Genomic DNA, 55,838 nt, shown 5'->3' with positions numbered 1-55,838 from the left:
GACATCCTCTACCTGATCGACAAGCGTCAGGTCCTCACCGCCGATCCGCGCGACGCGATCCTCGCGCTCAAGCAGATCTCGCTGCCCTTCCCCAAGGGCGTGAGCGAGGCCGAGGCCGGCAAGCGCGCCGAAGCCTTCTCGACCGCGATGAAGGCGGCCAAGGGCTGCGGCGACGTGGACGGCGTGGCCAAGGGTCTCGGCGCACAAGTCGTCACCAACGATCAGGTCAAGGCGCGCGACCTTCCGGCGCAGATCCAGAACTCGATCCTGCAGCTTTCGCCCGGCGAGACGCTGCCGCCGTTCGGCTCGCTGGAGGACGGCGTGCGCATCCTCATGCTCTGCGGCCGCGACGACCCCCAGACCGAGAGCGGCCCGAGCTTCGAGCAGCTTCAGGCCCAGCTCGAGGACGACCGCGTCAACAAGCGCGCGCAGACCTACCTGCGCGACCTGCGCCGTGACGCCGTCATCGAATACAACTGATCGGACTATGACGGCCCCACTCGCCGTGTCTTTGGGCGATCCCGCCGGGATCGCCCCCGAAGTGATTGCCGAAAGCTGGATGCGGCGCAGGGAAATGGCCCTCGCGCCGTTCTTCGTCGTAGGCGGCGCGGCTGTCCTGCGCGCAGCAGCGGCGACGCGCGGGATCGACCTGCCTGTCGCGTCGATCTCGGCGCCTGGTGAAGCGGCAAGCGTATTCGGCTCGGCCCTGCCCGTGCTGGGCGACGAGGACTGTGCCCCGGCATTCGGCGAACCGACCATCGAAGGCGCGGCGCTCGCCCTGCACTCGCTGACCAAGGCCACCGCGCTCGCGCTGTCGGGCGAGGCGGGCGGCGTGGTCACCGGCCCGATCGCCAAGTCGAAGCTGGCCGCAGTCGGCTTCACCCAGCCCGGCCAGACGGAATTCCTCGCCGACGCCTGCGGCCTCCCCCATGAGGCGGCCGTGATGATGCTCGCCGGTCCCTCGGTGCGCACCGTCCCGCTGACCGTCCACGAGGCGCTGTCGGCCGTGCCGGGCCTCGTCACGCGAAACCTCATCGAGAGCAAGGCCCGCATCGTCGCCCGCGCGCTGGCCCGCGATTTCGGCCTGCCGTCGGCGCGGATCGCGGTGACCGGCCTCAACCCCCACGCGGGCGAGGACGGCCGCATGGGCACCGAGGACCGCGACGTCATCGTCCCCGCCATCGCCGCCCTGCAGGCCGAGGGGCTTGCCGTCACCGGCCCGCATCCCGCCGACGCACTCTTCGCCGCGCACGCGCGCGAGGGCTACGACGTGGCCCTGTGCATGTACCACGATCAGGCGCTGATCCCGATCAAGACGCTCGACTTCGATCAGGGCGTGAACGTCACGCTCGGCCTGCCGATCGTGCGCACCTCGCCCGACCATGGCACCGCCTTCGCCATCGCGGGCAAGGGCATCGCGAGCGCCGGCGCGATGATCGCAGCGATCCGTATGGCCGGCGAATGCGCCGCGCGGAGAGCCGCATGACCAGCCTCCATCGTCCTCGCGTACCCGCTCATGGGTGGAAGAGCGTTTCCGAATGACCACCCTCCCCCCCTTGCGCGAAGTCATCGCCCGCCACGGGCTCTCGGCCTCCAAGGCGCTCGGCCAGAACTTTCTGTTCGATGAGCAACTGCTCGACCGCATCGCCGCGATCCCCGGATCGCTGGACGGCAAGGACGTGCTCGAAGTCGGCCCCGGCCCCGGCGGCCTGACCCGCGCGCTGCTGCGTGCGGGCGCGAACGTCACCGCAATCGAGATGGACCGCCGCTGCCTGCCCGCGCTCGCCGAACTGGCCGAAGCATTTCCCGGCAAGCTCAAGGTGATCGAGGGCGACGCGCTCAAGATCGACCCGAAGACGCTGTTCGCGGGCGAGTATCACATCCTATCCAACCTGCCCTACAACGTCGGCACGGCGCTGTTCACCGGCTGGCTATCGGGAGAGGCATGGCCGCCGCAGTGGGCCTCGCTGACGCTGATGTTCCAGGAGGAAGTCGCCCGCCGCATCGTCGCTGAGCCGGACACCTCCGCCTATGGCCGTCTTGCGGTGCTGGCGCAGTGGCGCTCGAAGGCGAAGCTGGCGATGAAGGTGCATCGCAGCGCCTTCACCCCGCCGCCCAAGGTCATGTCGGCGATCGTCCACGTCGTGCCCGGCGAAGCCCCCGAGGGCGTTTCCATGCGCGTGCTGGAGCGCGTGACCGAGGGCGCCTTCGGCCAGCGCCGCAAGATGCTGCGCCAGAGCCTCAAGGGCGTGCCCGGCGCACTGGATGCGCTGGAAGCCCTCGGTATCGACGCCCAGCGCCGGGCCGAAACGCTGTCGGTCGCGGAGTTCGTGAGCGTGGCCAAGGCGCTGACGAAGAGCTGATCAGCGCCGCGCGTTACTGATACCGCAGCGTCTTTTCGAATCCTTCGTTAGCCTTGGTCATCTTGGCCAGCTTGCGCAGCTGGCCGCGAACATTCCGCTGGAACCGGGCATCGTCATAGATGCCCGTCACCCGGTATTCGTCCTCAGCGATCAGTTCCTTGATCCGCGCGGCGAAGGCGGTCTGGTCGTCCACGCAGTCCGCCGCCTTCAGCGTCCGGCAGACCCATTCCTCGGCCGCTGCCTTGTCGTAGTCGTCCTGCGCCTCGTAGCCGCGCCTGTCGGCGTCCGCCTGGTCGAGTTTCGCCGCTTCGAACCGGCGCTCCAGCCATTTGCGCACTTGCGGCGCGTCCCACGCCTTCGACGGATTGCTCATCGTATTCTCCAAACCTGATCCGCTATAGCGAACCGCAACGAAAAGGCCCGCCCCGCATCGCGCGGGACGGGCCTTTTCTCTAGCCGCCGAGGAAGATCAGGGCTGCGGTTGGCCGCGCTCGCGGGCCAGACGCTCCTGACGGTCGATCGCCGATTCGGTCTGGACGAAGCTGTCCGACTTCACGCCCAGCCAGATCAGGATCGGCGCCGACATGAAGATCGAGCTGTACGTACCGATGAAGATGCCCAGCGTGATCGCGGCGGTGAAGCCGAATATCACGTCCGGACCCAGCACCAGCAGCGCCACCAGCATGATCAGGATCGACAACGAGGTCACCACCGTGCGCGACAGCGTCTCGTTCACCGAAAGGTCGAGCAGTTCGGCCATAGGCATGCGGCGGTGCTTCTTGAGGTTCTCGCGAATGCGGTCGTAGACCACGATCTTGTCGTTCAGCGAATAACCCAGCAGCGTCAGCAGCGCGGCCACGATGTTGAGGTCGAACTCCATCTGCGTCAGCGAGAACATGCCTACCGTCAGCAGGATGTCCTGGATCAGCGCGAACAGCGCACCGGCTGCGAACTGCCACTCGAAGCGCACCCATATGTAGATCGAGATGCACAGCATCGCCAGGCTCAGCGCCAGCACGCCGGTCTTGAGCAGTTCGCCCGAGACCTTGCCCGAGACCGAATCGACGCCGTCGATGCGCGCATCGGGGAAGGTCTTCTTGACGTCGGCGGTGATCTTCTGCGCCATCGCGTCGGCCAGCTGCGGCTGCGCTTCGGTGCCCTCGGGCAGCTTCATGCGGAGCGAGACTTCGTTCGGCTTGCCGAAGGTCTGCACCACCGGCTCACCATAACCGAGCTTGTCGACCGCCTTGGTCAGTTCCGCCACCGGCGCAGTCGCGCTGCGCTCGAAAGTCACGCGGATCATCTGGCCGCCGACGAAGTCGACGCCCAGGTTCAGCCCATGCGTGAACAGCAGCACCACCGACGCCACCATCAGAACGATGTTGCTGATGAAGAACGGCCACTGCCACTTGAGGAAGTGGATGTTGGTGTTGTCGGGAATAAGCTTCAGGAGCTTCATTGTGTCTCTCCGCGCTTACAGGTTGAGATCGGACGGGCGCGCCTTGCGCAGCCATCCGGCAACCCACATGCGGGTCAGGGTCACGGCGGTGAACACCGAAGTGACGATGCCGATCATCAGCACGACCGCGAAGCCGCGCACCGGACCCGAGCCGAACGCGAACATCAGCAGCGCCGCGATCGAGTTGGTGATGTTGGCGTCGAAGATCGCGCGGCTTGCTTCCTTGTAGCCCAGTTCCACCGACTGCACCACGCGGCGGCCCTTGGACCGTTCCTCGCGAATGCGCTCGTTGATGAGCACGTTGGCGTCCACCGCCGCGCCCAGCGTCAGCACGAAGCCGGCGATGCCCGGCAGCGTCAGCGTGGTGCCGAAGACCGCCATGACGCCCAGGATCATCAGGATGTTGATCGCCAGCGCGCAGATGCAGGCATAGATGCCGAAGCGGCCGTATGTCAGGATGATGAAGATCACCAGCGCGAGGGTGCCGACGGCCATCGCCACCGCGCCCTTGTGGATCGCATCAGCGCCAAGGTCCGCACCCACGGTGCGCTCCTCGACGACCTTGAGGTCAACGGGCAGTGCGCCCGAACGCAGCGCGATCGCCAGCTGCGTCGCCGACTTCGTCGTGAAGCTACCGGAAATCTGGGCGCTGCCACCCATGATCGGCTCGTTGATCGAAGGCGCCGAGAGCACCTTGCCGTCGAGGATGATGGCAAAGCGCTTGCCGACATTGGCGCTGGTCAGCGCCGCGAACTTCTCGCCGCCCTGCTGGTTGAAGGTGATGTTCACCACCGCACGGTTGGTCTGCTGCTCGAAGCCCTGCTTGGCGTTCGTCAGCTGGTCGCCGGTGATGCCGCCGAGACGCTTGACGGCGATGACCGGGCTCTGACCTTCGGCCATGCCCTCGGCATAAGGCACGATCTCGCTGCCCGGAGGCGCAATGCCCTGAGCCAGATCAGCCTGCGAGGCGCTGTCGTCGACCATCTTGAATTCGAGCTTGGCGGTCTGGCCGAGCAGCGCCTTGAGCGCCGCCGGGTCCTGCAGGCCGGGCACCTGCACATCGATGCGGGTGCCGCCCAGACGGCGAATATCCGGCTCCTTGGTGCCCAGCGCGTCGATGCGCTTGCGCACAACTTCGACGGCGGTGTCCATCGCGTTGCTGACTTCCAGGTCGATGCCCGCCGAAGTCGGCGCCAGCACGAACTGGTTGCCGTTGACGACCTGGATGTCCCAGTCGCGCTGGCCGGTCAGCCCGGCGCCATTGGTCAGCGGCAGCAACGCCTCGCGCGCGGCATCGACCTGCGTGGTATCGCGCACGGTGAAGGTCAGGCGACCGCCCCGGCTCGACACATCGCCGATTGCGATACGCGGCTCGGCGGCGCCCAGCTTGGTGCGGACCGATTCCTCCATGCCTTCCAGACGCTGCTGGATGACCTGGTTGCGATCCGCCTCCAGCAGCAGGCGCGAGCCGCCCGCAAGGTCGAGGCCGAGGTTGACCTTGGGCGCAGGCACGCCTTCGGGCAGATGGACATTGGTGAACGAAAGCAGCGTCGGCACCGAGAGCAGGCAGAGCACGAACGCCAGCCCCCAGTACCAGATCTTCTTCCAGATCGAGAATTCAAGCATCGCCTGTTCGCCTTGGAAAAGAGCGTGTGGTCAGTCGCCTGCCGGCGTTCAGTCGTTCGCGGGCTTCGAGCCGGCGGGCGGGATCACGTCCACAATCGTGGACTTGAGCGCCTTCACCTTCACGCCCTGCCCCAGTTCGACCTCGACGTAGTTCTCGTCGACCTTGACGATCTTGCCGATCAGACCGCCGCCGGTGAGCACTTCGTCACCCTTCTTGAGCGCCGCCAGCTTGTTCTTCTGCTCCTTCTGCTGCTTCATCTGCGGGCGCAGGATGAGGAACCAGAAGATCGCGGCCATCGCCACGAACGGCAGGTAGGTCATCCAGGCCGGCGGCGCACCGGCGGGTGCGGCTGCGGCAAGCTGGGCAAGGATCGAGGTCTGCATGGAAATGATGGGCCTTCTCGTGTCGCGTGTCGGACGGCGAATCGTATGCCGACCGGTGCCGCGCCCGCCTGTGGAAAATTCCATCGGACGCGCGCGAACGGATGCGGGCGGTTAGCAATAAAGCGCAGCGCTGGCAACGCGCGGCACCGCAGGCTTCCCCCACTGTCATCGCAGCAGATAGGATGCCGCCCCCGCGTTCAACCGAGAGGCAGCGGCGGCGAAAAACTATGCGGCAGGCGCTTGCGCATCCTGAAAGACCTGCCTATAGGCCGCGCTCCGGTCGGGACGTAGCGCAGCCTGGTAGCGCATCACACTGGGGGTGTGGGGGTCGGAGGTTCGAATCCTCTCGTCCCGACCAATCAAAAACGCCGTCTCCTGCTTCGCGCGGGAGACGGCGTTTTTCGTTTTGGCGCGGATAATCCGGCGATGACATTGGCTGTCATCGAGACCTTTCATCGCCGCGCTATGCTTGACCGAGCAAACTTCCCCAGCCATTCCAGAAGCCTCCATGGTCTGACATGTCGGGGTGAACATGAAGCTCTCACTTGCAGTCGCTGCCTTCGGGCTGGCCACCTTTGCGACCTTTCCTGCCATGGCGCAGACTGCTTCGTGTTATCGCCTCGGCAACGTCACATCGTGCACGACCAGCCGGACCATGGGCGACAATCCGGCCCAGCAGCGATACTCGGGCTTTCAGGAAGTCGAGCGCCTGCGCGACAAGAATGAGGAGCGCGAAGCGATCCGGCAGGAACAGGGTCTTCGCGAGGAAGTTGGCGCGCTGATCGCCGATGGCAAATGCTCTGATGCGCGCAAAGCGGCGCTCAGAGCCGGAGATTTTGCGCTGGCGAAAGAAGCCGGTTCGATGTGCGAGCCTGCGCAGCGGCGATAGGCAACGGCCCGCGGCCAAGAATTCATTTTCCTACACGAACCGATATGGTCATTTGAAAGCGGATCACTCTGGTAAAGGATCCTGCCATGGCCCTCCTCGATTCGCTGCTCGGCCCCGTCACCCGCATCATCGACAAGGTGGTTCCTGACCCCGAGGCCCGCGACCGCGCCAAGCTGGAACTGCTCAAGCTCGAAAACACGCAGGAACTCGAGATGCTGCAGGCCAGCCTCTCGGCCATCGTCGCCGAGGCGAACAGCGCCGACCCCTGGACCAGCCGCGCAAGGCCCAGCTTTCTCTACGTGATGTACCTCGTGATCCTCTGGGCCTTGCCGATGGGCGTGGTCGCGGCGTTCAATCCGGGGCTCGCAGAAGCCATCGGAGCGGGGATGAACGGATATCTCGCAGGGATCCCGGAGCCGCTCTACGCGCTTTTCGGCACCGGTTACCTCGGCTACTCGGCAATGCGTCAGTGGGGCAAGACCAAGGGGTCCGATCGGTAAGCGAAACGCTAACGCTTTCGCGCTATCTTGCGTGCATGATCGTGCGCTCCATCCTCCATCGTCCGCTCGGCAAGGCCCTGCTCGGCCTTGCCGCGCTTCCCGCGCTAGCGGGCTGCAGCCAGCCACCTGCGCCCGCACCGACCGAGAGCGGCGTCGATGTCGACGCCGCCGCCGCAGAGGCCAAGGCCCGCGCCAAGGCCGAGCGCGAGGCGAAGCTCGCCGCCTTCTACGGCGGCGATGCGCCAGCAAGCGACGAGACCCCGTCCAAGGACGACAGACCGGACAGTTCTCCTGCGCGCGCCGTCTCGGCACCGGCGCCCTTGCCGGCCGGCGCTCCCAATGCCCCGGCCGCCCCCGATCCCGGAATTGGCATCGTCCGGTAGGCTTGCGCCCTGTGCCCGTCCCGCTAAACCTCGCGCCACACACATCGCGCTACATTGGCGGAAGGTATTCAAGCCCATGACGGATAAGCTGGTCTACGTGCTCAACGGCCCCAACCTCAACCGGCTGGGCAAGCGCGAGCCGGCGATCTACGGATCGCAGACCCTCGACGACATCGGCGCGATGCTGGAAAAGCGTGGCAAGGCGTTGGGGCTGAGTGTCGTGCTATTCCAGTCAAACCACGAAGGCGACCTCGTCGACTGGCTGCACGAGGCCGAGGACGCGGGCGCCCACGCAGTGCTGCTGAACGCCGGGGCCTACACTCATACATCGGTGGCGCTGCTCGACGCAATCCGCTCGATCACCCCGCCGGTGATCGAGGTTCATCTCTCCAACCCGCACACGCGCGAAGACTTCCGGCACAAGTCATGGGTCGGTATGGCGGCAAAGGGCACGATCGCCGGGTTCGGCGCGCAGAGCTACATGCTGGCGCTGGAGGCAGCCGCGGAGCTCTGAGCGGCAGCGCAGTCGTCATCCCAGCGAAGGCTGGGACCGCTATGACCATGTCACGCCCTATAGACAGGGCAATGCGGGTTTTGCGGAAGCCCTGCCGATACCTTGCGCTCTGACGAGAGCGGTCCCAGCCTTCGCTGGGATGACGGGCTCAATACTGCGGCATCACCCCTTGCAGGGATGCAGTTCCCCCCGGCCATCGCGAACCGCAACGATCCGGTGCATCGACACGCCCAGCGGATCGACCGCATCCGGCAGCGCCACAAGGCAGATGCCCTGCCCGGTCAGATTGAGGAGCGCCTTGCGCACAACCTCGGTGCTCGCCCGCTGCGCCAATCCCGCTATGACGAAAGCGGGGCGCCCGCCGCGCGGTTCTGCAGGCAGCATATGTCCATGAAGATCGGCGACCGGCTTGCCCTGCACCGTCCAGCGATCGGCAGCAGGGTCATAGAACGGCGCGACATCTATGTCCGCGCGCGTGATCCCCGCCGCTGCCGCACCGCGCCCGTAGTCGCGACTGTCGGCAAGTTGGAACGCCGCCGCGTCCTGCCCATCGCCGCGCGGCCAGAACCACCAGGCGTTCACCACCACAAGCACCGCGACCGCCGCCACGAGCAGCGGTGTACGTTTCGACCGTCCCGTCACGCGCATCGCTGCAGCCTCAGCCCAGCGGAACGCCCGGGGTGCTCTTGGCGGTGCGGATCGTCAGCGAGGTCTTGACGCTGTCCACGTTGGGCGCGGGCGTCAGCTTGCTGGTGAGGAATTCCTGGAAGCTCTGCAGGTCACGGCTGACGATCTTCAGGATGAAGTCGATCTCACCGTTGAGCATGTGGCACTCACGCACTTCGGGCAGGCCCTTCATATGGTCCTCGAAGGCGCGCAGAGATTCCTCCGCCTGACTCTTGAGGCTGACCAGCGCGAAGACGGTGATGGTGAAGCCCAGTTTCGATGCGTCCAGATCGGCGTGATAGCCCTGGATCACACCCGCTTCTTCAAGGCTGCGCACGCGGCGCAGGCACGGCGGCGCGGTCAGACCAACGCGCTGGGCCAGTTCGACATTGGTGATGCGACCTTCCGCCTGCAGTTCCGCCAGCAGCCGACGGTCGATTTCATCGAGATTGATCATTCAAATTCCCCAGGCACACGCCTCTCGCCTCGCCTTATTGCAACATCTACATCGAAAATGCGAGCGCGCCGTAATATTATTAGCCCATAGCGTAATCGTCCCGCTTTGCAACGGCCGAAACTCGGCTCTTTCGATCCCGACGCACTTTGCTACGAAAAAGCGACCCGGTGTTTTCCTTATGGTAAACATCACGCGGGCATAGGACCGAATCTGCCACGTAACCCGAGGCGCGCCTTTCGCGTCTGGAGATGGAATGCATTTCGACGATCGCCTTGCCACTGTCCTGCGCCTGCCTTCCTCGGGGGACAGTCTCGCGCGGATACAGTTCCGGCAGCTCGTCGACATTCTCGGACGTGCGACCGATTCGCAGGAAACGAGCGAGACGGTGGAGGCGGCCTTCGACCGGCTGGCACAACTGGGTCGTGAACTGCCTGCCGCGGATCGTGCGCGATTGCTGCGCCAGCCGCTGCAACCGATGTCCAACCCGCGCCTGCTGGCCTGGCTGGCCGAGGCCGAACCTGATGTTGCCTGCGCCGGCATCGCCGCGGCCCGCCTCGACGACGCCGAGTGGCTGGCGCTGATCCCGCGACTGCCCGTGCGCGCACGCGGCATTTTGCGCCACCGTCGTGACTTGTCCGCGCAAGTCGAGGCCCTGCTGGGGCAGTTGGGCGTGCACGATCGCGGTCTTCCTTCCGGCCTCGCCGAACCACTGCCTGAAGATCCGCTGCCCGAGATGCCGCAGCCGCGCCTCCAACGCCCGACAGGCAATATCGCTGTAGATCAGGACATGTCGGAAGACGTGCTCGAGCTTCTCGATATGGCGGACGACGGGGCAGACGCCCCGCCCCCGCCCACCTCGCTAAGCGAATGGGCACGCGCGCGGGCCGCGCAGCAGCACAAGGACCTGCAGCATAAGGTTGCCGCCGATCCCGCATCAAGCCCGCGTGAGGCCGGGATCGGGGCGATCGTCCGCCGCATTGAGGAATTCCGCAAGGCGCGCGAGGCCAAGGGGTCGCCCGAGGTCCATGCCGATTCACCGCGCCTGCCGCTTGGCGACAACGCCGCGCCCGCACCGCAGCGCCTGGCCGCCGCCATCGACTTCACCACCGGAGTAGAAGGTCGCATCGACTGGGCCGACGGTCCGCATGCGCCTTCGGTGATCGGCCTATCCCTCGGGACGCATGACCCGCAGGCACCTCAGGTCGCTCATACCATGCAGCAACGCATGCCGCTGCGTGCCGCCCGTATCACCGTCACCGGGGCGCCTGCAGTCAGCGGTGTCTGGCAGGTCGATGCCGTGGCCCGCTTCGAGCACGGTCGCTTCACCGGATACTGCGGCCGCTTGCGCCGTCTCTCAGCTCCTGCCGAGATTCCCGCCGCGCCGGTCTCCCCTCACGCCGAGGCCGACCGCATGCGCGAAGTGCTCCACGAGTTGCGCACGCCCGCCAACGCGATCCAGGTCGCAGCCGAGATCATCCAGCAGCAGCTCTACGGCCCGGCCCCGCACGAATATCGCGCACTGGCCGCTGCCATCGCCGGTGACTGCGCGCATATCCTCGCCGGGTTCGAGGAGCTTGACCGGCTGGTGAAGCTCGAATCGAATGCGATGCCGCTCGAGGATGGCGAGTGCGATCTCGCCCGCGTGCTCGCCCAGACGATCGTGAGGCTACGCGCCTGGACGGAACCGCGCGGCAGCGGCTTCTCGATGCTCGCCGACCCATCCGCCACGACCTTGCCCGTCCGCATCGCGCGCACCGAGGTGGAACGACTGGTCTGGCGCCTGTTCGCCGCCCTCGCCGGATCGACGGCGCCGGGCGAAACGCTCGACTTGCGCTGGACCCAGCACGCCGACACCAAAGGCGCAATGATCGAACTGTCGGTCACGCTTCCCGCAGTGCTTGCCGAACGCGACTCCGAAGCGCTCTTCGATCCGATTTCCGGCGAACGTGGCCAGTCGCTAGCGGCGGGCATGTTCGGAATCGGCTTCACCCTGCGCCTTGCCGCAGCCGAGGCCTCCGCAGCCGGAGGTACGCTCCAGCGAGTTGCGAACAGCCTCCACCTGTCGCTGCCCGCCTTGACCGCCACGGACACACACAATAGCACTTCGGCAACTTTTTCGCAGTAATCCCCGGTGGATGCGACCCGCATAGGGAATAGAATCCTTGCCAGCCCCTAACCTTCTGCAGCCCCCGGGCAAGCACGCCTTCGCCGCGTTCCGCCCCGATTTTGGCCAGCGCTTCATCGTCACTGTCGACACCGAGGAGGAGTTCGACTGGTCGGCCCCTCTCGACCGCGAGGCGCACAGTCTTGTCACGGTTCCGGCGCTGCGCAAGTTTCAGCAGTTCTGCGAGGGTTTCGGCGTCGTGCCCTCCTATCTCATTGATTGGCCGGTTGCGGATTCCGCCTTTGCCACCGAATCGATCGGCGATGCCGTCTCGGCCGGACGCGCCGAAGTAGGGGTACAACTCCATCCCTGGGTGAGCCCGCCTTTCATCGAGGATGTGAACGAGCTCAACAGCTATGCCGGCAACCTGCCCTTCGAACTCGAGCGTGAAAAGCTGCGCCTGCTCCGCGATCGGATCGAGAGCGCCTTCGGCACGCCCCCGCGAATCTACCGCGCCGGCCGCTATGGCCTTGGTCCGCGTACTGCAGAAATCCTGCTCGAATGCGGCATCGCCATCGACACTTCGGTGCGTGCGCGTTTCGACTACAGCGGCACAGGTGGCCCAAATTATCGCGAGCACCCGCTGCACCCTTACTGGGCCGATGACGAGCGCCATTTGCTCGAGCTGCCTTTGACCACCGTGTATTGGGGACCGTTGCGGCAGGTCGGCAACGTGATCTACCCGCACTTGTGGCGCGCGCCGACGATGCGCGGTGTGCTCGCGCGCGCGGGCCTGCTCGAACGCATACCCCTTACGCCCGAGGGCATCACCGCCGAGGAAGCCTTGCGCGGCGTCGATATTGCCATCGACGAGGGGCTGCCGGTACTGGTCTTCTCCTTCCACAGCCCTTCACTCGCGACCGGGCATACGCCCTACGTGCGTAGTAGCGCGGATCTGGACGCGCTTTACGAGTGGTGGCGCACGCTGTTCACCCACCTTGCGCGGCGCGGCGTGAAGCCCACCAGCGTCGATGAAATTGTGAACAGCGTGCAACGTGGTTAGAACCGCGCTTGCCTCGGGCGCATTGCCAAGCTAACGGGCTTGCACCCGGCCATCGTCGATGGGGTCGGGTCCGGCACGGGGGCCTGTAGCTCAGCGGTTAGAGCTGGCCGCTCATAACGGCTAGGTCGCGGGTTCGAATCCTGCCGGGCCCACCATTCGCCGGTTTCTGCCATTCGTGGCAGTTGCATCGACAACCCCAGGTCGGGGAGTGGCGCAGTCCGGTAGCGCGCCTGCTTTGGGAGCAGGATGTCGCAGGTTCGAATCCTGTCTCCCCGACCAACTCATAACGTCTCAGCGTAGCCCAGACCGCTCCAGATTGTACCAAATTCCTAGTGATTTGCGCCAGTCGGTTGCAGCGGGCTGCTATGCCCAAAACCGCTTGGCTTGGATCAGCGTGACGTGATGCTCTTCGGCCTGCTCCAGCAGAGTGGCCCTGGCCTTCGGGTCGGCCGCCCGCTCCTCCGCATCTGCCTCGGTCACGCCAAGCCGTCGCAGTGTTGCGGAAGCGGCAGACAAGTCGTTGAGGTCGCCGAGACTGTCCTGAAGGCCTTCGAGCGCTGACAGGAAGCGCTTGAACCGCTTGCGATCGCGCTTGCTGTCATACAGCGCCGCAAAGAATTCCGTCGCATATCGCAGCTTCTTGGCTGTCTTGCGCAGTTCGTGGCGGCTCTCATCGTCCAGCGACCTGAGGTCGTGCCCCCGTCGCTTCACTTTCTTGCGCAGCTTGCGCAGGGTCCTCGCCGCGAAGGCGAGGACCGGGATGGTCCGGGCCTCGGAATTGGCATCGTCGCGCAGCCACTCCCCTATGCTCAGCCATTGGACGAGATCGATCATCAGGGCACGCGCCCGCGCCGATTGGAGGACGATCCCCACCGTGTCGTAGGCCGCCGTCCGGGCTTCGAGCAATTGCGCCCTCACCTCCTCCTCACCAGTGGGCTTGAGCAGCACGTCGATGTCGCGTGCCTTCCCGAGTTCGGCCGCCAGCCAGCGCAGTTCCGCATTGAGCCTCGGAACGGTCCGGTCGGCGAACACGCTCTTGTGAATGGTGAGCGCGGACCGCATCCGCCGGATCGCGACGCGCGCCTGATGGAGCGCTGCCGCGTCCCGGTGATCCAGCACCAGCGGCACGTTGAGCCGATGGTGGCGCAGGCAGGCGAAACCGATGGCCTGCAGCGCACTGGCGGCGGTCATGCTCTCGTCCAGCGCCACACGATGCGCCTTGGAAGCGGCAAGCGCAGGACCAAGCAGCCGGTAGCCGCGTTCCGCCTTGCTCATCACGCCGAGTCGGACTGGCGCGACCGCGTCGATTTTCCGGGCCAGTGCGAAGATCGCGGCCGGATCGCCGTCCTTGTGCTCCAGCTCGACTTCGACGAACGGTGCCTCACGATCTCCGGCGATCACGCGGCCATCGTCGAGTGAAATCTCGACGCCTCCGCTCATCCACCGGCGGCGGTCGTTCTCGACCGCGAAGACAGGCGCGATCGTCTCGGTACCGCTGCCGATCAGGGCACGGACCGGACTCGAATGATCGAGCACGGGCTGGTCGTCGGCGACGTCGAACTCCCATTCCGGACGTATGAACAGGCCGGCGGTGGTGCCGGAGGCCTTGACGGTCTGCACCCGGCGCTCGCCTTCCCGGCGGATCCGCAGCGAGAGCCCAGCGTGAAGCAGGGCCTGATCGGGCGTGTCGAAGTAAAGAGCACGCTGCGAAACGGCGCTCGGCGCATCGGCGAACAGGTCAGACGCGCCGAGCGCTTCCATGCCCGCTGCATCCAGCTCCAGCTTGAGTTCCATTTCCATGCCTTCGGATGGCTTGGGGGTCGTCATCTCGCCTCTCGTCCTGCCTTATCGGTGACCAACGGACGAGCGCGCCAATCGTAACGGCGTGCGGCCCCATCGATCGCTTTTCCAGCTCATGCGGGCACGATCTCTATATTGGGATGCTCCGCGAAGACCTGCATCACGATATCGAAATAGGTATTGCCCACGCCGCTCTCCAGCGCGGCCAGCTGGTCGACGATGGGGGTGCCGTTGAACATCATTCTCGTACCCAGCCGGTCTCGCAGGAACGCGCAAGTCGCTTCCCGGCCGAGCGCGGTGCGAGTGGCGTCCATGTCCTTCCAGACCAGACGGACGGGCTCGCGGCCTTCGATGGCCCCGAAGCTGCCGTACAGCACGTCGTTCAAGGCATCGAGGCTTTCGCCTAGCTTCCAGGTCACCCCGGCCATGAACAGCCGGTTGATGTGCGCATAGAACGACGCGATGTCGGTGATGGTGCCGCCATCAATCTCGAACTGCTTCGGCCCAATCGCGCCTCGATCATACCGGCGTTGCGACGCCGGCGGCCGTTCCGGCTTCATTTCGCTCTCCTTTGCGACAGGAAGAAGCGCATCATTTCGCGGGAGGCATTCGGCCCCAAAGGGTCAGTGTAGGATGCAAAGGCGCTGCCGCCGGACCATTCGTGGCCGCTTCCGTGGATAGTCCAGTCCTCGAGAAGGATGTTGCCACCTGGCGAGCGGTAGACCTTGCGCGTGAAGTCTCGCCCCTTGTCGGATTTCCCGTAATGCGTGCGCGAAACCAGCGGGCCGGGCTGCGATCGCTCCAGCGTGTTGAGGAAGCCGGCGGCATTTGAGGGGTGGACGACCCGATCTTCGTCGCCGTGGAAGACGATGGTGGGCAGCGGCCGTGCCGCTCTGCCGGTCGATCTGGCCCGTCCTTCCCCACGCATCGCGGCAAGCGCCGATGGCAGGGTCCGTATCGTCCCCCGCGCCACACCGGAATGGACGCCGACCGCCGTGAACAGGTCCGGATAGGCGGCCCCGATGATCGCGGCCGCAGAACCACCCGCTGAAATGCCCGCAATGAAGACCCTTTCCGGATTGCCCGCAGTAATCGCAAGGACATGTCGGACCAGCGCCGCGATCAGCGCCGGTTCCCCCTCGCCCCGCGCCTGGTTCCTCGGCCGATGCCAGTTCCAGCACCTGGCCAGGTTCGCCCGCTGCGACTGCTGCGGATATAGGACGAGGTAACCCAGTTCGTCGGCCAATTCATTCATGCCGGTGCCTGTCGCGAAATCGGATGCCGTCTGCGAACAGCCGTGCAGCATGACGATGAGCGGGAGGCCCCGCCGCTTTCCCGCCCGCGGCGTGTACAGCCGGTATTTGATCGTGCCATGCGCGCAATCGAACTCGTGCGTCCCGAAAGTCCCTGGCGCCGGGCGCACGTGCCGCGCCGCCGCAGGCTTTGCGCTGGCGCGTGGAGGTGCCTTCGACGACCTGGTCTTGGCGGACGCCGGGGACTTCAACCCGACCTGCATCGCGATCAGCGCCGACATCGGCCGGCCCTTGCGGACGAGGCGTGCCGCCTTCGAGAGCGTCTTGAACAGATCTGCCATCGCGCCCTGGTTAGCCTTCGTTGCTTGCACTGAAGCTACAGCATTGATGAGCATCGCAGAGCCGGTACCGGATGTCACCCTCCGGAAAGCAACGGATACACAGGAACAGACCCGCGCCCAAGCGGCCGGCTCACCGCCACCGGCTAAAGAAGAATAACATACGTAAACGCTTGCACTGGCCAGTCTATTCCTGATCTACTCCATACTGAGCGTTCGGATCGGGAATGTGCATGGGGATGACATGAGGTCATTTGGCATCGTCGCGGCAGGATTGTCATGCCTGTTGGCGCCATCAGCCTTGGCACAAGGCGCGAAGGCAAGTTCACCCCCCGAATTCGCGCGGATGATCGAGCATCTCCGGCCCGGCCAATGGGTCTGGGCGCCGCAGGTCGCGCCAAGCGGGCCGGTCCTGATCTATGTCGATCTCTCCCGCCAGATCGCCATGGTCTACCGCAACGGGATTCGCATCGCCGCCACGACCGTCTCGACCGGCAAGGCCGGGCACGAGACGCCGACGGGCGTATTCACCATTCTCCAGAAGGATGCCCATCACCGGTCCAGCAAATACAACAGCGCGCCGATGCCGTTCCAGCAGCGGCTGACGTGGGACGGGGTCGCGCTCCATGCCGGCGGTCTGCCGGGCTATCCCGAGAGCCATGGATGCGTGCATCTCCCCTTCGAGTTCGCACGCGAGCTTTTCGGGATAACGAGCCTTGGCATTACCGTTGTCGTCGAGGGCGATCCGGCCAACCATATGCGGACCAGCGACAACAGCCTGCTTGCTCCTTTCGACGCTGCCGGCCGTGCTCGGGGCACGCAGCCGCTTGAGGGAAAGGAGTACCGCTGGACACCGCAGGCAGCGGAGCAAGGCCCACTCAGCATCATCGTCTCGAAATCCGATCAGCGGATCGTCGTACTGCGCAACGGAACGGAGATCGGACGCAGCGCTGCGCAGGTGAATGACGACGATCCCGGCTCACACGTCATCACGCTGACGATGCGGCAGGGAAAGCCGCACTGGGTCTATGTCGGGATGAACGGGCATGAGGCCGATGAAGGCAAGGAAGTCGATGAAGCGATCATCAACCGGGTCCGTATGCCGAGAGCCTTCTACCAACTGGTCAAGGCGCAATTGAAACCGGGATCGACGATCCTCGTCACCGATTCGCGGGTCGGTGCCAGGCCGCTCGAACGGCTGACGATCATGGACGCGGTCGTACCGCAGCCGTGATCCCAGACACTTCAGATGCATCGACCACAAGGCCAGTCATTTTTTGGCTTGGCCAAGGCGCTGGGCGACGCTGGCGTCACCATTCCGTACCCTCAGCGCGAATTGTGGATCCATGATGTCCGATACGCTCAGGCTGCAAAGGATTTGTGACCGACTGTCACATCCATTACCATCCCGCTCGCTATCCGTTCCCGCATCTTGAGGTGAAGACTGGATGACGCATTCATGACCCTGCCCGTCGAAGCATCCGCCGATCACGAACACAGCGTCCCGTTCTTCTGGCCCTTCGCAGCGGCGCTGACACTTGGCGAACAGGCGGTGGAGACGATGCAGCGCAACCTCGACTTCGCGGTCGAGGCGGGCCGGATCGAACATCCACCCGAGCCGGAATGGGCCACGGCGAACACCGTGCGGCTCGATCTGGCGACAATGCGGCTGCGAGAGTTCGGGGGAGAAGGCGCCAGCGGAACGCCCGTCCTGATCGACGCGCCCTTCGCCGGGCACAGCTCCACCATCGCCGACTACGCCGAGGGCCAGAGCCTCGTGCAGACGCTGATGGCAAGCGGCATCTCCAACGTCTTCGCGACGGACTGGAAGCCCGCCAACGCGCCGGTCGAGATCAAGCCAGACGGCCACGCAACCCTCAACTCCGCATCAAAGCTTCAACTTCGTGAAACAACTTTCCGACCTTGCGCAAGGCTTGCAGGGCCTTGGCCATACCCGGTCAGGCAGCCGCGAGAATGCGTGACCGGGAAGCGCTTAATCCAGGAAAGCACGCATGATGCGTGAACGGCTCGGGTGCTTGAGCTTGCGCAGCGCCTTGGCTTCGATCTGGCGGATACGCTCGCGAGTCACCGAAAACTGCTGGCCGACTTCCTCCAGCGTGTGATCGGTGTGCATGCCGATGCCGAAGCGCATACGCAGAACGCGCTCCTCGCGCGGTGTCAGGGAAGCCAGCGTGCGGGTAATCATCTCCTTGAGATTTGACTGGATAGCGGCATCGACAGGGATCACCGCGTTTGCATCCTGGATGAAATCGCCAAGTTGGCTGTCTTCCTCGTCACCGATGGGGGTTTCGAGCGAGATCGGCTCCTTGGCGATCTTGAGAACACGCTTCACCTTCTCGAGCGGCATCGACAGACGCTCGGCCATTTCCTCGGGCGTGGGCTCGCGGCCCTGCTCGTGGAGGAACTGACGGCTGGTGCGCACCAGCTTGTTGATCGTCTCGATCATGTGGACCGGGATACGGATCGTGCGGGCCTGATCCGCGATCGAGCGCGTGATCGCCTGCCTGATCCACCAGGTCGCATACGTCGAGAACTTGTAGCCGCGGCGGTACTCGAACTTGTCGACCGCCTTCATCAGACCGATGTTGCCTTCCTGGATGAGATCCAGGAACTGCAGGCCGCGGTTCAGGTATTTCTTGGCGAGCGAGATCACCAGACGCAGGTTCGCCTCGACCATTTCCTTCTTGGCGATGCGCGCTTCGCGCTCACCCTTCTGGACCATGTTCACGATGCGTCGGAATTCTTCGATTTCCATGCCGGTGGCGGCAGCGATGTCCGAAACTTCCAGACGGATGCGCTCGATAGGGTCGGCTTCGTTCTCGGCGAAGGCGGCCCACTTCTTGTCCTTCTTGGCGACGTCGGCGATCCACGTGTCGTCCAGCTCGCGGCCGACATAGGATTCGAGGAAGTCGGTGCGCTTCACCTTGTGACGTTCGGCCAGACGCAGCATCTGGCCGCCCAGCGTCGTCAGGCGACGGTTGAAGGCATAGAGGTTGTCGACCAGATATTCGATCTTGGTCGCGTGGAACTTGACCGATTCCACCTGCGCGGTGAGGTCTTCACGAAGCTGTTGGTACTGGTCTTCCTTGGCGGCCGGGAAATCGATGCCCAGCGCCAGCGCTTCCAGACGATCGCGCTGCAGGCGCTCAAAAGTCTGGAACAGTTCGGTGATCAGCAGGAACTTCTCAAGCGCTTCGGGCTTGAGGGCCGCTTCCATCTGCGCGAGCGAGAGGGTGTTGTCCTCTTCCTCTTCCTCGGCCTTACGCTTGGGGATCGGGTTGCCGTCCTCGTCGAGTTCCTCGGAGTTGTCCTCGTCGTCGGAATCGTCGTCCTTGAACGAGGGACCGGCGGTTTTCTCGCTGATCTCGCCGTCGTCCTCGCTCTCGCCGTCTTCGCTCAGGGCTTCGGGGGCGGGCTCCTTGGATAGCATCGCGTCGAGATCGAGGATCTCGCGCAGCTGCATCTCGCCGTTGTTGAGTGCTTCGGACCACTGGATGATGGCGTGGAAGGTGATCGGGCTTTCACACAGGCCCAGGATCATCATGTCGCGCCCGGCTTCGATGCGCTTGGAGATCGCGGCCTCGCCCTCGCGGCTGAGCAGTTCGGCGGCGCCCATCTCCTGCAGGTAGAGGCGCACCGGATCGTCGCTGCGTCCAAGGGATTCCGACTTCTTGGTGTCAGCGGATCGGCGGCGCGATACTTCCGCGCTCTCGCCGAATTCCGCCTCTTCATCACGATCGTCGTCAGCATCCTGACCTGCGTCAGGATCCGAAGCATCATCATCGTCTTCATTCTCGACGATTCTGACGCCCATCTCCGAGATCGCGGCCATGACGTCCTCGATCTGGTCAGCCGACATCTGATCCTGTGGAAGTGCAGCGTTCAACTCGCTTACGGATATCACACCGAGCCGCTTGGCACGTGCGATCAACCGCTCAACCGAGCCGCGATTAAGGTCGATCAGAGGTGCGTCATTATCCGCGCTGTGATCGTCGTTACTCATTCTTTCGCCTTTAACCAATCTGCTGCATCCATGACGATCGCATCAGGATGCCACTCCGTTGCGCGTTCCGCGACCGCGACCGCTTTTCCGCAGGAACCCGCAACTCCCAACTCAGCTTTCAACGGCCTTGGCCGCATGACCAAGCCGCAACCCGCCTCCTGAACGACCGCAATTTCGTCTTCAGGCCGGCCGAAGCGGCGCGGAATGTGGTTGATCTTGAGCTGCGAATATGGTCGCGAAAGCCGAACTCTTTCGGACCATATCACAAGGGTTGCCGCCTTGGCCCGCCCAGACGGGCCAAGGCGGCGATAAGGCCTAACGCAGGACCAAGTTCACTGCAGAGGACTTTCCGCGACGATCGATTTCGATCTCGAACTCGATCTGATCGCCTTCGTGCAGCCCGGACAGGCCCGAGCGCTCGACGGCGCTGATGTGAACGAAGGCATCGGGCTGGCCGTCATCACGAGTGACAAAGCCGAAGCCCTTGGTCGCATTGAAGAACTTGACCGTGCCATTGGCGCGCTCGCCGGTAGACTGGCGCTGCGCCGGAGCAGCTTCACGCCTTGTGGAAGTCACGACTTCACCGACAATCGAAAGATTGGTGGCCGAAATCTTGCCGCCACGATCGACAAGCTGGAACTGCAGCTGCTGGCCTTCTGCCAGAGTCGCAAGGCCAGCGTCCTGAACGGCGCTGATATGCACGAAAGCATCGTCGCCACCATCGTCGCGCTGGATGAAGCCGAAGCCCTTATCCGGGTTGAAGAACTTGACCACCCCGCTGCCCTCGCCGACGACCTGCGCCGGGGCACCGCCGCCGAAGCCGCCACCGCGCGATCCGCCGAAACCTCCCCGCTGGCCACCGCCGAAGCGGTCGCCGCCGCCGAAACGATCGTTGCCGCCTCCAAAGCGGTCGTTGCCGCCACCGAACCTGTCGCGGTCGTAGCCGCGATTTCCTCTGTCAAATGACATGACTTAAAACATACCTTCGCTGCGCTCGGTGAAAAATGCCCATGCGCTTGAACGCGGCACGCAAGGGGAAAGACAATCGGCTCTCAGTAATAAACAGCCCTGCCAAGGCTCATGAGCGCTGTGGACGGCGCCCAGAAAAATCAAACTAAACCTGCTCCTCCGTCGTAATATTGCGACGGCTTATTTCTTGTGAAGCAAAAATCCCGAGCGCGCCTTCAGGCGTCTCTGAAAATATATCGTGAAAATCCAATAAATCTTCGTCGTGGAGATTGGCGATCGAAGCCCTGATTTCATTTACCATCTTGAGGGCGCGTGCGCCGTGATCAGCACGCCTTTTTTCCTTCTCTCGCTTCATTTTTCATCGATAGCACTAATTTGCGCGGCAGGCCATCGAGAAGCAGTGGGCATATCTATTTGCGACCAAACCCGATCATTCGACACCGGCACGATCCGGCGAGACCGCCTTGCACAAAAGGCCGGCGGCGCCCTCCCGCCCGGCGCCGCGAGATAAAAAAGGCACGCCGGGAGGGCAGGCATGGCTTATGCGTGAATATGGTATAGGGGTTGGCCGAAAGCATCTTCCTCGCATGAGGCTCAACCGGACGAAAGCTCACCATCCGTCGATGACATCTACCGAACTCAACCTTGCAGATCTTGGCTGGAGCCCCTTTTTCAACGATCAGCTAAGTCCGCATGAGAGAGGCGACGATTTTTGTCCTGTCCGCGTATTGGCAGTGCATCGCGGCATGGTCGAAGTCGCCGGAAGCGGTGTCAGCGGGATGATCCCATCCACTTTGCCGATTAACCGGGGGCCTGAGGATCGAGCTACGGTCGGCGACTGGCTGGTGATGGATCGTGCGCGGCGGGAGCCGCTGCGCGTCCTCGACCGCATCAACCTTTTCAAACGCACGGCGCCGGTCGACCAGCGCCGGCTTCAACTGCTCGCCGCGAATGTCGACACGCTCTTCATCGTGACGTCGTGCAATCAGGACTTCAACATCGCTCGTTTGGAGCGCTATCTCGTGATGGCGCGGGAAGTCGACGTCACGCCGGTGATCGTGCTCACCAAAATCGATCTTTCAGACAGTCTCGACCGGTTCCTGGAGAGCGCCAGATCGCTGCAGGCAGACCTGCAGGTAGAAACGGTGAACGGGCGAGACCCGCAAAGCGTGGCGCGACTTGCTCCTTATTGCGGGACCGGGAAGACCGTGGCACTGCTGGGTTCGTCGGGGGTTGGAAAATCAACGATGATCAACACCTTGCGCGGATCGCAAAGCCTTGCCACGCAGCCCGTCCGGGAGGCGGACGGCAAGGGCAGGCACACAACTACCGTTCGCCAGCTCCATCGCCTCGATGGCCTCATCGAAGGAGGGTGGCTGGTCGACACGCCGGGCATGCGGGAGTTTCACATACCCGAAGCTGCAGCAGGAATTGCGGAAGTATTCGACGATATCGTGTCCGTGACACGCAACTGCCGCTTCAGCGACTGCACCCATGTTGCAGAGCCTGGCTGCGCCGTGCAGGCGATGGTCCGGGAGGGACGCCTGAAGCCCAAGCGATTGGAACGCTGGCGCAAACTGCGCGCTGAAGATGAAGAAACACCTTTCGGCCGACGGCCGAAAGCCAACAGCACTCGCACAAGGAAGAAGAAGGATGGCTGATCTATATCTCAAGGCCTTGGAGGCAGAGCGCAGAAGTCTGTGGGCCGAGTGCCGGCTGAAGGGGCTTGCCAAGGGAACGGCGGAACGTGTCCGGATCGACGAGCTGGATAAACTGCTTGCCGCGCACAAAGCGAAAAAGAGCAGCTGAACAGGCGCTCGGAGCGTCCAATTCCCTGGCTGCACGATGCATGGACGCCCGGATCAGGATGCAGGCCTGAGGTCCGCAAGAGCACGTTCGACCCGGCTCAGCCCCTCTGCCGACTCCACCGCAAGATCCAGCGGCCGCCCTCCGAGCTTGCCGCACGCGGCGTTAAGATACGCAATGGCCTGATCCCGATTTCCCAGTGCCTCAAGCGCTAGTTTGGTCACCAACCCCTGTCGGATCGCTGCGTCGGGCGCGAGCTTGGGTCGATCGGACCATCGCACTTTTGCGCGAATTGGCCTGTCGGGCTTGCTTTCGCTGTCCATTTTGGAATTCCTAGCAATAAGGCCGCATGCGATGCGCGGCGATCTTCCAGAGCATATGGGTGATCTGGATCTGGCCCATCACAGACGCGGTGGCGGTCTGAAGCATGGTCCCCACGTGATCGGGACCGGGACTCGACAGGAAGTCCCGCGCCGCCACGCGACCGCCCAGCAAAGCGAAGGCAAGGTCGGATATCTCGCTTCGCCGTTGGAAGGTCAGGTCGTCCCTCGAAGCGCGGTTCCATTGCCGTCCGCATGACGGGACTCCCGCCGGCCGATAGCGCGGGCAGGCAAAGGGGTTTGATGCAGGCCAGGTCATGCCCATTGCGGATAGGCCGCGACCCCCATGTCATTGCGCAAGCGAGCAATCCGGGTTTCGTAATGACGCACCAGATCGAACCGCGACCGACGCGAATGAACATCCTTATCGTGCACAGCGTATTGAATGAGCGCAATCTGATGATGAAAAAGTAGCTGATTGAGGTCCATCGGGCTCTCCTTTTTGCGGGAGCGCGCTGAGTCTCTCAGTCGCCGATGTGCAGAAATCGTCGGCAATATAATTCTTTTACACGATTTCGCTTCGACCGGCGAGTGCATTCTATGAATCGGGAATAATATTTAAAAATCTGCGCCCTGTTGAAAATTTGATTTTTTCGCGTACATGGAGATCGCTGCATCGTTTTTGACGAAAGCTGGCCCGCGCAACGCAGGCATTTTTTCAAGCATCAGCCTGGCTTTCATGACCGCCGTTCTGCGCATGCATGACGTCGGGCACCCTCGTATTCGGGACATCATGGATTGGCCAAGGAAGAATTGCTGACGATGGAAGGCTACATCGAGGAGATACTCCCCGATGGACGCTTCGCGGTGTTGCTCGACAACGAGCACAAGATCATTGCCTATACGGCGGGCAAGATGCGCAAGTTCCGCATTCGCTCGGTCGTCGGTGATCGCGTGCACGTCGAGATGACGCCTTACGACCTTTCCAAAGGCCGGATCGTGTTTCGCGAAAAAACGCCGGGACAAGCCGGCGGACCGCCGAGACGGCGCAGCGGTTTCAGAAGATAAAAAGGCGGGAAAACCCCGCGCACAGGATAACATGTACATCACTACCCCAGGCGCTCGAACGCGACCCGAAAATGCCATCTACCACCCGCTCGCCTTGCGCCATGCCGTGAACCAGAGGCCATCCGGCCTTCTCAGCCGGGACCATCTACGACGCCTTGTTGCCGCGATGGTCGATTGAACCGACCTGCCCGCGCCATCGAAAGAATGGCCGGGCGTCTTTTTCAATCCCGCAAGCGAGCACAGTCTCGGGGGTATATAGCGCGATTGCGGCACGAAGAACCGATCGTCGCCGGCAATCGTCATGCCTCTCCGGGCATTTCTTCACCTTCAGACTCAAGGCCGCGGCGACCGGGATACCGATCGCCGCGACCGCTGCCGTTTGACAGGGGGTTAGCAAGGGCTGACCCGTCGGCAGCGTCTGGAGTGTGGTTCGGCAAAGGCTCCCGACCAATCCGGATTTCCCGGACATGCCGACTCACCATTCCCTTGCTTGCAAAGATTTAGGAAGGAACATATAAGGAACAAATGTCCCGTTCCACCGTCATGGACCGTCTCGAAATTCTTGCCGATGCCGCCAAGTATGATGCCTCCTGCGCGTCTTCCGGCACCGCCAAGCGGGACAGTCGTGATGGGCGGGGCCTCGGTTCGACCGAAGGCATGGGCATCTGCCACGCTTATGCGCCCGATGGCCGATGCATCTCGCTGCTCAAGCTGCTGCTGACCAACCACTGCATCTTCGACTGCCATTACTGCATCAACCGCAAGAGCTCGAACGTGCGCCGCGCACGGCTCACACCGCAGGAAGTGGTAGACCTCACGCTCTCGTTCTACCGTCGCAATTATATCGAGGGACTGTTCCTCAGTTCGGGCATCGTGAAGTCCTCCAGCCACACGATGGAACAACTGATAGAAGTCGCGCGCATCCTGCGTGAAGAGCACGATTTCCGCGGATACATCCACCTCAAGACGATCCCGGAGGCGGACCCAGAACTGGTCGCGCAGGCAGGGCTTTGGGCGGACCGCGTATCGATCAACGTCGAACTGCCGACCGACGCCGGGCTTTCGCGTCTCGCCCCCGACAAGAACGGAGCGACGATCGAGGGAGCGATGGGCAAGCTGTCCGGCGCGATCATCGAGGCGCACGATGCCCGCAAGCGCTTTCGCAAGGCGCCGACTTTCGCACCCGCCGGGCAGTCGACTCAGATGATCGTCGGCGCGGACGGCGCCAGCGACGCGCAGATCGTCGGCAAGGCCAGCACCCTTTACGACCGCTTCTCGCTCAAGCGGGTCTACTACTCCGCCTTCAGCCCGATTCCGGAGGCGAGCGCCGTCCTGCCGCTCAAGCGCCCGCCGCTGATGCGCGAACACCGGCTCTACCAATCGGACTGGCTGATGCGCTTCTACGGCTTTGCGCCGCAGGAGGTGCAGCAGGCGACGGAGGACGACGGCATGTTGCCGTTGGATATCGACCCCAAGCTGGCCTGGGCGCTGAAGTTCCGGGATCGCTTTCCGGTCGATCTCAACCGCGCCCCGCGCGAGGCGATGCTGCGGGTACCCGGGCTGGGCGTGAAGGCGGTCGACGCGGTCCTCATTGCGCGGCGGCATCGATCGATCCGGCTGGAGGACCTCGCCCGGCTCAGCGTCTCGATGAAGAAGCTGCGCCCTTTCATCGTGACGGCGGACTGGCGCCCCACCCTGCTCCTCGACCGCGCCGACTTGCGCGCGCGGCTCGCGCCGCCGGCGCAGCAGATGGAACTGTTCGCGTGATCGCAGCGGATATCCCGCAGCCCGACGACTTCGAGGCCTGGCGCGATGAGGCGCGGCGACTCGTCGCGCGCGGCGTACCGCCGGAGGACACGACGTGGGGCGAGGCGGATGGCGTGGCTGACCTTTTCGCCGCCCCTTTCACCGCACTTGCATATCCCGGGACACTGCGGGAGGTTCGGGCGAGCCGGGCCTTCCTCGACCTCGCCCGCAGCGTGATCCTGCATTGCGACCCGGCCCGCCTCGCCCTCCTGTATCGCGTGCTCTGGCGCCTGCAGGACCAGCCCCGGCTGATTGAGGACGCCGCAGACCGCGATGTCGCCGCGCTGGAACGCATGGCGAAGCAGGTCCGCCGCGACATGCACAAGATGCGCGCGTTCGTCCGTTTCCGGTCCGTGGCCGACGAGGACGGCGTGGAACGCTTCGTCGCCTGGTTCGAGCCCGAACATCGCATCGAACGCGCCAACGCGGATTTCTTCGTCAATCGCTTCGCCAGCCAGCGCTGGTCCATCCTGACCCCGCGCCTGTCGCTGCATTGGGACGGGACGGCGCTGCTGGAGGGGCCTGCGGCATCGCGCGACGATGCCCCCGCCGAGGACGCGGCCGAGGAACTCTGGCTCGGCTACTATCGTTCGATCTTCAATCCCGCGCGCCTCAAGGTGGGCATGATGCTCAAGGAAATGCCGCGCCGATATTGGAAGAACCTACCCGAGGCGCGCCAGATTCCCGATCTCATCGCCGGGGCTCACAAGCGGGAGGCCGCGATGATCGCCACCGGGTCGGACCTGTTCGCTCGGGAAGCGGTCCCGTCCAGCCTTCAGGCGGTTGCAGAGGGTATCGCGCAATGCCGTCGTTGTCCCATCGGCTGCAACGGCACTCGAGCGGTCATGGGCGAAGGACCGAAGACGGCACGGCTCATGATCGTGGGCGAACAGCCCGGCGATACCGAAGAGCGCGAAAACCGGCCTTTCATCGGTCCCGCCGGCCAGTTGCTCGACAGCGCCCTGGGCGAAGCCGGGGTGAATCGCTCGGCTGCCTATGTCACCAATGCGGTAAAGCACTTCAAGTTCGCTCCGCGCGGCAAGCGCCGGCTCCATCAGGCGCCTACCGCCGGCGAGATCGACATCTGCCGCTGGTGGCTGGATGGCGAACGTGCACTGGTGAAGCCGAAGGTCGTGCTCGCCCTTGGCGCAAGCAGCGCGCGGGGCCTGCTCGGACGCACGCCGGCGATCGGCCGGGAACGTGGGCAGGCCATCGCCCTGCCCGACGACACGCTGGTCTGGCTCACCGCGCACCCTAGCTACCTGCTGCGGCTCGACGGGGCGGCCCGGGAGCGCGAACATGCACGGTTCGCGCATGATCTTGCCGGGCTCGCACAGGTTCTTGCGGCGAGTGGAGTGGACTAGGTGCAACTCCAGGGGCACCCGCGCGTTCACTAATTCGGCAAACATTGAAGGGGAATGGTCATGGCCAGCGAATGCACTGCCTACCGCGACTCCAAGGGCGGGCTCCACAGTAGCCCCGAACGCGCGACTCTCGAAGATCTTGCCGGCGTCCTCGGCCGGGTTGGTGACGAAGGCGGAATGACGGGAGGTGTCGCCCGCATGATCTTCGACAAACGCGCCGAGATAGAGCGTGTCTTCGCCGAGCACGATCGCCTGATGGAAACGGCACCGGCTGCCGCGATCCAGCCCGGACACCACATTCGCGCCGTTAACTGACGGCGCCAGACAGGAACTTTCGCAGGTCCTGCCCCTGTAACTTCGGAGGTGGGGCCTGCGAGTACTTCCCCGGAAGCGCGCGAACGTCTATCAGGCTGCCCGACCCAGAGTAGCCCCACCTTCGTGCTCCACGCTTCGTGACTGTAGAAACCTCTCCCACAGCCGGCCTCGAGGCGGCTTTTCTCGAACATCGGGAGAAGCTGTTGCGCTTCCTGCGCGCGCGCGGCGCGGGGGATGCTGCGGAAGATCTCGTCCAGGAAGTCTGGCTGAAGATCGCCGCCAGCCGTCCCGGCCCGGTCGCCTCCCCCCTCTCCTACCTGTTCCGCACTGCCGACCTGCTGATGATCGACCGTTTTCGCTCGACCCGGCAGGCCGACGTGCGCGACCGGGACTGGACCGAAGTGAACGCCGGCGACCCGCCCGGCGTTTCCGCCGAGCCCTCCGCCGAACGTCGCATCGCCGCCGCACAGGAGGCCGCCAGCGTCCTTGCCCTGCTCGATAGCCTGGGCGCCCGGGTGGCCACGATCTTTCGTCGCCACCGCATCGAAGGGGCTGCGCAGAAGGTCGTGGCGGCCGAAATGGGCCTGAGCCTGAGCACTGTGGAAAGCGACCTGCGCGTCGCCTACCGAGCGCTCGCCGAATGGAAGGAACGGTCGAAATGAGGCCCACGATGAGGCTGGCGCCGATCGTCTCCGTCTTCGCCGGTGAAGGAGCGCCCGATGGCGAACGACATGGCGAGTGACAATACTATCAGAGGCGAGGCGCTCGACTGGGCTGTGCGCGCAGGCGATCCCGCGTTTGCCGACTGGGAAGCGTTCACCCTCTGGCTCGAGGCCGACCCAGCGCACGCCCGTGCCTATGACGAAGTCACGGCCTCGGTCGCCGATGCCGCCGAACTCGTCGCCCTTTCTGCCCCTGCAAACGACGACACCGGCGACGACGGCGTTGTGGCAGAGCCTCCGCGCCGCCGCCGGCCGTGGCTGGCCAGCGCGATCGCCGCGAGCCTTGCGGTGGTGGCCGGGTTCTGGGCATTCCAGGGCCAGCAGCGCGACCTCTACACGGTCGAGACGGCGCTGGGCGAAACCCGCCGCGTGACCTTGGACGCCGACACCCGCATCGAACTGGCGGGCGGCACCGCCGTCGAATTCGACCGCAAGGACAAGCGCTACGCCCGGCTCGAACACGGGCAGGCGCTGTTCACCGTGCGCCACGACGCCGCACACCCCTTCGAGGTGGCGGTGGATGGCGAGCGGCTGGTCGATATCGGCACCGTCTTCGACGTGCGTCACGATGCCCAGGGGCTCAGCGTCGCGGTTTCGGAAGGCGCCGTGCAGTTCGACCCCGACGGCGCCGACGTGCGCGTATCGCCGGGCGAAGTGCTGTACCGCGCTGCCGGGGCGAGCGACTACACCCTTACCCGCCTTCCCGCCGAACAGGTCGGCGAATGGCGAGAGGGGCGCCTGACCTTCGAAAGCGCCACGCTGGAGGACGTCGCGGCCCGGCTCAAGCGTGCGACCGGCATCGAATATGTCGCAGCATCGAGTGGGTCCGGCGCGGTTTCCGGCTCGATCCTGGTCGCGCCGCTGCGCAAGGACCCGGCATCGATCGGGCCGCTGCTGGGCCTTTCGGTCCGGTCCGAAAACGGACGCTGGGTGATCGGCGCGCGCTGAGACGATGCGCGGCGCCATCTGCATCGTGGCGGCCGCAACGGCCATGCCCGCCGCCGCCTCTGCCCAGGCGGTAGCCGTCGATACGCGCGGCGGCTCGGTAGGACAGGTCGCCATCGACCTCGCGCGCCAGACCCGTTCCAGCATCATCGTCACCGATCCTTCCGTCGCCGCACGCATGGTTCCGGCAATGCGAGGACGGATGGGCGCGGACGACGCCGTGCGCCTGCTGGCGCGCAAGGCGGGCGCACGCGCGGTTCCCGTCGCGCCCGGCGCATGGCGCATCGAAGCGGCCGCCGTCGCAAGGGCGCCGTCTTCCCGCCCTGCCCCGCCCCGAGCATCGGTGCCCGTCGCCGTCGAGGCGGAAGCGGCCGATCCCATCGTCGTCGTCGCTTCCAAGCGCGATCTCACCATCGGGCAATTGCCGGGGCAAGTGACCATCCTAGACGGCGAATCGCTGGAAGCGGGCGGCGTCGGCGGCACCGAGAAGATCACGCAGCGGGTCGCCACCGTCACCTCGACGCACCTTGGCAGCGGGCGTAACAAGCTGTTCATTCGCGGCATCGCCGATTCCAGTTTTACCGGGCCGACGCAGGCGACAGTGGGCCAGTATCTCGGCGACCTGCGCCTCAGCTACAATGCGCCCGACCCGGACCTGCGCCTGTCCGACATGGCGCGGGTCGAGGTGCTGGAGGGGCCGCAGGGCACGCTCTACGGCGCCGGATCGCTGGGCGGTATCATCCGCCTCGTCCCAAATCCGCCTGTCCTGGGCGAAGCGGGCGGCGCGATCTCGGTCGGCGGCTCGCTCACCCGGAGCGGCGGACCGGGCGGCGACGGGGCAGCCATGGTCAACGTGCCGCTGGGAAGTTCGATGGCCCTGCGCGCCAACTTCGATGCGGCGACGCTCGGCGGCTATATCGACAAGCCGCTGCTCGGCCGCAAGGACGTCAACCGCACGCGCATCCTCGGCGGCCGCGCCGCGCTTCGTGCCGGGATCGCCCCGGACTGGACCGTCGACCTCATCGGCCTTGGCCAGTCCACCGATGCGCGCGACAGCCAGTACGCGGGCCGCAACGCCCGCCCACCCCTCACCAGCAGCGCGCAAGTGCGCGAGGGTTCGGATGCGGACTACCTGATGAGCCAGTTCGTGATCTCCGGCCGTATCGGCGACGTGCGCGTGCGGTCCACTACCGGCGCTGTACGGCAGCATCTGGAGGAACGCTACGACGCCACCGTCGATCCCGACGCGCCGCGCCTGTTCTCGCAGGAGAACCGCACGCGCATGGTCGCGCACGAAACGCGGATATGGCAGCCCGAGACAGGCGGCTTCGGCTGGCTGGTCGGCGCCAGCTATACGCACAACCGCACGGTACTGACGCGCAGCTTCGAGGAGTTCAGCGCGACCACCGCCTCCACCGGCGTGCGCAACACCATCGACGAATTCACGCTCTACGCCGAAGCCAGCCTGCGCATCCGTCCCGGCCTCACGGCGACGGCAGGCGGACGCCTCACCCATTCGCGGCTCGGCGGTTCGGGTGAGGACGTGCTGCCCGCCGTGTCCTTCGCCATGGCGCGCGCGCGCGCGCAAGTCACCGCCGACCGGACGACGACCACCGTGCTGCCCTCGCTGGCGCTGAACGCGCAGGTACTGGAGGCGACGAGCCTCTACATGCGCTATCAGGAAGGCTTCCGCCCCGGCGGTTTCGCGATCGAAAGCGACTTCGTCCGCCGCTTCCAGAGCGACCGGACGCGGACCTGGGAATTCGGCGTGAAGCACGGGCAGCCGGGCCTCAGCCCGTTCGACCTCGCCGCCAGCGTATCCTACACCCGCTGGCGCGACATCCAGGCGGACTTCATCGACAATTCGGGCCTGCCCAGCACCGCCAACATCGGCGACGGCCGCGTGTGGTCGGCCAGCGTGACCGGCGGCGTCGAACTGCTCCGTGGCCTGCGCCTGGAGGCCGGGGCGACGTGGAACCAGAGCAAGGTGGACCAGCCCCCGGCGGAACTCCTCGGCCTCGTCGCACGGTCGATGCCCGCGCAGGACCTGTCGTCGTCCAGCCTGCTCGACGCCACTCTCGCCCGGTCGATGCAGGTGCCCAACATCGCGCAGTTCTCTGGCCGGATGAGCCTCGGCTGGAACCGCGAGATCGGGGAGAACCTGCGCCTCAACGCCAATGGCTGGGCCAGCTACGTGGGCAAGTCGCGCCTCGGCATCGGGCCGGAACTGGGCGATCCGCAAGGCGATTATCTCGACAGCGGAGCGGATGTCCGGCTCGGCACGGAACGCTACGGCGTGACGCTGACGGTGAACAACCTGACCAATTCGCGCGGCAACCGCTTCTCGCTCGGAACGCCTTTCGGCACCGGGCGGGACCAGACGACGCCGCTTCGGCCGCGTACCGTTCGCGTGGGGTTGGACGCGCGGTTCTGAACCCTCCGTTCGTCATTGCGAGCGCGGCGACGCGATCCAGGGCTGCGTAAACCGCGCTGGGTTTCTGCGCTGTACTCGCAATGACGAACGGCTAGGGACAAGCACGCAAGAAGGCGTCAGACTTAAATCGCCGCGACGGGAACTTTTTTCCAAGGCTCCCAAATGACGCCTCCGTCTCAAGGTCAGACTACAGACCTAAAAGGGACGAAGATGCCTTCCCAGCTTACTGCCAGGACCCTGCTTGCCACCACCGCCGTGCTCGCCTTCGCGACGGCCGCGCATGCCGAAGACGTCAAGACCAAGCTCACCGCCCCCATCCGCACCTCGACCATCAAGAGCGGTGCAGCGGATGCCATCAACATCACCGCCGAAGGCTCGGTCGTCCTGACCTCGGGCGTGGCAGTCACGCAGGACAGCAACCACGCGGTCACGAACGCGGGCAACATCACCATCACCAATGCCGACGGCGCAGTCGGCATCAACTCGGTCGCGGGCGCCAGCGGCGACATCACCAACACCGGCACGATCACGGTCGATGAGACCTACACCCCGACCGACACCGACAAGGACGGCGACCTCGACGGCCCCTTCGCGCTCGGATCGAACCGCGTCGGCATCCGCACGCAGGGCGACCACACCGGCAAGCTGACCCAGAACGGCAAGATCATCGTCGAGGGCAACGATTCAGCGGGCATCCAGCTCGGCGGCAAGCTGACCGGCGCCTTCACGCATGACGGTTCCACCACCGTCGTCGGGGACCGCACCATCGGCGTTTCGGCGCAGGGCATCGACGGCAACGTGCGGCTTGCGGGCACCGTCTCGGCGCAGGGCAAGGACGCCATCGGCGCGCGCTTCGCGGGCGACGTGAACGGCGCGATGGTGGTCCAGGGCACCGTCGCCGCCACCGGCTACCGCTACACCACACCGCCGACGGACGCCTCCAAGCTCGATGCAGACGATCTGCTACAGGGCGGCTCGGCGCTGATCGTCGAGGGCAACGTGACCGGCGGCATCGTGCTCGCCGCCGCACCCAAGGCCGACCCCGCGAAGCCGGACTCCGACGGTGACGGCATCGACGACAGCAAGGAAGGCACCGCCAAGGTCGTCTCCTACGGCAGCGCCGCCGCCATGCAGGTGGGCGCGGCCGACCACGCCGTCACCATCGGCCCGGTCGCAAACACCGGCAGCAAGTTCGGCCTGATCGTCGAGGGTTCGGTCGAGGGCCAGGGCCTCTACTCCGGCGTCGCGGCCAATGGCCTCGTCATCGGCGGACGCGGCGGCGCGGTGACCATCGCCAACGGCATCGGCGTGTCGGGATCGGTCGTCGCCAATGCCAATGGCGCCAACGCCACGGCCCTGCGCATCGGCGCGGGTGCGACGACGCCACAGCTGCAGAACACCGGCAACATCGCCGCCGCATCGGGCAATGCCGACAATGCGCTGGCCACCGCCGTGCGCATCGACGCGGGCGGCAACCTGCCGACCATCCGCAACAGCGGCACGATCAAGGCAGTCGCGGGTGAGAAGGGCTCGGCCACCGCCATCGTCGATGCCAGCGGCACGCTGAACCTGATCGAGAACGCGGGCACCATCTCGGCCACCGGCGCCAAGGACGGCACGCGCAACATCGCCATCGACTTGCGCGCCGCGACCGGCGACGTGACCATCAAGCAGACGCAGGTAGCCTCCGGCGTGACTGCGCCCGCCATCGTCGGCGACGTGTGGTTTGCGGGCGGCAACGACCTGCTCGACCTCGCCGACGGCACCCTCACCGGAAACGTCATGTTCGGCGCGGGCAACAATACGCTAGGCCTTTCGGGCGACGCAGTGCAGACCGGCAACGTGAGCTTCCGCGGCGGCACCGACACCGTCTCGCTGGCAGGCTCCAGCGGCTTCAACGGCGCCATGGACTTCGGCGGCGGCGCGGACGTGCTGAACATCTCGGGCAGCGCGTACTTCTCCGGTTCGATCGCCAACTCCTCGCAGCTGGCGGTCAAGGTCTCGGGCGGCCTGCTCGACATCAAGAAGCCCGCCTCGATGGCCTCGCTCGATGTGGGCAGCACCGGCGTAGTCCTCGTCACGCTCGACAAGACCGCAGGCGCCGGATCGTCCTACACCGTGTCGGGCAACGCGACGTTCGCGGAAGGCTCCAAGCTGGCGATCCGCCTTGCCGATGTCTCGACGGCGGAAGGCACCTATCAGGTGCTCACCGCAGGCAGCCTGACCGGCCGCGACAAGCTGGCCACCAACACCGACCTCGTCCCCTTCATGTTCAAGGCGGAGCTGGACAAGGATGCGGCGGCCAACACCATCGTCGTCGATGTCTCGCGCCGCACGGTCAGCGAGCTGGGCCTCAACCGCTCGGGCGCGGCGGCCTATGACGCGGTGTTCAAGCAGCTGGCCAAGGACGACAAGATCGAGCAGGTCTTCCTCGGCCTGACCAACGGCGACGCCTTCCGCTCGGCCGTGGGCCAGATGCTGCCCGACCACGCAGGCGGCGGCTTCGAGGGCATCAGCCTCGGCACCCGCGCCCTCGCCCGCCAGATGCAGGACCCGCAGGGACCGATCACCGCCAGCGGCCGCTTCACCACCACGCTCAACATGGCAATCTGGGGCAGCGACCGTAAGGCGGGGAACACCGCCGCCTACAAGCTCAACGGCTATGCCTGGTCGGCAACCGCCGAGTACCAGACCGGCATCGGCAAGTTCGGCGGCACCGTCGCCTACATCAACAACAACCACAAGAACGGCGAACTGACCGACGTGAACTCGGACGCTTTCGAACTGGCGGCGCACTGGCGCGGCAAGTTCGGCCCGGTCAGCGCCTTCGCGCGCGGTTCGGCCGGCACGGCCAAGTTCGACGGCGAGCGCAATTTCTACGGCATGGTCGGTTCCGAGACGGTCCGCCGCACCATGGACGGCAAGTGGGACGGCAAGTTCGTCACTTTCGCGGGCGGCGCCGCGATCGAGGGCGGCTCGCAGTTCTTCTTCTTCCGTCCGGGCGTGACGGTCGACTACGTGCGCCTGAAGGAAGACGGCTACTCCGAAACCGGCGGCGAGAAGCTGAACCTCACCGTCGCCTCGCGCACCAGCGACGAACTGGCGGTGAACCCCAGCATGACCGTGGGCATCGACTTCCTCGGCATGAAGGCGCGCGACGAGAACTGGTTCCGCATGGAAACCGAAGGCGGCTGGCGCGAGATCGTCAATGGCGGCATCGGCTCGACCACCGCGCACTTCGAGGGCGGCGACGACTTCACGCTGGAAGGCGACGGCGCGACGAGCGGCTGGTTCGCGCGCCTGCGGGCGATCGGCGGTTCGTCGGGCTTCACGATGGGCGGCGAACTCTCCGCCGAGGATCGCCACGGCCGGGTCGATCTCGCCCTGCGCGGCTCCGTGACCATCGGTTGGTAAGGACAGGCACGATGCGTGGACCACTTCTCTGCGGCATCGTCCTGGGCGCCGGGCTGCTGTTAAGCTGCGCCCCCCGCGTGCGGCCCGGCGCCTCCTCCCCCGCTTTGGCGGGGGAGGAACTGCGCATATCGCGCGGGCCGTGCTTCGGCTTCTGCCCGGTGTACAAGGTCGCCGTGACGCCCGCCGGTCGGGTGGACTTCACCGGCGAGCGGCATACTGCCGTGCTGGGCCAGCGTTCCCACTCGGTCGGCCGCACGACATACGAGGACGTGCGCCGCGCCCTCGCCCCGATGCGGCCGCAGACCGGCGAGGACCTTGCCCACGCCTGTACCGAGGCGGCCACCGACATGTCGAGCGTGACGCTCGAATGGATCGGCGCGGACGGCCGCCGCACGGCGCTCACCTACAACATGGGCTGCCGCTCGGCGGAAGGCTCGGCGATGACCCGGACAGTGGAGGAACAGCTCGGCCGCCTCGGCGTAGAAGCATGGGCTGCGCAGAAAACCTGGCCCGGAGACAGCCGGGGCTAACGCGACACGGCAAACGGGTGGGCGGGCGAAAGCCCGTCGCCGAAATGCATCGGCCCTCCCCGGTCGTCAGCCTGCCGCTGCACGCGGTCGAAGAGGTTGAGGACGTAAGTGAGCCCGGACAGGCGCCATTCCTCTCCGCGCTTCTCGGCGGTGAGGAGATAGCGCCCCCAGAACGTGTCATCGATCCCCGGCGCGGGCGCATCCGTGCGGCACACGATCACGCAGCCCGCGTCGATGCGGGCACGGTCGCCCGACAGGATGATCGTCGGCAGTCCGAACATGTGGAGACGGCGCGAATAGCCCTCCTCCAGTTCGGCGACGAACTTGCGGTATTGTGCGAAGTCGCCCTTGAACATGCCGAAATCGAAGGTCGATTCCGGCCAGAACACAGTGTCCAGCCGCGCCCAGTCGATCCAGTCGATGAGGTTGGCGTACTCCGCGACCAGTTCAGTCAGCCGCGCCTTCGCGACGAGTTGCTCGATGGCGTCAGGCATGGGCGGGCGCTTTCCAGTCTGCGAGGGTCGATACGGTCTCGTCCAGACGCACCAGCGTCTTGCCGGTGGTCTCGCCCGACATCAGGCGAATGAACGAATCCGGCGTGGCCTCCAGTCCGGTCGCCACGTTCTCCGTCGCTATCAACTGGCCCGAGCGCACCCAGTTCGCCAGGGCATCTTCCGCCTCGTGCAGCATGTCGGCAGCCTCGTAGGCAAGGAAGCCGCGCATCGTGATGCGGTTGACCAGCACCTGCCAGAGGTTGCGCACGCGATAGGGCTCGGTCTGGTGATTGTAGTTGGCGATCATCCCGCAAACCGGGATGCGCCCGAACGCCTTCATCCGCGGCAAGGCGGTATCGAGCGTGACGCCGCCCACATTGTCGAAATAGAGGTCGATGCCGTCCGGGAAGTGCCTTGCGATCTCGGCGTCGAGATCGGCGGCGGCGCGATAATTGATGGCCCCGTCGAAGCCCAGGTCCTCGACGATATGGCGCGCCTTCTCGTCCGAACTGACCGTGCCGACCACGCGGCAGCCGGACAGTTTCGCGACCTGCCCGCCGACCGAGCCGACCGCGCCCGCCGCCGCGCTCATCAGCACCTCGTCGCCCGCGCGCATCTCGCCGAAGCGCTTGAGGCCGACGTAGGCGGTGATGCCCGACCACCCGCACGCCCCCATGTAGGCGGTAAGCGGCAGGTCGTCGGCAACGCGCACGTTCTCGAACCCGACGCTGCCCGGGGCGATCACCGAATGCGTCTCCCAGCCGATGAAGGCGCGGCCATAGTCGCCCTCGCGAAAATCCGGATTGCGCGACTTGACCACGCGGCCGAGCACCATCGTCGGGATCAGCCCGCCAAGCTGCACCGGCGGCAGGTAACTCTTCACGTCGTCCAGCATCCCGCGCACCGCCGGATCGATGGCGAAGACGCGGTTCTCCAGCATGACCTGCCCATCTTCCAGTTCGGGCAGTTCGACTTCCTCGACACGGAAGTTCTCTGGCAACGGCACTCCGGTTGGGCGCGAGGCGAGCACGATACGGCGGTTCTGCATGATCTCTCTCCCGATGGTGCCTGTCAGTCCATGAACCCGCGTTCGTTCGAGGTGTCGAACTTGCGCACGCCGGACGTATCGATACGCGCGGCCCAGTTGCCGAGCACGCCGGTCACCGAAGGCTGCGACAGATGGGTCGCCAGCGCCGCCTCGTCGCGCCAGCGCTCATAGACGAGGACAGTACCTGCCGCCGGATCGTCGATGGCGAAATGGTAATTGAGGCAGCCGTCCTCCTTCAGCGTCGACTCTACAAGGCCACGCAGGGTGGCGGCGAGATCCTCGACGAGGTCCGGGGCGGTCTTCAGGTGTCCGGCAAGCACGATCATGGCCTGGGTAATCCTCTCTGTTGTGTTGTGGCGTGGCGCGGAACGGCGCAAACTCAGTCTGCCCTGAGGCGCGGCGGCGGGACTGTTCCTTGTGACAGGTAATGATCGACCCAGCGGTGGAAATACTGGTTGCCCAACTCGTTACGGCCGAATGTGACGAAGCCGGTCCGCTGCGCCTCCAGGCCCTGCTGCACGCGCAGGCCCATGAGGTAGTCCTCCTTTTCGACCACATCGAAGAAGAAGTCGCTCATCCGGTCCAGCGCCTCGCGTTCCTCGTCGGTTTGCGGCGCGGTGGGGAAAATGTAATTCATCATGGTGACGTTGCGGCCCGGCGTCTCGGCGGGGAACAGTTGCGCGACCTGACACATCTCCGGAGCCAGGAACATGGCGAAGTTCGGGAACAGCATCCGGATGAAATCGTAGTTGAGGTTTTCCCGTTCACCCCACTGATCTCGCGGGACGTCGTGCAGTTCGACGATCCGGTGTTGCGGATAGGACAGGCGGATATGCGGTCCGAACGCCTCGTAGAAGGCGCGGTTGGACGGCGTGCGCGGCGTGACCGTTTCCGGGTGCGCGGCCTGGAAGTGGTATCCTTCGAGGTAACCGTCATAGGCCACCTTCCAGTTCGCGCCGACCATCGGCCGGGACTTGTGGAAGTACCACGTCTCCAGCTTCAGCGCCGCGAAGTCGTCGAGCATCCCGCCAAGGAAGGCGGGTACGTCGATCGGCAGACCGGGGGTGAGGATCGCGAAGATCATCCCCGCTACCTCCTGACACGGCAGTTCGGTAAGGCCGAGCGTCGCCTTGTCGATCTCGCCGAACGTCGATGCCTCGGCGACACCCAGCAGGCGGCCATCGCCGGCGTAAGTCCAGCCGTGGTAGGGACAGGAAAAGCCGCGGCAGTTCCCGCGCCCCTCGTCCACCAGCTTCATCGCCCGGTGGCGGCAGACATTGAGGAAGGCACGGGCGCGACCGTCCGCGGCGCGGGTGATGAGGATCGGCACCCCCATCGGCTCCATCGCCTTGTAGTCCCCTTTTTCCGGCAGCTCGATGGTGAAGGCCATCATCAACGGCAAGCTGCGGAAGATCAGGTCGATCTCGCGCTGCCATCGCTCGCGGTCGAGGTAGCTTTCGACCGGCACCTGCATGGTGGCGCCGGTCTGGTCGGTCGTGCGTTCCTCGACGAAACGCAGCAGGACTTCCGCCACGTCGCCATAGGCCTCTCTCATCGTGGTCATCGCCTCTCTCCCGTGCCTGCCGCCGTATGCGGCTGTCTTACCAGGCGGGGGCGTCGCCGCCCGGAACGGCAGGGCCGGTCAGCCAGTCGCCGGTGATGCCGATCCTGATCTCGGAGCCCCTGGGCACCTCGGTCCCGGCGTCGGGAGTGACGAACATGATGCGGTTCGGCGCCCAGACCGAGCCGATGATCTCCTCCTCGTCCTCGGACAGGGTGACGCCGGCGACCGCGCACATCTCGCGCGCGCGCTCGCGGGTCTGGCCGCGCACTTCGGGAACGTAGGCCTTGGCCGGGTCTTCATGGACCTTGAGGACGCGCGCCTTCTCGCGCTCGGCTTCCTCGGCCGCCAGCGTCTCGTCGAATGCGGGGCCGTGGTAGTCGATCTCCCAGTCGAACGAGATCATGTTCTCCAGGATGTCGGGCAGGAACGGCGTCATCCTCAAGTGCGACCAGTGCGACATATACCGCTCCATCGCCTCGTAAGTGTCGATGTCGCAGCAGTTGGCGAAGTCGAAATCGCCCGAGTGGAAGCGCGTGTGGACGACCTTGCCGTGGCTGTAGTCACGCACCTCGCGGTTGAGATGCGACAGCTTCTTCACCTCCTCGATGAAGAGGTCGATCTTGGCGGGGTCGGCGTCCTTCTTGAACTTCAGCATCACGACGTGACGGATCATCGGTCTCTCCCATGTCGCGCCTGCCTTGCGATTGCTTCGCGAAGGACTCGGCGCCATGGGGGAAGAGTAGCGCGATGTTTTTCGTGCAATGCCTGTCAGATTAAACAGGTGCCCTCATGCGGCGGCATCGAAGCCGAGATCCGCCAGTTCGGCCGCCAGCACCTCGCGCATGCGCGGGGTGGTCCAGTCGTCGGGCGCGAAACAGGCCTCGAGCGCGATCCCTGCGACGGAGGCGATCACGCGGCGCGCCTTGAACAGCACGTCACCCTGCCCGCCCCGCTGCACCAGCATCCGGCGGTAGAGTTCGAGGCTGTGCTCCGCCGCGCCGCGACGCTCCTCCAGATATTCGGGCTCGAGGTGCGCGCGCCCCCAGAACGCGATCCAGACGCGCCAGTTCGCCCTGGATGCATCCGACAGCGGCAGAATCTCCCCGAAACAGTCGAGCAGCGGCAAACCGGCGTCGAAAGCAGCCTGCAGCCTTTCCCGCGCGCGCTCGTTGGCGAGCTGGTAGACGCCGAAGAGCAACTCGTTCTTGTTGCGGAAATAGTGCGAAACGATCGAGGTGCTGCACTCGGTCGCCGCTGCGATCTCGCGGAAGGTCAAGGCGTCGATGCCCCTGTCCGCCACAACGTCGAACGCCACCGACAGGACGAGCGATCGACGCTCCTGCTTGTCGACAATGATCGGCATCGGGTCTCCGGATCGAGTTGCAGGCCTGCTCTTCTCCCCCGCGAGTTCCAGAGGCGGGCGGCATTTGTCAAGATTGCCGCCCCGGCGGTGAACCATTGCGATCCCGCCCCATTGCGTATCAAATCATTGCTGAGCCCACCCTCCAGTTGACGCGGGAGCCGCCGGGGTGTGTGCAAAACCGGTAGAGGCATACCGGCATCGTGCGGCCGGGCAGGTACGCCGCAGGAGAGGAACAAGAGGTGGCCCGTCCCTTCGCACCGCGTTTCGCGGTCTATGTCGCACTCGTGTTCATGCTGCTGGGCGTGCTGCAGCTGGCTGCCAGCCTCGTGTTCTACCAGTCGATCGACCGGCAGACGCTCAATGAGGATCACGCTCGCCGCATCGCCGAACTGCTGGTGGTCAGCGACCGCATCCACTCCGCCGACCCCCGCCTGACCGCGCCGACAATGAGCACCCGCCACCTTGCCGCCGCCGTCGGGAACGGGCCCAGCGTGGCGACGCCCACCTCCGACAAGTCGCTCGTGCGGATCGAGCGACGGATCATCGAGTGGGAGCCTTCGCTGGGCGGACGTTCGCTGCGCCTCGCGATGCAGGGGCCGCCGGGCGGCAAGTGCGACCTCGTCGGCGCGATCCGGCTCGCGGATGGGCACTGGCTCAACTTCCGTTCGCGCGACATCAACGCGATGTGGCCGGTCGCATTGCGCGCGACGGTGCTGACCCTGGCGACGACCGTTGCCTTCCTCGCCATCGGCCTCGTCGCGCTGCACGTCCTGACCCGCCCGCTGCGCCGCATGAGCGACGCGGCCGATGCCATCGGCCACGGCCGGCAAGTGGTCGTCGCCGAAAGCGGCACGCCGGACCTGCGCACGCTCGCGCATTCGATGAACCTCATGCAGGAGCGGATCGCCCGTTTGCTGCAGGACCAGGCCAGGTCGTTCGAGGCGATCAGCCATGATCTGCGCACGCCCCTTTCGCGCCAGAAAGTCGCCGCCGAACTGATCGACGACACAGAACTGGGCAGCGTCATCCTCTCCAGCGTGGACGAGATGGAAGCCTTGCTCGCCTCGCTCCAGCGTTTCCTGCGGGCGCAGCATCTTGATGCACAGGCCGAGACGCTCGACCTCACCGAACTGGTCGCGCATGTGCTGCATCCCTACGGAGCGCGCGCCCGTTTCGACGCCTCCGCCCCGGCCCTCGCCCGGACGTTCCGAGAGCCGCTGGAATTGGCGCTGGCCGCACTGGTTGAAAACGCGATCCAGTTCGGCGGCGAGGCACGGATCGCGATTGGCCGCCACGAGGGCCGCTGGCGCATCGAGATCGCCGATTCCGGCCCGGGCATCCCTTCCGCGTATTTCGAGGCGATTCTCGACCCGTTCTTCCGCCTCGATGCTGCGCGCGCCCGCGACACCAAGGGCTTCGGCCTCGGCATCCCGACCGCCCACCGGCTCATGGTACGCTTCGATGGTCAGCTCTCCTTCGCCGCAGCGCCGGAAGGCGGTCTCATCGCCCGCCTCGACGTGCCCCAGCCGCAGCAGGATTGACGACGATCGTCGTCCCGGACTTGATCCGGGACCGCTGCCGGTCTTTAGATGCGCCATTGCCGCGCGGTGCCACCTGTCGGTGGAACCCTGAGGGCCAACCGTCCCGGACCCCGCCCTCATAAGGGCAGCAGGTCCGCGACGACGAAGAAACATGGAGAGAACGCAAGTGAACTGGTGGACCATCGACGAAACGCATGACCCTGCCCGCTCGAGCTGGGTCGAAGGGGCCAACGGTCACCGCGACTTCCCGGTCCAGAACCTGCCTTTCGGAGTCTTCTCAACGACCGAGGCGACACCCCCCAGGATCGGCGTGGCGATCGGGGACAGCGTGCTCGATCTTTACGCGCTGGCAGCGGCAGGGCTCGTGCCATCCGGCCTCGCACAGATCTGCAGCGACTGCAGCATGGCGCGGCTGATGGCGATCCCCGCCGAAGACCGGCGCGCCCTGCGCCGCGCGCTGTCCGACGTCTTGTGCGACGAGGCACGGCGTCCGCTGGTCGAGCCGATGCTGCACCCCGCCGAAGCCTGCGAACTGCACCTGCCGACCCGCATCGGCGACTACACCGACTTCTACGTGGGCATTCACCATGCCAACAATGTCGGCCGCCAGTTCCGCCCCGACAACCCGCTGCTGCCCAACTACAAGCACGTCCCGATCGGCTACCACGGTCGTGCCTCCTCGATACGCCCCTCGGGTGTTCCGGTGCTTCGCCCCAGCGGTCAGCGCAAACCGCCCGAGGCCCAGGCACCGATGTTCGCGCCGACTGCAAGGCTGGACTACGAGCTGGAGATGGGTGTCTGGATCGGTCGCGGCAATCCTCTGGGCGAGCCTGTGCCGATCGCGAATGCTGCGCAGCATATCGCAGGTTTCTGCCTGCTCAACGACTGGTCGGCGCGTGACGTACAAGGCTGGGAATACCAGCCGCTCGGCCCGTTCCTGTCGAAGAATTTCCACTCGACGATCTCGCCATGGGTGGTCACGCCCGAAGCCCTCGCCCCGTTCCGCGTGGCCCAGCCGCCCCGACCCGAGGGCGACCCGCAGCCCCTCCCCTACCTCAGCGACGCCGATGATCAGGCACACGGCGCCCTCGGCGTCATGCTGCAGGTCCACCTGAGCACACGGGCGATGCGTGAAGCCGGGCTTCCCGTCTTTCGTCTCAGCCATGGTCCGGCAACCAACATGTACTGGACGGTCAATCAGATGGTCGCGCACCACGCCTCGAACGGATGCAACCTGACGCCCGGCGACCTGCTCGGCACCGGCACGATTTCCGCCCCGGAGCGCGAGGGCTTCGGCAGCCTCATGGAGCTGTCGCAAGGCGGCAAGACACCCCTGACTCTGGCCAATGGCGAGACGCGCGCATTCCTCGAGGACGGCGACGAGATCACCATCACCGCCACCGCCTCTGCTGAGGGCTATGTACCCATCGGCTTTGGCGAATGCCGTGCCCGGATCCGCTCGGCGGTCAGTCGAGCGCCTTGATCAGGTCGGCATTGAAGCGCTTGGGGTCCTGTACCTGCGGGCTGTGACCATAATCGGGATAGGTGATGAGCGTCGCGCCGGAAATGCGCGCGGCAGCTTCGCGCGCCAGCTTGGGATAATCGCCCAGCGTCGCTTTCAGCACCGGGTCGGCGCGGGTCTTGCCGATCGCGGTGTTGTCCTTCTCGCCGATCATCAGCACGGTCGGCACCGTGATGCGGCGCAGCTCGTGGACTACCGGTTGGTTGAACACCATGTCCGAAGTCAACGCCTGGCTCCACGCCACGATCGCGCCGTCCTGCCCGGCATACATGGACGCAAGCATGTCCACCCAGCGGTCGTAGTCCGCCCGCCACTGCCCGGCGTAGTACGTGCTCTGCTGGTAGGCCTTGATGCTGTCGCGCGTGGTGCGCAGTTCGGAGGCGTAGAGCTTGTCCACAGTGGTGTTCGGCACCCCCTTGGCGCGCCAGTCCTCCAGCCCCAGCGGGTTGACCAGCACCAGCTTCGAGACGTCGCCTGGATACTGCAGCGCATAGCGCATCGCCAGCATCCCGCCCATCGAGTGCCCGACGATCACCGGCTTGTCGATCTTCAGCCGGGTGAGCAGATCATGCGTGTTCGCCGCCAGTGTATGCAGCCCGTACTGGTAGCGATCGGGCTTGCTGGATTTGCAGAAGCCGACCTGATCGGGCGCGATCACGCGGTAGCCCGCCCCGGAAAGCGCCTTGATCGTCGCGTCCCAGGTGACCGCGCAGAAGTTCTTGCCATGCAGCAGGACCGCCGTGCGCCCGTTCGGCCGGGAGGGCATGACGTCGATATAGGCCATGTCGAGCGTCTGGTTCTGGCTGTTGAAGCCGAAGTGCTGGATCGGCCGCCCGTAGGAGAAGTCCGCCAGCATCGGATCTGCCTGCGCCGGAGTGGCAATCCCGCAGGCTAGAACCATGGCAAGAGCGGCAGAACGCAAGGACGACAAACGACTTCTCCTTCAAGGATTTGAATGCCTAATGTTCGCAGCTGCGAAGGGTTGCCGCAACAGGACACTTGCGCCTCCCCTCACGCCCCGGTATCCGCCGGGAACAAGATCGCGCCGGTGCCCCGCAAGGGGCTTAAAAGGGAAGGCGGTGGGAGTGGCTCGCCACTCGAATCCGCAGCTGTCCCTGCAACTGTAAGCGGCGAGCGCGATGCACATCGCCTGTCCCCAGCGGGACGGGCAGCCACTGAGGCCGGACGCTGCGACATGCGAGGCTTCGGGAAGGCCGTGCATTGATGCGTTGACCCGCGAGCCAGGAGACCTGCCGGCGTCTGGTCGCTCTTGCCTTGGTCCAGGGGATGGCCGCGGCACGGTTCACCGTCTGAGCGACGACACGCATGCGGCCCGGGGCCGCGGCGGAGCAGGTCGCCGGGCGTCTTCGCGCCTGTCCGTCGCCCTGCCCCGCGCTGGCGCGAAAGCGCCGGTACGCCCCACCGCGAGAAGTCGCCGGCGCGGGAGTGAGACCCTTGAGCAAAGTACCCACCACCGTCATCACCGGCTTCCTCGGCGCCGGCAAGACCACGCTGATCCGCCACCTGCTGCAGAACGCCAAGGGCCGCCGCCTCGCCCTCGTCATCAACGAGTTCGGCGACGTCGGCGTCGACAGCGAACTGGTCAAGGGCTGCAACGACGAAGCCTGCCCCGAGGACGACATCCTCGAACTCGCCAATGGCTGCATCTGCTGCACCGTAGCCGACGACTTCCTGCCGACGATGCAGAAGCTGCTGGATCGCGAGACTCCGCCCGACCATATCATCATCGAGACGTCCGGCCTTGCGCTGCCCAAGCCGCTGGTGAAGGCGTTCCAGTGGCCGGATATCCGCACCCGCGCGACGGTGGACGGCGTGATCGCCCTGATCGACGCCGATGCGGTCGCCGCCGGTCGCTTCGCCACGGATGAAGAAGCCCTCGCCGTCGCCCGCGCCGCCGATCCCAACCTCGACCATGACAGCCCGCTGGAGGAACTGTTCGAGGAACAGCTGGGCTGCGCCGACATGGTGGTACTCAACAAGACTGACCTCGTCGATGCGGACGTGCTCGCCGAGGTGGAAAAGACCGTCGCCGCCGAGACGCGCCCCGGCGTCAAGATCGTGCGCGCGGACCACGGCGCGGTGGATATTGCCGCGCTGCTCGGCATCGTCGCGGCGGCCGAGGACGACCTCGACAGCCGCAAGTCGCACATCGACGGCCTCGACGACGATCACGATCATGACGACTTCGACACCTTCATCCTCAACGGCAGCGAAGTGGCCGATCTCGACGCGCTGCTGACGGGCCTGAAGGAGCAGATCGCCGCGCACGACGTGCTGCGCGTGAAGGGCATGGTCGCGCTGGCGGGCAAGCCCAGCCGCCTCGTCCTGCAGGGCGTCGGCCCTCGCATCCAGCACTTCTTCGACCGTGCGTGGAAGACCGAGGAACCGCGCCGCACGCAGCTGGTGGTGATCGGCCAGAAGGGGCTCGATCAGGCCGCCATCGAAACCGCGCTGGCGGGTGTGCTGGGCACAGTCGCAGCCTGATGCACCTGCTCTCCGCCACCCCGGGCACGATCTCCAACGGCGAGGAGGCGATCGACCTCGACCAGCCGCCGGGCGACATCGTCATCCTGACGGTGGCGGACAGCGAACTCGCCTGCTTCGCCAAGGCGGCAGCAGGGCTGCCAGAGGGCGCGCCGAGCGTCCGCCTCGCTAACCTGCTGCAGCTGCGGCATCCCTATTCGGTCGATCTCTACGTCGAGAAGGTCATCGCTCACGCAAAGTTCGTCTGCGTGGTGCTGCTCGGCGGCAAGAGCTACTGGCCCTATGGCATCGACGAGATCGCCCTGATCGCCCGCGAGAAGGGCATCGCCTTCGCCGCCATCGCCGACGGGCGCGAGGATGATCCGACGCTGACGGTCGCCTCCACCCTCCCCGCCGAGACGGTCGAGCACTTGCGCGACTATCTGCGGCAGGGCGGCAGCGCCAATGCCCTGTCGTTCCTGCGCACCGCTGCAAGGCTGATCGGCGAAGACTGCGGCCAGCCCGACGACCCGGTGCCGGTGGCCGATGCCGGGCTCTACCTGCAAGGCGTGGATCGCCCCACGCTGGCGAACCTTCAGGCCTCGTGGCAACCGGACGCGCCGGTCGTGCTGCTGGTGTTCTACCGCGCGTTGATGATCGCGGGCACGCTCGATGCGGTAGACGCGATGGTCGCGGCGCTCCAAGCGCGGGGGCTCAACGTCGCCGCCGTCCATGTCCGCGCGCTACGCGAGCCTTTCGCGATCGACTGGCTCGGAGGCCTGATGGCCGAGATCGCGCCCGACGTGATCGTCAACGCCACCAGCTTCGCGTCCTCATCATCGGGAGAGCCGCGCGTCGGCGGGGTGCTCGAACGCGCCGACTGCCCGATCCTGCAGGTCGCCTTCGCGGGCGTCGAGGAGGCCGACTGGCAGGCTGCGGCACGCGGCCTCGGCCCTCGCGATCTGGCGATGAACGTGGCGCTGCCCGAACTCGACGGCCGCCTGTTCACCCGCGCCGTCGCCTTCAAGGCCGCCGAACGCTTCGACGAAGTGACCAAGTGCGGGATCGTCGTCCCTCGCGTCGCCCCGGACCGGGTGGCCTTCGTCGCCCACCTCGCCGCCAACTGGGCGAGCCTGCGCCGTACCGTGCCCGCGCAGCGCAAGGTCGCGCTGGTGCTGGCGAATTATCCCAACCGCGACGGGCGGATCGGCAACGGCGTCGGCCTCGACACGCCCGCCAGCGCGGCCTCGATCCTCTCCAGCCTTCGTGCTGGCGGCTACGATACCGGCGCCGCGCCAGAAGACGGGCAGGCGCTGATGCGGCTGATGACGGGCGGGGTGACCAACGATCTGACTTCGCTCGACCGGCCCGGTGAGATTTCGCTGCCGCTCTCCGACTATGAAGCCGCCTTCGCCGAGGTGCCCGAAGGCGCGCGCGCGAAGATGCTGGAGCGCTGGGGCCTGCCCTCTGCCGATCCCTTCGTGAGGGACGGCGCGTTCCGTCTGCCGGTCCACCGCTTCGGCAATGTCTGCGTCGCGGTGCAGCCGGCGCGCGGGTACAACATCGACGCCAAGGAAACCTACCACGACCCGGCGCTGCCGCCGCCGCACGCCTACCTCGCCTTCCACGTCTGGCTGGAGCGACAGTTCGGCGCGCAGGCGCTGGTCCATGTGGGCAAGCACGGCAATCTCGAATGGCTTCCCGGCAAGGCGATCTCGCTCTCGGCCGAGTGCTTCCCCGAGATTTGCGCCGGGCCGCTGCCGCAGCTCTACCCCTTCATCGTCAACGACCCCGGCGAGGGCACGCAGGCCAAGCGCCGCATCGGCGCGGTGATCGTCGATCACCTGACCCCGCCCCTCACCCGCGCGGAAAGCTACGGGCCGCTCAAGCATCTCGAAGCGCTGGTGGACGAATACTACCTCGCCGCCGGGATGGACCCGCGCCGTCTGGAGCGGCTGCGGCGCGACATCATCGACCTCGCCCGCTCGCAGGGCCTCGACAAGGACGCCGGGGCCGAGGGCGACGGCGACGATGCGCTGTCGGCGATCGACAACTATCTGTGCGAACTCAAGGAACTGCAGATCCGCGACGGGCTGCACGTCTTCGGGCAATCGCCGGAGGGGCGCTTGCGGCGTGACCTGCTGGTGGCGCTGGCGCGAACGCCGCGCGGGTATGACGGGCCGGGGCAAGCCTCTCTGCTGCGGGCGATGGCCGAGGATTTCGCGCTGGGGTTCGACCCGCTCGACTGCCGTATGGCGGACCGCTGGGATGGCCCGAGGCCGGAGGTGCTGGTGGCGGTCTCGGACGAGCCTTGGCGCACGCTCGGCGATACGGTGGAGCGGCTGGAACTGCTGGCGGCGGAGTGGGTGGATGTACTGCCCCCACCCCCCACACCTCGTCACCCTGAACTTGTTTCAGGGTCCATTTCGCCGCCTGCCCCCGAGGTGGGTGTCACCATCGGCGCTGTCGTTTCGCCGCCGCAAAGCACCGCGCCCGAGGCCCGATGGACCCTGAAACAAGTTCAGGGTGACGAAGTTGGGGGAGGCAAGGGGAGCGCCGTCCTCCGCGCCATCGCCAGCGATCTCGCCCCGCGCGTGGACGCCTGCGGCCCCGCCGAAAGTGCCGCCCTGCTCGCCGGGCTCGACGGACGCTTCGTCACCCCCGGACCTTCCGGCGCGCCCACCCGAGGCCGCCCGGACGTGCTGCCCACCGGGCGCAACTTCTACTCGGTCGACACCCGCGCGGTGCCCACCGCCGTCGCCTGGGATCTCGGCCAACGATCGGCGCAGCTCATGGTGGAGGACTATCTCCAGCGCGAGGGCGAATACCCCCGCGCCATCGCGCTCTCCGCATGGGGCACCGCCAACATGCGCACCGGTGGCGACGACATCGCACAGGCCCTCGCACTGATGGGCGTGCGCCCGCGCTGGGAGTGGACTTCAGGCCGCGTCACCGGGTTCGAGATGATGACGCTCGCCGAACTCGGCCGCCCGCGCGTAGACGTAACCTTGCGCGTCTCGGGCTTCTTCCGCGACGCCTTCCCCGAACAGATGGACCTGATCGACAGCGCCGCCCGCGCCGTCATGGCGCTGGAGGAAAGCGCCGAGGACAACCCCGCCGCCGCCCGCCACCGCGCCGAAACCGCGATGCTCGCCGCTGAGGGGCAGGACGAAGTCGTCGCCGCCCGCCGCGCCGGAGCCCGCGTGTTCGGCTCCAAGCCGGGGGCCTACGGCGCCGGCCTACAGGCGATGATCGACGAGAAGCTGTGGCATGACCGCGCCGACCTCGCGAACGTCTACCTCGACTGGGGCAGCTACGCCTATGGCGCGGGTGTCGAGGGCGATGCCGAACGCGACCTCTACGCCGCCCGACTGACGCAGGCCGACGCGGTGGTCCAGAACCAGGACAACCGCGAGCACGACCTGCTCGACAGCGACGACTATTACCAGTTCGAGGGCGGCATCGCCGCAGCGGTGGAACACCTGAAGGGCCGCGCGCCGGTCAGCTACCACAACGACCACTCGCGCCCCGAACGCCCCGTCATCCGCACGCTGGCGGACGAGATCGGCCGCATCGTGCGCGGCCGCGTGACCAATCCCAAATGGATCGCGGGCGTCATGCGGCACGGCTACAAGGGCGCGTTCGAGATCGCCGCCTCGGTGGACTACCTCTTCGCCTTCGCCGCGACGACCAGCGCGGTGAAGGACCACCACTTCGACGCCGTCCACGCCGCCTTCATCGAGGACGAGGCGGTGCGGGAATTCATGGCGCAGGCCAACCCAGCCGCCCTTCGCGAAACCGCCGCACGGCTGGCCGAGGCGCTGGAGCGCGGCCTTTGGAAACCCCGATCGAACAGCGCGGGCCTGCTGCTCGCCCAAGTCTCAGGAGCATGATGATGGCCGAACGCACCGACGAACAGCACGCCGAGAAGATGAAGAAGAAGCAGGCCGCGCATGACCGCATCATGGCGGGCAAGACCGTCGAAAAGGGCCTGCTGATCGTCAACACCGGCAAAGGCAAGGGCAAGACCACCGCCGCGCTGGGCATGGTGGTGCGCATGATCGGGCATGGCAAGAAGGTCGGCGTCGTCCAGTTCGTGAAGGGCGCGATGACCACCGGCGAGAAAGCCGTCTTCGACGCCTTCCCGAACAACGTCGAGTTCAAGGCGATGGGCGAAGGCTTCACCTGGAACACCCAGGACCGCGCCCGCGACATCGCCCTCGCCCGTGAGGCGTGGGACGAGGTGAAGCGCATGGTCGCCGATCCGGCCTACGACATGGTGCTGGCGGATGAACTGAACATCGTGCTGCGCTACGACTACCTGCCGCTTGACGAAGTGCTTGAGGTGCTGACCGCGCGTGCGGAGATGAAGCATGTCGTCGTCACCGGGCGCAATGCACCACAGGGGCTGATCGACGCCGCCGATCTCGTCACGGAGATGACGCTGGTGAAGCACCCCTTCCGCGAGCAGGGCGTGAAGGCGCAGACGGGGATCGAGTTCTGATGCAACCCGTCATCCCAGCGAAAGCTGGGACCGCCATCGTTGTTCGTGCCCAACCCTCGGCTGGGCGCCCTGACGAAAGTTGGCCTCCTGAAGTGACGATAGCGGTCCCAGCCTTCGCTGGGATGACGACGTAAGATGACCGCCCCCACCTTCTCCCCTTCATTCCGCGAAGACCTTTCCGCGCTGCTCGCATGGCGGCGCGACGTGCGGCATTTCCGGCGTGATTCGCTGGATGAGGGGCTTGTCGCCAAACTGCTCGCGACCGCGCAACTGGCGCCCTCGGTGGGCAATTCGCAGCCCTGGCGCTTCGTGCGGGTGCGTTCGGCGGCCTTGCGTGAAACCCTCGCCGCGCATGCCGATGCCGAAGTCTCCCGCGCGGGCGACACCGCCTACGAGGGCGAGCGCCACGCCACTTATGCTGCGCTGAAACTCCACGCCCTCGACCATGCCCCCGAAGTCGTCGCGGTGTTCTGCGACGAGGCCACACCCATCGGCATGGGCCTTGGCGCGGCGACGATGCCGCAGACGCGCGAGTGGTCGGTGGTCATGGCGATCCATACGCTGTGGCTGGCAGCAAGAGCGCAAGGGCTCGGGCTCGGCTGGGTGTCGATCGTCCAGCCCGATTTCGTCACCGATCTGCTGGAGACGGCGCCGTCATGGCGCTTCGTCGCCCTTCTCTGCCTCGGCTATCCGGAGGAACCGGACGACGTGCCCGAACTCGAGCGCAAGGGCTGGCAGGCCCGGTTGGACACAGGCGCGCATGTCAGCGTGCGTTGACGCCCTGCACCAGCGCCCGCGCCGCCTTGACGTAGGCGGGGCCGCCGCAGACCGTCCAGGCCTGCGGAATGGCGACGCGCGGGATGCCGTCCAGCACCGGATGATGCATCATCGCCGTGCCCTGGTCGACGACCTTGTCGGTCGCGCTGTCGACCACGATCACGTCGGGATGCGCGGCCGCCAGTTCCTCGATCCCCATCTGCGAGAGCGCGGGCTTGCCCAGCCTGCCTGCAAGGTTCGTTACCCCGACGCGCGTCATCAGGTCGTCGATCAGCGTGCCGGTGCCGGTCAGATATCCGCGCCGCTGCCAGTAGGCCGCCACCACGCCCGCGCGGACGCGCGGGAGACGCGCAAGGTCGCGCTCCATGCCCGCGATCAGCGCCTCGCCCCGCTCGGGATGGCCGACCGCACGCGCGACGTCGCGGATCGAGCGCTGGATCGCCGCGTAGCTGTCGGCCGACTTGAGATCGACGGCCGGGTAGCGCGCCTTCAGCGCCTTGATCGCAGGATTGCGCCGCGCGGGCATCCCGACGACGAGATCCGGGTCGATGGCCATGATCTCCTCGGCCGAGCCGCCCAGGATCGGCAGGCCCTTCGCCCGCGCCGCTTCGGCGGACATGGCGGGATCGGCGGCATAGCGGGTGAGCCCGGCGATCTGCCCGCGATCCGCCAGCGCCAGCACCAGTTGATCCGCGCACAAGTTCAGCGAGACGATCCGCTTCGGACGCGATACAGACCCCCTCGATACCGGCCCGTCAGCGGGTCCGGCAGAAAGGGAGACGCCGCAAACCGCGACCAGTCCGCAAAGGACCAGACAGGCCGAACGAAGATAAGCCGAAATCGCCATCATGGCGTTCCCATAGCAACACGACCCCGGGACACAAGCGTGACGGGGAGCCGATCCAGCCAGAGGTGTTCGTGCCTGAAATTCCCGTGCCCCGCGCCCGTAACCGGGCGCTGCTTCCCGTCCTTCTTATCGGCATCCTCGCGGCCGCCCTCGCCTCGCTGACGCTGGGCGCGGTCGCCATTCCCACCGCACGACTGGTCGATGCGGCGATGGGCCATGGCGATCCGGTGGTCCGCGCGATCCTGTTCGAACTGCGCCTGCCGCGCACGCTGGTCGCCCTGATGGTGGGCGGGATGCTCGGGCTCGCAGGTGCCGCACTGCAGGGATACTTGCGCAACCCGCTGGCCGAACCTTCGGTGCTCGGCGCGTCGAACTCGGCGGCGCTGGGTGCGGTGGCGGCGATCTACTTCGGACTGGGCGACCTCAACCCCGCCGTGCTGCCGGTGCTGGCCATCGCCGCCGCGCTGGGCAGCCTCGCGCTGCTGTTCGTCCTTGCCGGGAAAGCCGAAGGACCGCTGGCGCTGATCCTCGCCGGCATTGCGGTATCGACGCTGGCGGGTGCCGGGATCAGCCTGACGCTGAACCTTTCGCCCAACCCTTTCGCGGCGATGGAGATCATGGCCTGGCTGCTCGGCTCGATCGAGAACCGGCAGATGGACCATGTCTGGATCGCCCTGCCCTGCATCGCGGTCGGCGCCGCGCTGCTGCTCTACGACGGGCGCGCGCTCGATGCACTGTCGCTGGGAGAGGACGGGGCGCGGTCGCTCGGCGTCAATCTCACCCGCACCCGCGCGCGGCTGCTGCTGGGCGTCGCGGTGGGCGTGGGCGGCGCGGTCGCGGTGTCGGGATCGATCGGCTTCGTCGGGCTGATCGTACCGCATCTGATGCGCCCGCTGACCGACCGCAGCCCCTCGGCCGTGCTGCTGCCGTCCCTGCTGGGGGGCGCGGTGCTGCTGACGGGTGCCGACATTCTCCTGCGCCTGATCCCCACCGCCAGCGAATTGAAGCTGGGGGTGGTGACGGCGTTCCTCGGCGTCCCCGTCTTCCTCGTCCACCTGCTGAAGGAGCGCCGCCTGTGGTGACCGTGACCATCAATGGCCTGTCCGTCGACTTGCGCCGACGCGCCGTGCTCCACGGCATCTGCGCCACCCTGAAACCCGGCGAACTGACGGGAGTGATCGGCCCCAACGGCGCGGGCAAGTCCACGCTGGTGCGCGCCCTGCTGGGCCTGATCCCGGCGACGCACGGGTCAGTGGAGATCGACGGGCGCGACATCGCGCGCATCCCCCCGCGCGAGCTGGCGCGCCTGCTGAGCTACCTGCCGCAGGGGCAGGTGCTGCACTGGCCGCTCAGCGTCGAGCGGCTGGTGGCGCTAGGCCGCCTGCCGGGTCTCGGGCCGATGTCGCGACTTGGGGAAGAGGACCACGCCGCCGTCCATGCCGCAATGGACCGGGCGGACGTGCTGCACCTTGCGGGGCGCACCGCAACCGAACTGTCGGGCGGTGAACGCGCGCGGGTCATGCTGGCGCGGGCTCTGGCGGTGGGCGCGCCGGGGCTGGTGGCGGACGAGCCGCTGGCCTCGCTCGATCCGGGGCACCAGATCGACGTCATGGAACTGCTGTCCGCCGAGGCACGAAGCGGCGCGCTGGTGGTGACGGTGCTGCACGACCTGACGATGGCAGCGCGCTACTGCAAGCGATTGCTGCTGATCGATCGCGGTATGCTGGTTGCGCAGGGCTCGCCGCAGGACGTACTTACGGGCGAGCGGCTGCGCGAAGTCTATGGCGTGACCGGACGGATCGATTTCGGCGGCGACGCGGCGATGGTCATGCCGCTGGAACGGGTTTGAACTGCCCCTTCGTCATTGCGAGCAATGACGAAGGGAAAGCGTAACTCACCGCGCGAACGCCTTCACCTCCGCCAGCCGGATCGCGCGGCCCTTCACAGGCATCATCGACACGCGCAGGCGCTCCGCGTCCACGGGAGCCCAGGTCACCCGCGTCACGCCGTTCGCCAGCGGCCCGGGCGAACCGCCGACCTGCTGCCAGCGGCCCTCGCGCCACACCTCGACGGTCACGCCGCGCGGTGCCGCAAAGCGCGCACCGTCGGCGAAGAACGCCAGTTCGGCGCTGCCCAGCGTGACCGCCTTGCCGAAGTCCAGCGCGTACCACTGCGCCTTGCCGGAAGCGTCCGAATCCCAGCCGTTCGGCAGCTCGGGATAGAACCACGCGCGGCCATCCACCGCATCGTGCAGTTTCTCGGCATCGGTGCCGGACGAGGCACTGGCCTTGGGAAAGCCGCTGCGCACGAGTTGCACCGCCAGGTTCTCCTCGCGCACGATGGGCGCGTTGGCCTTGCGCGCCACCGGCACTTCCATACGGCCAAGATCGGCACGGCGGGCGACTTCGCGACCATCCACCTCGATCGCAAGCCCCCTGCCCCGGCGATAGCGGCTGCCGTCCGCGTCCCACGTCACCGAGATTTCATGCCCGTGGTAAGGAACCCGCTCGATGCGGAACCAGTCGAGGCCCTGCTGCAGCGGGTTCACTTCCAGCACGTCGTCGCTGCGCGGACGGATACCGACGAGGCCGGTCAGGATCAGGTCGATGTAGCCCGAATGGAAATAGTGATGGCTGCGGTCCAGCCCGACGATCGGCTTGCCGGTTTCAGGGTGGTAGTCTTCTTCCAGGTCCAGCTTGTCGCCCTGATAGTGAAGCTGCGTGTACTGGCGCAGCATCGTCATCCAGTCGGCGCGGGAAACCGGGCCGTGCTCTTCGTAATGGTCGAGCAGGTTGGCCATCGCGGTCAATACTTGCGTCGTCTGGTAGGGCCAGATCGGTCCGTTCCACTGGCACTCCGGGTCCGGCCCGAGGTAACGATACTGGCGCATGTAGTATTCGTAGGACTTCTCGACCGTGCGCATACCGGCCTTGCCTGCCAGCGATTCCGGATCGGTGAGGTGCGCCCACGCCTTCGCGTACTTTGCATCGTCGGGGACGAGGTCGAACATCCACGGCAGGTAGCCCACGAGTTCGCGGTTGCGGATCGGTTCCCAGTATTTGACGTGTTCGTTGGTCGTCTGGTGGCGGTCGGTGAAGTGCTGGAGCCTGGGGTTCCACAAGTCCGCCAGCACGCGCGCCTTCAAGGCCTCGGCGCGGGCGGCGTATTCCTTCGCCATCGCCTCGTCGCCCGCCATCTGCGCCATGCGCGACAGGGCGCGGGCATTGGCGAACATATAGGCGTTGACGGAAGGCCGGAACGCATCGCCGCCGCGAAAGCCGTCCTTGCCGCCCGAGGCATCGATCGAGGACACGGTGTACTCGGTCGCGTCGAGCAACGGCTCGACGAAGTAGAGGCCCTTGTCGAAATCGAACTTCTCGTCCCACAGCCGGTAGACGTGGCGCATCGTCTTCAGATGCGCGAGCAGCGCCTCGCGGTCGCCGTCCACCAGGTAGCGGCCCCATACCGAATCCGCCATGTGGTCGGTGAAGTGGCGGTCGTTGCCGCCCTCGTACATGAAGTTGATGTAGTCGTCGGTGAAGCGCCGGTCGTTCAGCCAGCGGCCTTCGGCGATGTGGAAGCCGCTCGCGTCGTTGAGGCTGGCGAAGGGTTCGCGCTGCCAGTCGACGTCGTCGGCGAACTCGGTGGTGATGTAGCCCTGCTTGCCGAGATCGCGCTGGTGAGCGCGGAACAGGCCCCAGCGGTAGTAGTAGACCGCGTCGATCTTCGCGTCCGAGGATTCGAAGAAGGGAATCCGCCCCTCGTACCACGCCGCATCGTTGCCGTAGCGGGCCTCGGCGATGGCCTCGTGGTCCATCGGCGGACTGGCGGCGGCGGCAAGCAGCGCCATGAAGGGGAGCGCCGCGAGGGCCAGTTTCTTGCGCACGTCAACGGTCCTTCCGTGAACGGCCCAAGCTGAGGGGGCTTCGACAAGCTCAGCCTGAGCGGGATTTAAAGACCTGTTCTCAAACCCGCTCAGGCTGAGCTTGTCGAAGCCCCCGCCGGACAGCACCGGTCCCGGAACCTGTCCGGGACGGCACATTGAAGCAATCGGAAGGGCGGCCGGTCCGTATCGGGTGTTGGGAGAGGAAGGAGCCCCGACCCGTCCCGGCCGCCCTGAGCGGGGCACGCTGCGGGGAATGGCGTTCCCGCAGCGTGCCCCGCCGTATCAGTCGAAC

At 65.9% G+C, this 55,838-nt stretch carries 54 protein-coding genes, 3 tRNA genes and 1 riboswitch (2 of these 58 cut by a window edge); of the genes, 33 read left to right on the top strand and 24 right to left on the bottom strand.

Features of this window, described 5'->3' with window-relative positions:
• The 3 genes in view from ACODRZ_RS12410 to rsmA are tightly spaced (at most 52 nt apart) and all read left to right on the top strand, a layout consistent with a single transcriptional unit that may run on beyond the window.
• Nucleotides 1-480, top strand: partial view of a peptidylprolyl isomerase gene (locus ACODRZ_RS12410; protein WP_488972355.1) — the end only. Its footprint begins 867 nt before the window's first position; only the last 480 of its 1,347 coding nucleotides appear in the window; its start codon lies off the left edge, out of view; it ends in the stop codon at nt 478-480.
• A gap of 7 nt (nt 481-487) precedes the next feature.
• Nucleotides 488-1,486 carry a 4-hydroxythreonine-4-phosphate dehydrogenase PdxA gene (gene pdxA / locus ACODRZ_RS12405; RefSeq protein ID WP_488972356.1) on the top strand — a complete coding sequence of 333 codons (999 nt, stop codon included), beginning with the start codon at nt 488-490 and terminating at the stop codon, nt 1,484-1,486.
• Nucleotides 1,487-1,538: 52 nt separating this feature from the next.
• On the top strand, nt 1,539-2,363 hold the full coding sequence (gene rsmA / locus ACODRZ_RS12400; protein WP_488972357.1) for a 16S rRNA (adenine(1518)-N(6)/adenine(1519)-N(6))-dimethyltransferase RsmA: 825 nt from the start codon (nt 1,539-1,541) through the stop codon (nt 2,361-2,363).
• Nucleotides 2,364-2,376: 13 nt separating this feature from the next.
• Here the strand turns inward: rsmA and ACODRZ_RS12395 are convergent, their stop codons facing one another.
• From ACODRZ_RS12395 to yajC, 4 genes are all read right to left on the bottom strand, one after another.
• Nucleotides 2,377-2,736 carry a hypothetical protein gene (locus ACODRZ_RS12395; protein WP_008828379.1) on the bottom strand — a complete coding sequence of 120 codons (360 nt, stop codon included), beginning with the start codon at nt 2,734-2,736 and terminating at the stop codon, nt 2,377-2,379.
• Between the two features lie 96 nt (nt 2,737-2,832).
• Nucleotides 2,833-3,822 (bottom strand): protein translocase subunit SecF, encoded by a 990-nt coding sequence (gene secF / locus ACODRZ_RS12390; RefSeq protein WP_488972358.1) that lies wholly within the window; start codon nt 3,820-3,822, stop codon nt 2,833-2,835.
• A gap of 15 nt (nt 3,823-3,837) precedes the next feature.
• Complete coding sequence (secD, locus tag ACODRZ_RS12385) at nt 3,838-5,448, bottom strand: protein translocase subunit SecD (protein WP_488972359.1); 1,611 nt, start codon at nt 5,446-5,448, stop codon at nt 3,838-3,840.
• A gap of 48 nt (nt 5,449-5,496) precedes the next feature.
• Complete coding sequence (gene yajC, locus ACODRZ_RS12380; protein ID WP_488972360.1) at nt 5,497-5,832, bottom strand: preprotein translocase subunit YajC; 336 nt, start codon at nt 5,830-5,832, stop codon at nt 5,497-5,499.
• Nucleotides 5,833-6,113: 281 nt separating this feature from the next.
• On the opposite strand from yajC, the gene ACODRZ_RS12375 reads away from it, so the two are divergent.
• The 5 genes from ACODRZ_RS12375 to aroQ all read left to right on the top strand — a co-directional run bounded on the left by ACODRZ_RS12375 (nt 6,114) and on the right by aroQ (nt 8,118).
• Nucleotides 6,114-6,190 (top strand) — tRNA-Pro (locus ACODRZ_RS12375).
• Nucleotides 6,191-6,358: 168 nt separating this feature from the next.
• Complete coding sequence (locus ACODRZ_RS12370) at nt 6,359-6,721, top strand: hypothetical protein (protein ID WP_488986204.1); 363 nt, start codon at nt 6,359-6,361, stop codon at nt 6,719-6,721.
• A gap of 86 nt (nt 6,722-6,807) precedes the next feature.
• Nucleotides 6,808-7,221, top strand: coding sequence for a holin family protein (locus tag ACODRZ_RS12365; protein ID WP_488972362.1), 414 nt, complete (start codon nt 6,808-6,810; stop codon nt 7,219-7,221).
• A 35-nt stretch (nt 7,222-7,256) separates the two neighbouring features.
• Nucleotides 7,257-7,604: a hypothetical protein gene (locus ACODRZ_RS12360; protein ID WP_488972363.1), complete on the top strand. Its 348-nt coding sequence runs from the start codon at nt 7,257-7,259 to the stop codon at nt 7,602-7,604.
• 76 nt (nt 7,605-7,680) lie between these two features.
• Nucleotides 7,681-8,118 carry a type II 3-dehydroquinate dehydratase gene (gene aroQ / locus ACODRZ_RS12355; protein ID WP_488972364.1) on the top strand — a complete coding sequence of 146 codons (438 nt, stop codon included), beginning with the start codon at nt 7,681-7,683 and terminating at the stop codon, nt 8,116-8,118.
• A 162-nt stretch (nt 8,119-8,280) separates the two neighbouring features.
• Here the strand turns inward: aroQ and ACODRZ_RS12350 are convergent, their stop codons facing one another.
• Nucleotides 8,281-8,760, bottom strand: a complete 480-nt coding sequence (locus tag ACODRZ_RS12350) for a hypothetical protein (protein ID WP_488972365.1) — start codon at nt 8,758-8,760, stop codon at nt 8,281-8,283.
• A 16-nt stretch (nt 8,761-8,776) separates the two neighbouring features.
• Complete coding sequence (locus ACODRZ_RS12345; protein ID WP_103095788.1) at nt 8,777-9,241, bottom strand: Lrp/AsnC family transcriptional regulator; 465 nt, start codon at nt 9,239-9,241, stop codon at nt 8,777-8,779.
• Nucleotides 9,242-9,494: 253 nt separating this feature from the next.
• Here ACODRZ_RS12345 and ACODRZ_RS12340 point away from each other — a divergent pair, with 253 nt between their 5' ends.
• The 4 genes from ACODRZ_RS12340 (at nt 9,495) to ACODRZ_RS12325 (ending at nt 12,687) form a co-directional block, all read left to right on the top strand.
• A complete protein-coding gene (locus ACODRZ_RS12340) occupies nt 9,495-11,366 on the top strand; it encodes a sensor histidine kinase (RefSeq protein ID WP_488972366.1) in 1,872 nt (623 codons plus the stop codon).
• 37 nt (nt 11,367-11,403) lie between these two features.
• Nucleotides 11,404-12,408, top strand: a complete 1,005-nt coding sequence (locus tag ACODRZ_RS12335; RefSeq protein WP_488972367.1) for a polysaccharide deacetylase family protein — start codon at nt 11,404-11,406, stop codon at nt 12,406-12,408.
• A gap of 79 nt (nt 12,409-12,487) precedes the next feature.
• Nucleotides 12,488-12,563 (top strand) — tRNA-Ile (locus ACODRZ_RS12330).
• 47 nt (nt 12,564-12,610) lie between these two features.
• Nucleotides 12,611-12,687, top strand: a tRNA-Pro gene (locus ACODRZ_RS12325).
• A gap of 84 nt (nt 12,688-12,771) precedes the next feature.
• Here ACODRZ_RS12325 and ACODRZ_RS12320 read toward each other — a convergent pair.
• The 3 genes from ACODRZ_RS12320 to ACODRZ_RS12310 form a co-directional block, all read right to left on the bottom strand.
• On the bottom strand, nt 12,772-14,235 hold the full coding sequence (locus ACODRZ_RS12320) for a CYTH and CHAD domain-containing protein (protein ID WP_488972368.1): 1,464 nt from the start codon (nt 14,233-14,235) through the stop codon (nt 12,772-12,774).
• Between the two features lie 86 nt (nt 14,236-14,321).
• Nucleotides 14,322-14,768 (bottom strand): barstar family protein, encoded by a 447-nt coding sequence (locus ACODRZ_RS12315; protein ID WP_488972369.1) that lies wholly within the window; start codon nt 14,766-14,768, stop codon nt 14,322-14,324.
• Nucleotides 14,765-15,802, bottom strand: coding sequence for an extracellular catalytic domain type 1 short-chain-length polyhydroxyalkanoate depolymerase (locus tag ACODRZ_RS12310; protein WP_488972370.1), 1,038 nt, complete (start codon nt 15,800-15,802; stop codon nt 14,765-14,767). Before ACODRZ_RS12310 ends, ACODRZ_RS12315 begins: the two co-directional genes overlap by 4 nt.
• 241 nt (nt 15,803-16,043) lie before the next feature.
• On the opposite strand from ACODRZ_RS12310, the gene ACODRZ_RS12305 reads away from it, so the two are divergent.
• Together ACODRZ_RS12305 and ACODRZ_RS12300 are read left to right on the top strand one after the other, a co-directional pair.
• Entirely contained in the window at nt 16,044-17,033 is a 990-nt protein-coding gene (locus tag ACODRZ_RS12305) for a L,D-transpeptidase (RefSeq protein ID WP_488972371.1), read from the top strand.
• A gap of 225 nt (nt 17,034-17,258) precedes the next feature.
• Nucleotides 17,259-17,822: a hypothetical protein gene (locus ACODRZ_RS12300; RefSeq protein ID WP_488972372.1), complete on the top strand. Its 564-nt coding sequence runs from the start codon at nt 17,259-17,261 to the stop codon at nt 17,820-17,822.
• Here ACODRZ_RS12300 and rpoD read toward each other — a convergent pair.
• The 3 genes from rpoD to ACODRZ_RS12285 all read right to left on the bottom strand — a co-directional run bounded on the left by rpoD (nt 17,793) and on the right by ACODRZ_RS12285 (nt 21,147).
• A complete protein-coding gene (gene rpoD / locus ACODRZ_RS12295; RefSeq protein ID WP_488972373.1) occupies nt 17,793-19,823 on the bottom strand; it encodes an RNA polymerase sigma factor RpoD in 2,031 nt (676 codons plus the stop codon). The genes ACODRZ_RS12300 and rpoD overlap by 30 nt on opposite strands.
• A gap of 315 nt (nt 19,824-20,138) precedes the next feature.
• Nucleotides 20,139-20,792 (bottom strand): cold-shock protein, encoded by a 654-nt coding sequence (locus ACODRZ_RS12290; protein WP_488972374.1) that lies wholly within the window; start codon nt 20,790-20,792, stop codon nt 20,139-20,141.
• A gap of 145 nt (nt 20,793-20,937) precedes the next feature.
• Nucleotides 20,938-21,147: a hypothetical protein gene (locus tag ACODRZ_RS12285; protein WP_488972375.1), complete on the bottom strand. Its 210-nt coding sequence runs from the start codon at nt 21,145-21,147 to the stop codon at nt 20,938-20,940.
• A 268-nt stretch (nt 21,148-21,415) separates the two neighbouring features.
• Here ACODRZ_RS12285 and rsgA point away from each other — a divergent pair, with 268 nt between their 5' ends.
• Both rsgA and ACODRZ_RS12275 read left to right on the top strand, forming a co-directional pair.
• Nucleotides 21,416-22,453, top strand: a complete 1,038-nt coding sequence (gene rsgA, locus ACODRZ_RS12280) for a ribosome small subunit-dependent GTPase A (protein WP_488986203.1) — start codon at nt 21,416-21,418, stop codon at nt 22,451-22,453.
• The gene (locus ACODRZ_RS12275; RefSeq protein ID WP_488972849.1) at nt 22,446-22,601 is read left to right on the top strand and encodes a hypothetical protein; all 156 of its coding nucleotides are present in this window, start codon (nt 22,446-22,448) and stop codon (nt 22,599-22,601) included. The genes rsgA and ACODRZ_RS12275 overlap by 8 nt, the downstream gene beginning before the upstream one ends.
• Nucleotides 22,602-23,233: 632 nt before the next feature.
• Here ACODRZ_RS12275 and ACODRZ_RS12270 read toward each other — a convergent pair.
• Both ACODRZ_RS12270 and ACODRZ_RS12265 read right to left on the bottom strand, forming a co-directional pair.
• The gene (locus ACODRZ_RS12270) at nt 23,234-23,407 is read right to left on the bottom strand and encodes a hypothetical protein (protein ID WP_488972847.1); all 174 of its coding nucleotides are present in this window, start codon (nt 23,405-23,407) and stop codon (nt 23,234-23,236) included.
• A 129-nt stretch (nt 23,408-23,536) separates the two neighbouring features.
• Nucleotides 23,537-23,659, bottom strand: coding sequence for a hypothetical protein (locus ACODRZ_RS12265; protein WP_488972846.1), 123 nt, complete (start codon nt 23,657-23,659; stop codon nt 23,537-23,539).
• 57 nt (nt 23,660-23,716) lie between these two features.
• On the opposite strand from ACODRZ_RS12265, the gene infA reads away from it, so the two are divergent.
• The 9 genes from infA to ACODRZ_RS12220 all read left to right on the top strand — a co-directional run bounded on the left by infA (nt 23,717) and on the right by ACODRZ_RS12220 (nt 35,516).
• Nucleotides 23,717-23,986, top strand: coding sequence for a translation initiation factor IF-1 (infA, locus tag ACODRZ_RS12260; RefSeq protein ID WP_488972845.1), 270 nt, complete (start codon nt 23,717-23,719; stop codon nt 23,984-23,986).
• A 525-nt stretch (nt 23,987-24,511) separates the two neighbouring features.
• Nucleotides 24,512-25,753, top strand: coding sequence for a putative DNA modification/repair radical SAM protein (locus tag ACODRZ_RS12255; RefSeq protein ID WP_488972844.1), 1,242 nt, complete (start codon nt 24,512-24,514; stop codon nt 25,751-25,753).
• Nucleotides 25,750-27,156: a UdgX family uracil-DNA binding protein gene (locus ACODRZ_RS12250; RefSeq protein WP_488972843.1), complete on the top strand. Its 1,407-nt coding sequence runs from the start codon at nt 25,750-25,752 to the stop codon at nt 27,154-27,156. Before ACODRZ_RS12255 ends, ACODRZ_RS12250 begins: the two co-directional genes overlap by 4 nt.
• 60 nt (nt 27,157-27,216) lie before the next feature.
• Nucleotides 27,217-27,471, top strand: a complete 255-nt coding sequence (locus ACODRZ_RS12245; protein ID WP_488972842.1) for a hypothetical protein — start codon at nt 27,217-27,219, stop codon at nt 27,469-27,471.
• Between the two features lie 137 nt (nt 27,472-27,608).
• Entirely contained in the window at nt 27,609-28,133 is a 525-nt protein-coding gene (locus ACODRZ_RS12240; protein WP_488972841.1) for an RNA polymerase sigma factor, read from the top strand.
• A 57-nt stretch (nt 28,134-28,190) separates the two neighbouring features.
• The gene (locus tag ACODRZ_RS12235) at nt 28,191-29,141 is read left to right on the top strand and encodes a FecR family protein (RefSeq protein ID WP_488972840.1); all 951 of its coding nucleotides are present in this window, start codon (nt 28,191-28,193) and stop codon (nt 29,139-29,141) included.
• Nucleotides 29,142-29,145: 4 nt separating this feature from the next.
• Nucleotides 29,146-31,572 carry a TonB-dependent receptor gene (locus tag ACODRZ_RS12230; RefSeq protein WP_488972839.1) on the top strand — a complete coding sequence of 809 codons (2,427 nt, stop codon included), beginning with the start codon at nt 29,146-29,148 and terminating at the stop codon, nt 31,570-31,572.
• Between the two features lie 210 nt (nt 31,573-31,782).
• Nucleotides 31,783-34,986 carry an autotransporter outer membrane beta-barrel domain-containing protein gene (locus ACODRZ_RS12225; protein WP_488972838.1) on the top strand — a complete coding sequence of 1,068 codons (3,204 nt, stop codon included), beginning with the start codon at nt 31,783-31,785 and terminating at the stop codon, nt 34,984-34,986.
• A gap of 11 nt (nt 34,987-34,997) precedes the next feature.
• Entirely contained in the window at nt 34,998-35,516 is a 519-nt protein-coding gene (locus ACODRZ_RS12220; protein WP_488972837.1) for a DUF6438 domain-containing protein, read from the top strand.
• On the opposite strand, the gene ACODRZ_RS12215 is transcribed toward ACODRZ_RS12220, so the two are convergent.
• From ACODRZ_RS12215 to ACODRZ_RS12190, 6 genes are all read right to left on the bottom strand, one after another.
• Nucleotides 35,513-36,010: a nuclear transport factor 2 family protein gene (locus ACODRZ_RS12215; protein ID WP_488972836.1), complete on the bottom strand. Its 498-nt coding sequence runs from the start codon at nt 36,008-36,010 to the stop codon at nt 35,513-35,515. The two genes, ACODRZ_RS12220 and ACODRZ_RS12215, sit on opposite strands and share 4 nt — an antisense overlap.
• Nucleotides 36,003-37,058: an NADP-dependent oxidoreductase gene (locus ACODRZ_RS12210; RefSeq protein WP_488972835.1), complete on the bottom strand. Its 1,056-nt coding sequence runs from the start codon at nt 37,056-37,058 to the stop codon at nt 36,003-36,005. The genes ACODRZ_RS12215 and ACODRZ_RS12210 overlap by 8 nt, the downstream gene beginning before the upstream one ends.
• 23 nt (nt 37,059-37,081) lie before the next feature.
• Entirely contained in the window at nt 37,082-37,384 is a 303-nt protein-coding gene (locus ACODRZ_RS12205) for a putative quinol monooxygenase (protein WP_488972834.1), read from the bottom strand.
• A 53-nt stretch (nt 37,385-37,437) separates the two neighbouring features.
• Nucleotides 37,438-38,622 carry an aromatic ring-hydroxylating oxygenase subunit alpha gene (locus ACODRZ_RS12200; protein WP_488972833.1) on the bottom strand — a complete coding sequence of 395 codons (1,185 nt, stop codon included), beginning with the start codon at nt 38,620-38,622 and terminating at the stop codon, nt 37,438-37,440.
• A 37-nt stretch (nt 38,623-38,659) separates the two neighbouring features.
• Nucleotides 38,660-39,295, bottom strand: coding sequence for a Dabb family protein (locus ACODRZ_RS12195; RefSeq protein WP_488972832.1), 636 nt, complete (start codon nt 39,293-39,295; stop codon nt 38,660-38,662).
• A gap of 114 nt (nt 39,296-39,409) precedes the next feature.
• Entirely contained in the window at nt 39,410-39,985 is a 576-nt protein-coding gene (locus ACODRZ_RS12190) for a TetR/AcrR family transcriptional regulator (protein WP_488972831.1), read from the bottom strand.
• Nucleotides 39,986-40,224: 239 nt separating this feature from the next.
• Between ACODRZ_RS12190 and ACODRZ_RS12185 the strand changes: the two genes are divergently transcribed.
• Together ACODRZ_RS12185 and fahA are read left to right on the top strand one after the other, a co-directional pair.
• Nucleotides 40,225-41,526 carry a sensor histidine kinase gene (locus tag ACODRZ_RS12185; RefSeq protein ID WP_488972830.1) on the top strand — a complete coding sequence of 434 codons (1,302 nt, stop codon included), beginning with the start codon at nt 40,225-40,227 and terminating at the stop codon, nt 41,524-41,526.
• 151 nt (nt 41,527-41,677) lie between these two features.
• Nucleotides 41,678-43,009, top strand: coding sequence for a fumarylacetoacetase (gene fahA, locus ACODRZ_RS12180; RefSeq protein WP_488986202.1), 1,332 nt, complete (start codon nt 41,678-41,680; stop codon nt 43,007-43,009).
• Here fahA and ACODRZ_RS12175 read toward each other — a convergent pair.
• Nucleotides 42,993-43,979, bottom strand: a complete 987-nt coding sequence (locus ACODRZ_RS12175) for an alpha/beta fold hydrolase (RefSeq protein WP_488972828.1) — start codon at nt 43,977-43,979, stop codon at nt 42,993-42,995. The two genes, fahA and ACODRZ_RS12175, sit on opposite strands and share 17 nt — an antisense overlap.
• Before the next feature lie 98 nt (nt 43,980-44,077).
• A riboswitch (cobalamin riboswitch) is annotated at nt 44,078-44,320 on the top strand.
• Between the two features lie 183 nt (nt 44,321-44,503).
• Between ACODRZ_RS12175 and cobW the strand changes: the two genes are divergently transcribed.
• The 4 genes from cobW to bluB all read left to right on the top strand — a co-directional run bounded on the left by cobW (nt 44,504) and on the right by bluB (nt 50,813).
• Entirely contained in the window at nt 44,504-45,553 is a 1,050-nt protein-coding gene (cobW, locus tag ACODRZ_RS12170) for a cobalamin biosynthesis protein CobW (protein WP_488972827.1), read from the top strand.
• Nucleotides 45,553-49,425: a cobaltochelatase subunit CobN gene (gene cobN, locus ACODRZ_RS12165; RefSeq protein WP_488972826.1), complete on the top strand. Its 3,873-nt coding sequence runs from the start codon at nt 45,553-45,555 to the stop codon at nt 49,423-49,425. Before cobW ends, cobN begins: the two co-directional genes overlap by 1 nt.
• A gap of 2 nt (nt 49,426-49,427) precedes the next feature.
• Nucleotides 49,428-50,036, top strand: coding sequence for a cob(I)yrinic acid a,c-diamide adenosyltransferase (gene cobO / locus ACODRZ_RS12160; RefSeq protein ID WP_488972825.1), 609 nt, complete (start codon nt 49,428-49,430; stop codon nt 50,034-50,036).
• Nucleotides 50,037-50,171: 135 nt separating this feature from the next.
• Nucleotides 50,172-50,813 carry a 5,6-dimethylbenzimidazole synthase gene (gene bluB, locus ACODRZ_RS12155; RefSeq protein ID WP_488972824.1) on the top strand — a complete coding sequence of 214 codons (642 nt, stop codon included), beginning with the start codon at nt 50,172-50,174 and terminating at the stop codon, nt 50,811-50,813.
• On the opposite strand, the gene ACODRZ_RS12150 is transcribed toward bluB, so the two are convergent.
• Complete coding sequence (locus ACODRZ_RS12150; protein ID WP_488972823.1) at nt 50,800-51,660, bottom strand: ABC transporter substrate-binding protein; 861 nt, start codon at nt 51,658-51,660, stop codon at nt 50,800-50,802. The two genes, bluB and ACODRZ_RS12150, sit on opposite strands and share 14 nt — an antisense overlap.
• A gap of 71 nt (nt 51,661-51,731) precedes the next feature.
• On the opposite strand from ACODRZ_RS12150, the gene ACODRZ_RS12145 reads away from it, so the two are divergent.
• On the top strand, nt 51,732-52,742 hold the full coding sequence (locus ACODRZ_RS12145) for a FecCD family ABC transporter permease (RefSeq protein WP_488972822.1): 1,011 nt from the start codon (nt 51,732-51,734) through the stop codon (nt 52,740-52,742).
• On the top strand, nt 52,736-53,509 hold the full coding sequence (locus ACODRZ_RS12140; protein ID WP_488972821.1) for an ABC transporter ATP-binding protein: 774 nt from the start codon (nt 52,736-52,738) through the stop codon (nt 53,507-53,509). The genes ACODRZ_RS12145 and ACODRZ_RS12140 overlap by 7 nt, the downstream gene beginning before the upstream one ends.
• Before the next feature lie 45 nt (nt 53,510-53,554).
• Here the strand turns inward: ACODRZ_RS12140 and ACODRZ_RS12135 are convergent, their stop codons facing one another.
• Nucleotides 53,555-55,546 carry an MGH1-like glycoside hydrolase domain-containing protein gene (locus ACODRZ_RS12135; protein WP_488972820.1) on the bottom strand — a complete coding sequence of 664 codons (1,992 nt, stop codon included), beginning with the start codon at nt 55,544-55,546 and terminating at the stop codon, nt 53,555-53,557.
• A gap of 282 nt (nt 55,547-55,828) precedes the next feature.
• Nucleotides 55,829-55,838, bottom strand: partial view of a TonB-dependent receptor gene (locus tag ACODRZ_RS12130; RefSeq protein WP_488972668.1) — the 3' portion only. The gene runs 2,900 nt beyond the window's last position; the window shows 10 of its 2,910 coding nt (coding positions 2,901-2,910); its start codon lies off the right edge, out of view; its stop codon occupies nt 55,829-55,831.

It is taken from the genome of Novosphingobium sp. FG90 (genome assembly GCF_057808725.1).
Note: the sequence above shows the minus strand (reverse complement) of the source record. Positions and strands in the feature narration are given on the sequence as shown.

What these genes read in the sequence shown, in the direction of transcription:
- pdxA (WP_488972356.1), top strand. Translation starts at nt 488, where the DNA reads ATGACGGCCCCACTCGCCGTGTCTTTGGGCGATCCCGCCGGGATCGCC.
- rsmA (WP_488972357.1), top strand. Translation starts at nt 1,539, where the DNA reads ATGACCACCCTCCCCCCCTTGCGCGAAGTCATCGCCCGCCACGGGCTC.
- ACODRZ_RS12395 (WP_008828379.1), bottom strand. Translation starts at nt 2,736, where the DNA reads ATGAGCAATCCGTCGAAGGCGTGGGACGCGCCGCAAGTGCGCAAATGG.
- secF (WP_488972358.1), bottom strand. Translation starts at nt 3,822, where the DNA reads ATGAAGCTCCTGAAGCTTATTCCCGACAACACCAACATCCACTTCCTC.
- secD (WP_488972359.1), bottom strand. Translation starts at nt 5,448, where the DNA reads ATGCTTGAATTCTCGATCTGGAAGAAGATCTGGTACTGGGGGCTGGCG.
- yajC (WP_488972360.1), bottom strand. Translation starts at nt 5,832, where the DNA reads ATGCAGACCTCGATCCTTGCCCAGCTTGCCGCAGCCGCACCCGCCGGT.
- ACODRZ_RS12365 (WP_488972362.1), top strand. Translation starts at nt 6,808, where the DNA reads ATGGCCCTCCTCGATTCGCTGCTCGGCCCCGTCACCCGCATCATCGAC.
- ACODRZ_RS12360 (WP_488972363.1), top strand. Translation starts at nt 7,257, where the DNA reads ATGATCGTGCGCTCCATCCTCCATCGTCCGCTCGGCAAGGCCCTGCTC.
- aroQ (WP_488972364.1), top strand. Translation starts at nt 7,681, where the DNA reads ATGACGGATAAGCTGGTCTACGTGCTCAACGGCCCCAACCTCAACCGG.
- ACODRZ_RS12345 (WP_103095788.1), bottom strand. Translation starts at nt 9,241, where the DNA reads ATGATCAATCTCGATGAAATCGACCGTCGGCTGCTGGCGGAACTGCAG.
- ACODRZ_RS12340 (WP_488972366.1), top strand. Translation starts at nt 9,495, where the DNA reads ATGCATTTCGACGATCGCCTTGCCACTGTCCTGCGCCTGCCTTCCTCG.
- ACODRZ_RS12320 (WP_488972368.1), bottom strand. Translation starts at nt 14,235, where the DNA reads ATGACGACCCCCAAGCCATCCGAAGGCATGGAAATGGAACTCAAGCTG.
- ACODRZ_RS12315 (WP_488972369.1), bottom strand. Translation starts at nt 14,768, where the DNA reads ATGAAGCCGGAACGGCCGCCGGCGTCGCAACGCCGGTATGATCGAGGC.
- ACODRZ_RS12310 (WP_488972370.1), bottom strand. Translation starts at nt 15,802, where the DNA reads ATGGCAGATCTGTTCAAGACGCTCTCGAAGGCGGCACGCCTCGTCCGC.
- ACODRZ_RS12305 (WP_488972371.1), top strand. Translation starts at nt 16,044, where the DNA reads ATGAGGTCATTTGGCATCGTCGCGGCAGGATTGTCATGCCTGTTGGCG.
- ACODRZ_RS12300 (WP_488972372.1), top strand. Translation starts at nt 17,259, where the DNA reads ATGACCCTGCCCGTCGAAGCATCCGCCGATCACGAACACAGCGTCCCG.
- rpoD (WP_488972373.1), bottom strand. Translation starts at nt 19,823, where the DNA reads ATGAGTAACGACGATCACAGCGCGGATAATGACGCACCTCTGATCGAC.
- ACODRZ_RS12290 (WP_488972374.1), bottom strand. Translation starts at nt 20,792, where the DNA reads ATGTCATTTGACAGAGGAAATCGCGGCTACGACCGCGACAGGTTCGGT.
- ACODRZ_RS12285 (WP_488972375.1), bottom strand. Translation starts at nt 21,147, where the DNA reads ATGAAGCGAGAGAAGGAAAAAAGGCGTGCTGATCACGGCGCACGCGCC.
- rsgA (WP_488986203.1), top strand. Translation starts at nt 21,416, where the DNA reads ATGACATCTACCGAACTCAACCTTGCAGATCTTGGCTGGAGCCCCTTT.
- ACODRZ_RS12275 (WP_488972849.1), top strand. Translation starts at nt 22,446, where the DNA reads ATGGCTGATCTATATCTCAAGGCCTTGGAGGCAGAGCGCAGAAGTCTG.
- ACODRZ_RS12270 (WP_488972847.1), bottom strand. Translation starts at nt 23,407, where the DNA reads ATGGACCTCAATCAGCTACTTTTTCATCATCAGATTGCGCTCATTCAA.
- ACODRZ_RS12265 (WP_488972846.1), bottom strand. Translation starts at nt 23,659, where the DNA reads ATGAAAGCCAGGCTGATGCTTGAAAAAATGCCTGCGTTGCGCGGGCCA.
- ACODRZ_RS12255 (WP_488972844.1), top strand. Translation starts at nt 24,512, where the DNA reads ATGTCCCGTTCCACCGTCATGGACCGTCTCGAAATTCTTGCCGATGCC.
- ACODRZ_RS12245 (WP_488972842.1), top strand. Translation starts at nt 27,217, where the DNA reads ATGGCCAGCGAATGCACTGCCTACCGCGACTCCAAGGGCGGGCTCCAC.
- ACODRZ_RS12235 (WP_488972840.1), top strand. Translation starts at nt 28,191, where the DNA reads ATGGCGAACGACATGGCGAGTGACAATACTATCAGAGGCGAGGCGCTC.
- ACODRZ_RS12230 (WP_488972839.1), top strand. Translation starts at nt 29,146, where the DNA reads ATGCGCGGCGCCATCTGCATCGTGGCGGCCGCAACGGCCATGCCCGCC.
- ACODRZ_RS12225 (WP_488972838.1), top strand. Translation starts at nt 31,783, where the DNA reads ATGCCTTCCCAGCTTACTGCCAGGACCCTGCTTGCCACCACCGCCGTG.
- ACODRZ_RS12220 (WP_488972837.1), top strand. Translation starts at nt 34,998, where the DNA reads ATGCGTGGACCACTTCTCTGCGGCATCGTCCTGGGCGCCGGGCTGCTG.
- ACODRZ_RS12215 (WP_488972836.1), bottom strand. Translation starts at nt 36,010, where the DNA reads ATGCCTGACGCCATCGAGCAACTCGTCGCGAAGGCGCGGCTGACTGAA.
- ACODRZ_RS12210 (WP_488972835.1), bottom strand. Translation starts at nt 37,058, where the DNA reads ATGCAGAACCGCCGTATCGTGCTCGCCTCGCGCCCAACCGGAGTGCCG.
- ACODRZ_RS12205 (WP_488972834.1), bottom strand. Translation starts at nt 37,384, where the DNA reads ATGATCGTGCTTGCCGGACACCTGAAGACCGCCCCGGACCTCGTCGAG.
- ACODRZ_RS12200 (WP_488972833.1), bottom strand. Translation starts at nt 38,622, where the DNA reads ATGACCACGATGAGAGAGGCCTATGGCGACGTGGCGGAAGTCCTGCTG.
- ACODRZ_RS12195 (WP_488972832.1), bottom strand. Translation starts at nt 39,295, where the DNA reads ATGATCCGTCACGTCGTGATGCTGAAGTTCAAGAAGGACGCCGACCCC.
- ACODRZ_RS12190 (WP_488972831.1), bottom strand. Translation starts at nt 39,985, where the DNA reads ATGCCGATCATTGTCGACAAGCAGGAGCGTCGATCGCTCGTCCTGTCG.
- fahA (WP_488986202.1), top strand. Translation starts at nt 41,678, where the DNA reads ATGGAGAGAACGCAAGTGAACTGGTGGACCATCGACGAAACGCATGAC.
- cobN (WP_488972826.1), top strand. Translation starts at nt 45,553, where the DNA reads ATGCACCTGCTCTCCGCCACCCCGGGCACGATCTCCAACGGCGAGGAG.
- cobO (WP_488972825.1), top strand. Translation starts at nt 49,428, where the DNA reads ATGGCCGAACGCACCGACGAACAGCACGCCGAGAAGATGAAGAAGAAG.
- bluB (WP_488972824.1), top strand. Translation starts at nt 50,172, where the DNA reads ATGACCGCCCCCACCTTCTCCCCTTCATTCCGCGAAGACCTTTCCGCG.
- ACODRZ_RS12150 (WP_488972823.1), bottom strand. Translation starts at nt 51,660, where the DNA reads ATGGCGATTTCGGCTTATCTTCGTTCGGCCTGTCTGGTCCTTTGCGGA.